The 57,039-nt window shown below is 66.0% G+C and carries 56 protein-coding genes, 2 tRNA genes and 1 pseudogene (1 of these 59 only partly in view); 10 read left to right on the top strand and 49 right to left on the bottom strand.

All coding sequences use genetic code 11. From position 1 onward, the window contains the following. Positions 1 to 617, top strand: partial view of a YpdA family putative bacillithiol disulfide reductase gene (locus V4558_13040; protein MES2306431.1) — the 3' portion only. 415 nt of this gene lie to the left of the window's left edge; the window shows 617 of its 1,032 coding nt (coding positions 416-1,032); the start codon falls outside the window, past its left edge; it ends in the stop codon at positions 615 to 617. Positions 618 to 622: 5 nt separating this feature from the next. On the opposite strand, the gene V4558_13035 is transcribed toward V4558_13040, so the two are convergent. From V4558_13035 to V4558_13025, 3 genes are all read right to left on the bottom strand, one after another. Continuing rightward, complete coding sequence (locus V4558_13035; GenBank protein ID MES2306430.1) at positions 623 to 1,963, bottom strand: MATE family efflux transporter; 1,341 nt, start codon at positions 1,961 to 1,963, stop codon at positions 623 to 625. After that, a complete protein-coding gene (locus V4558_13030; protein MES2306429.1) occupies positions 1,960 to 2,343 on the bottom strand; it encodes a TM2 domain-containing protein in 384 nt (127 codons plus the stop codon). Before V4558_13030 ends, V4558_13035 begins: the two co-directional genes overlap by 4 nt. Before the next feature lie 18 nt (positions 2,344 to 2,361). After that, a tRNA-Arg gene (locus V4558_13025) sits at positions 2,362 to 2,435 on the bottom strand. Positions 2,436 to 2,705: 270 nt separating this feature from the next. On the opposite strand from V4558_13025, the gene V4558_13020 reads away from it, so the two are divergent. Continuing rightward, entirely contained in the window at positions 2,706 to 2,861 is a 156-nt protein-coding gene (locus V4558_13020; GenBank protein ID MES2306428.1) for a hypothetical protein, read from the top strand. An 18-nt stretch (positions 2,862 to 2,879) separates the two neighbouring features. Here the strand turns inward: V4558_13020 and V4558_13015 are convergent, their stop codons facing one another. From V4558_13015 to V4558_12940, 16 genes and pseudogenes are all read right to left on the bottom strand, one after another. Next, positions 2,880 to 3,047 (bottom strand): hypothetical protein, encoded by a 168-nt coding sequence (locus V4558_13015; GenBank protein ID MES2306427.1) that lies wholly within the window; start codon positions 3,045 to 3,047, stop codon positions 2,880 to 2,882. A gap of 94 nt (positions 3,048 to 3,141) precedes the next feature. Next, entirely contained in the window at positions 3,142 to 3,564 is a 423-nt protein-coding gene (mscL, locus tag V4558_13010) for a large conductance mechanosensitive channel protein MscL (GenBank protein ID MES2306426.1), read from the bottom strand. A gap of 137 nt (positions 3,565 to 3,701) precedes the next feature. Next, positions 3,702 to 5,885, bottom strand: coding sequence for a TonB-dependent receptor (locus tag V4558_13005; GenBank protein ID MES2306425.1), 2,184 nt, complete (start codon positions 5,883 to 5,885; stop codon positions 3,702 to 3,704). A gap of 137 nt (positions 5,886 to 6,022) precedes the next feature. Further along, positions 6,023 to 6,946, bottom strand: a complete 924-nt coding sequence (locus V4558_13000) for an SPFH domain-containing protein (GenBank protein MES2306424.1) — start codon at positions 6,944 to 6,946, stop codon at positions 6,023 to 6,025. Positions 6,947 to 6,994: 48 nt separating this feature from the next. After that, positions 6,995 to 8,071, bottom strand: coding sequence for an aldose epimerase family protein (locus tag V4558_12995; protein MES2306423.1), 1,077 nt, complete (start codon positions 8,069 to 8,071; stop codon positions 6,995 to 6,997). 86 nt (positions 8,072 to 8,157) lie between these two features. Next, positions 8,158 to 9,363: an SGNH/GDSL hydrolase family protein gene (locus V4558_12990; GenBank protein ID MES2306422.1), complete on the bottom strand. Its 1,206-nt coding sequence runs from the start codon at positions 9,361 to 9,363 to the stop codon at positions 8,158 to 8,160. Between the two features lie 121 nt (positions 9,364 to 9,484). Continuing rightward, positions 9,485 to 9,558 (bottom strand) — tRNA-Pro (locus V4558_12985). Between the two features lie 78 nt (positions 9,559 to 9,636). Next, positions 9,637 to 10,119 (bottom strand): hypothetical protein, encoded by a 483-nt coding sequence (locus V4558_12980; protein ID MES2306421.1) that lies wholly within the window; start codon positions 10,117 to 10,119, stop codon positions 9,637 to 9,639. Positions 10,120 to 10,441: 322 nt separating this feature from the next. Further along, entirely contained in the window at positions 10,442 to 11,062 is a 621-nt protein-coding gene (locus V4558_12975) for a non-canonical purine NTP pyrophosphatase (protein ID MES2306420.1), read from the bottom strand. Beyond that, entirely contained in the window at positions 11,059 to 11,769 is a 711-nt protein-coding gene (gene rph / locus V4558_12970) for a ribonuclease PH (GenBank protein MES2306419.1), read from the bottom strand. Before rph ends, V4558_12975 begins: the two co-directional genes overlap by 4 nt. Continuing rightward, positions 11,756 to 12,163 (bottom strand): annotated as a pseudogene (rfaE2, locus tag V4558_12965) (D-glycero-beta-D-manno-heptose 1-phosphate adenylyltransferase). Before rfaE2 ends, rph begins: the two are co-directional and overlap by 14 nt. Before the next feature lie 77 nt (positions 12,164 to 12,240). Further along, positions 12,241 to 12,618, bottom strand: coding sequence for a hypothetical protein (locus tag V4558_12960; protein ID MES2306418.1), 378 nt, complete (start codon positions 12,616 to 12,618; stop codon positions 12,241 to 12,243). After that, positions 12,612 to 13,118, bottom strand: coding sequence for a DUF4136 domain-containing protein (locus V4558_12955; GenBank protein MES2306417.1), 507 nt, complete (start codon positions 13,116 to 13,118; stop codon positions 12,612 to 12,614). Before V4558_12955 ends, V4558_12960 begins: the two co-directional genes overlap by 7 nt. After that, positions 13,099 to 13,797 carry a hypothetical protein gene (locus V4558_12950; GenBank protein MES2306416.1) on the bottom strand — a complete coding sequence of 233 codons (699 nt, stop codon included), beginning with the start codon at positions 13,795 to 13,797 and terminating at the stop codon, positions 13,099 to 13,101. The genes V4558_12955 and V4558_12950 overlap by 20 nt, the downstream gene beginning before the upstream one ends. 20 nt (positions 13,798 to 13,817) lie before the next feature. After that, positions 13,818 to 15,839, bottom strand: coding sequence for a peptidylprolyl isomerase (locus tag V4558_12945; protein ID MES2306415.1), 2,022 nt, complete (start codon positions 15,837 to 15,839; stop codon positions 13,818 to 13,820). Next, complete coding sequence (locus tag V4558_12940) at positions 15,839 to 16,231, bottom strand: thioesterase family protein (protein ID MES2306414.1); 393 nt, start codon at positions 16,229 to 16,231, stop codon at positions 15,839 to 15,841. Before V4558_12940 ends, V4558_12945 begins: the two co-directional genes overlap by 1 nt. A gap of 71 nt (positions 16,232 to 16,302) precedes the next feature. Here V4558_12940 and V4558_12935 point away from each other — a divergent pair, with 71 nt between their 5' ends. Then, positions 16,303 to 17,031, top strand: coding sequence for a UDP-2,3-diacylglucosamine diphosphatase (locus V4558_12935; GenBank protein MES2306413.1), 729 nt, complete (start codon positions 16,303 to 16,305; stop codon positions 17,029 to 17,031). On the opposite strand, the gene murI is transcribed toward V4558_12935, so the two are convergent. The 15 genes from murI to murA all read right to left on the bottom strand — a co-directional run bounded on the left by murI (position 17,024) and on the right by murA (position 31,731). Further along, positions 17,024 to 17,842 carry a glutamate racemase gene (gene murI / locus V4558_12930; GenBank protein ID MES2306412.1) on the bottom strand — a complete coding sequence of 273 codons (819 nt, stop codon included), beginning with the start codon at positions 17,840 to 17,842 and terminating at the stop codon, positions 17,024 to 17,026. The genes V4558_12935 and murI overlap by 8 nt on opposite strands. Then, complete coding sequence (locus V4558_12925; GenBank protein ID MES2306411.1) at positions 17,842 to 18,324, bottom strand: hypothetical protein; 483 nt, start codon at positions 18,322 to 18,324, stop codon at positions 17,842 to 17,844. Before V4558_12925 ends, murI begins: the two co-directional genes overlap by 1 nt. Positions 18,325 to 18,391: 67 nt before the next feature. Continuing rightward, a complete protein-coding gene (locus V4558_12920) occupies positions 18,392 to 18,772 on the bottom strand; it encodes a RidA family protein (GenBank protein MES2306410.1) in 381 nt (126 codons plus the stop codon). A gap of 27 nt (positions 18,773 to 18,799) precedes the next feature. Next, positions 18,800 to 19,567 carry a TatD family hydrolase gene (locus tag V4558_12915; protein MES2306409.1) on the bottom strand — a complete coding sequence of 256 codons (768 nt, stop codon included), beginning with the start codon at positions 19,565 to 19,567 and terminating at the stop codon, positions 18,800 to 18,802. Between the two features lie 4 nt (positions 19,568 to 19,571). After that, entirely contained in the window at positions 19,572 to 20,534 is a 963-nt protein-coding gene (gene secF / locus V4558_12910) for a protein translocase subunit SecF (GenBank protein ID MES2306408.1), read from the bottom strand. Positions 20,535 to 20,537: 3 nt separating this feature from the next. After that, complete coding sequence (secD, locus tag V4558_12905; protein MES2306407.1) at positions 20,538 to 22,253, bottom strand: protein translocase subunit SecD; 1,716 nt, start codon at positions 22,251 to 22,253, stop codon at positions 20,538 to 20,540. Beyond that, positions 22,253 to 23,203, bottom strand: coding sequence for a riboflavin biosynthesis protein RibF (ribF, locus tag V4558_12900; GenBank protein MES2306406.1), 951 nt, complete (start codon positions 23,201 to 23,203; stop codon positions 22,253 to 22,255). The genes secD and ribF overlap by 1 nt, the downstream gene beginning before the upstream one ends. Next, positions 23,200 to 24,039, bottom strand: coding sequence for a tRNA pseudouridine(55) synthase TruB (gene truB / locus V4558_12895; GenBank protein ID MES2306405.1), 840 nt, complete (start codon positions 24,037 to 24,039; stop codon positions 23,200 to 23,202). The genes ribF and truB overlap by 4 nt, the downstream gene beginning before the upstream one ends. A 14-nt stretch (positions 24,040 to 24,053) precedes the next feature. After that, positions 24,054 to 24,425, bottom strand: a complete 372-nt coding sequence (rbfA, locus tag V4558_12890) for a 30S ribosome-binding factor RbfA (GenBank protein MES2306404.1) — start codon at positions 24,423 to 24,425, stop codon at positions 24,054 to 24,056. A gap of 3 nt (positions 24,426 to 24,428) precedes the next feature. After that, entirely contained in the window at positions 24,429 to 27,287 is a 2,859-nt protein-coding gene (gene infB / locus V4558_12885) for a translation initiation factor IF-2 (GenBank protein MES2306403.1), read from the bottom strand. A gap of 14 nt (positions 27,288 to 27,301) precedes the next feature. Next, positions 27,302 to 27,640 (bottom strand): ribosomal L7Ae/L30e/S12e/Gadd45 family protein, encoded by a 339-nt coding sequence (locus tag V4558_12880; protein MES2306402.1) that lies wholly within the window; start codon positions 27,638 to 27,640, stop codon positions 27,302 to 27,304. Beyond that, positions 27,618 to 28,940, bottom strand: coding sequence for a transcription termination factor NusA (gene nusA / locus V4558_12875; protein MES2306401.1), 1,323 nt, complete (start codon positions 28,938 to 28,940; stop codon positions 27,618 to 27,620). Before nusA ends, V4558_12880 begins: the two co-directional genes overlap by 23 nt. After that, positions 28,941 to 29,438, bottom strand: coding sequence for a ribosome maturation factor RimP (gene rimP / locus V4558_12870; GenBank protein MES2306400.1), 498 nt, complete (start codon positions 29,436 to 29,438; stop codon positions 28,941 to 28,943). 258 nt (positions 29,439 to 29,696) lie between these two features. Continuing rightward, positions 29,697 to 30,461 (bottom strand): polyphenol oxidase family protein, encoded by a 765-nt coding sequence (locus V4558_12865; protein ID MES2306399.1) that lies wholly within the window; start codon positions 30,459 to 30,461, stop codon positions 29,697 to 29,699. Further along, entirely contained in the window at positions 30,448 to 31,731 is a 1,284-nt protein-coding gene (gene murA / locus V4558_12860; protein ID MES2306398.1) for a UDP-N-acetylglucosamine 1-carboxyvinyltransferase, read from the bottom strand. Before murA ends, V4558_12865 begins: the two co-directional genes overlap by 14 nt. 95 nt (positions 31,732 to 31,826) lie before the next feature. Between murA and V4558_12855 the strand changes: the two genes are divergently transcribed. Together V4558_12855 and V4558_12850 are read left to right on the top strand one after the other, a co-directional pair. Then, complete coding sequence (locus V4558_12855) at positions 31,827 to 32,285, top strand: hypothetical protein (protein MES2306397.1); 459 nt, start codon at positions 31,827 to 31,829, stop codon at positions 32,283 to 32,285. After that, complete coding sequence (locus V4558_12850) at positions 32,282 to 33,220, top strand: zinc dependent phospholipase C family protein (GenBank protein MES2306396.1); 939 nt, start codon at positions 32,282 to 32,284, stop codon at positions 33,218 to 33,220. Before V4558_12855 ends, V4558_12850 begins: the two co-directional genes overlap by 4 nt. Here the strand turns inward: V4558_12850 and V4558_12845 are convergent. From V4558_12845 to V4558_12805, 9 genes are read right to left on the bottom strand one after another with little or no spacing between them, the layout of a single operon-like run. Continuing rightward, entirely contained in the window at positions 33,161 to 35,584 is a 2,424-nt protein-coding gene (locus V4558_12845) for a protein kinase (protein ID MES2306395.1), read from the bottom strand. The two genes, V4558_12850 and V4558_12845, sit on opposite strands and share 60 nt — an antisense overlap. Before the next feature lie 44 nt (positions 35,585 to 35,628). After that, positions 35,629 to 36,861 carry a cysteine desulfurase-like protein gene (locus V4558_12840; protein MES2306394.1) on the bottom strand — a complete coding sequence of 411 codons (1,233 nt, stop codon included), beginning with the start codon at positions 36,859 to 36,861 and terminating at the stop codon, positions 35,629 to 35,631. Next, complete coding sequence (gatB, locus tag V4558_12835) at positions 36,858 to 38,276, bottom strand: Asp-tRNA(Asn)/Glu-tRNA(Gln) amidotransferase subunit GatB (protein MES2306393.1); 1,419 nt, start codon at positions 38,274 to 38,276, stop codon at positions 36,858 to 36,860. Before gatB ends, V4558_12840 begins: the two co-directional genes overlap by 4 nt. Next, positions 38,276 to 39,661, bottom strand: a complete 1,386-nt coding sequence (gatA, locus tag V4558_12830) for an Asp-tRNA(Asn)/Glu-tRNA(Gln) amidotransferase subunit GatA (protein ID MES2306392.1) — start codon at positions 39,659 to 39,661, stop codon at positions 38,276 to 38,278. The genes gatB and gatA overlap by 1 nt, the downstream gene beginning before the upstream one ends. After that, entirely contained in the window at positions 39,658 to 39,957 is a 300-nt protein-coding gene (gatC, locus tag V4558_12825; protein ID MES2306391.1) for an Asp-tRNA(Asn)/Glu-tRNA(Gln) amidotransferase subunit GatC, read from the bottom strand. Before gatC ends, gatA begins: the two co-directional genes overlap by 4 nt. Continuing rightward, entirely contained in the window at positions 39,954 to 42,287 is a 2,334-nt protein-coding gene (locus tag V4558_12820; GenBank protein ID MES2306390.1) for a UvrD-helicase domain-containing protein, read from the bottom strand. Before V4558_12820 ends, gatC begins: the two co-directional genes overlap by 4 nt. Then, the gene (locus tag V4558_12815) at positions 42,284 to 43,399 is read right to left on the bottom strand and encodes a HAMP domain-containing sensor histidine kinase (protein ID MES2306389.1); all 1,116 of its coding nucleotides are present in this window, start codon (positions 43,397 to 43,399) and stop codon (positions 42,284 to 42,286) included. The genes V4558_12820 and V4558_12815 overlap by 4 nt, the downstream gene beginning before the upstream one ends. A gap of 43 nt (positions 43,400 to 43,442) precedes the next feature. After that, the gene (gene serS, locus V4558_12810) at positions 43,443 to 44,726 is read right to left on the bottom strand and encodes a serine--tRNA ligase (GenBank protein ID MES2306388.1); all 1,284 of its coding nucleotides are present in this window, start codon (positions 44,724 to 44,726) and stop codon (positions 43,443 to 43,445) included. 4 nt (positions 44,727 to 44,730) lie between these two features. Next, complete coding sequence (locus tag V4558_12805) at positions 44,731 to 45,282, bottom strand: hypothetical protein (protein MES2306387.1); 552 nt, start codon at positions 45,280 to 45,282, stop codon at positions 44,731 to 44,733. Positions 45,283 to 45,395: 113 nt separating this feature from the next. Between V4558_12805 and V4558_12800 the strand changes: the two genes are divergently transcribed. The 5 genes from V4558_12800 (at position 45,396) to V4558_12780 (ending at position 49,457) form a co-directional block, all read left to right on the top strand. After that, the gene (locus V4558_12800) at positions 45,396 to 45,749 is read left to right on the top strand and encodes a roadblock/LC7 domain-containing protein (protein MES2306386.1); all 354 of its coding nucleotides are present in this window, start codon (positions 45,396 to 45,398) and stop codon (positions 45,747 to 45,749) included. 6 nt (positions 45,750 to 45,755) lie between these two features. Further along, positions 45,756 to 46,784, top strand: coding sequence for a sugar phosphate nucleotidyltransferase (locus V4558_12795; GenBank protein MES2306385.1), 1,029 nt, complete (start codon positions 45,756 to 45,758; stop codon positions 46,782 to 46,784). A gap of 1 nt (position 46,785) precedes the next feature. Then, on the top strand, positions 46,786 to 47,952 hold the full coding sequence (locus V4558_12790) for a hypothetical protein (GenBank protein MES2306384.1): 1,167 nt from the start codon (positions 46,786 to 46,788) through the stop codon (positions 47,950 to 47,952). Beyond that, positions 47,949 to 48,752: an MBL fold metallo-hydrolase gene (locus V4558_12785; GenBank protein ID MES2306383.1), complete on the top strand. Its 804-nt coding sequence runs from the start codon at positions 47,949 to 47,951 to the stop codon at positions 48,750 to 48,752. The genes V4558_12790 and V4558_12785 overlap by 4 nt, the downstream gene beginning before the upstream one ends. Positions 48,753 to 48,854: 102 nt before the next feature. Further along, positions 48,855 to 49,457, top strand: a complete 603-nt coding sequence (locus V4558_12780; protein MES2306382.1) for a hypothetical protein — start codon at positions 48,855 to 48,857, stop codon at positions 49,455 to 49,457. Between the two features lie 32 nt (positions 49,458 to 49,489). Here V4558_12780 and pgm read toward each other — a convergent pair whose 3' ends face one another. From pgm to V4558_12750, 6 genes are all read right to left on the bottom strand, one after another. Continuing rightward, positions 49,490 to 51,133, bottom strand: a complete 1,644-nt coding sequence (gene pgm, locus V4558_12775; protein MES2306381.1) for a phosphoglucomutase (alpha-D-glucose-1,6-bisphosphate-dependent) — start codon at positions 51,131 to 51,133, stop codon at positions 49,490 to 49,492. Between the two features lie 16 nt (positions 51,134 to 51,149). Next, the gene (locus V4558_12770; GenBank protein MES2306380.1) at positions 51,150 to 51,539 is read right to left on the bottom strand and encodes a hypothetical protein; all 390 of its coding nucleotides are present in this window, start codon (positions 51,537 to 51,539) and stop codon (positions 51,150 to 51,152) included. A 283-nt stretch (positions 51,540 to 51,822) separates the two neighbouring features. Continuing rightward, a complete protein-coding gene (locus V4558_12765) occupies positions 51,823 to 53,019 on the bottom strand; it encodes a DUF2911 domain-containing protein (GenBank protein MES2306379.1) in 1,197 nt (398 codons plus the stop codon). A gap of 189 nt (positions 53,020 to 53,208) precedes the next feature. Further along, positions 53,209 to 54,618, bottom strand: a complete 1,410-nt coding sequence (locus tag V4558_12760) for an MATE family efflux transporter (protein MES2306378.1) — start codon at positions 54,616 to 54,618, stop codon at positions 53,209 to 53,211. A gap of 156 nt (positions 54,619 to 54,774) precedes the next feature. Further along, the gene (gene groL, locus V4558_12755) at positions 54,775 to 56,412 is read right to left on the bottom strand and encodes a chaperonin GroEL (GenBank protein ID MES2306377.1); all 1,638 of its coding nucleotides are present in this window, start codon (positions 56,410 to 56,412) and stop codon (positions 54,775 to 54,777) included. A 29-nt stretch (positions 56,413 to 56,441) separates the two neighbouring features. Then, a complete protein-coding gene (locus V4558_12750; protein MES2306376.1) occupies positions 56,442 to 56,747 on the bottom strand; it encodes a co-chaperone GroES in 306 nt (101 codons plus the stop codon). Positions 56,748 to 57,039: the final 292 nt, after the last annotated feature.

Raw genomic sequence — 57,039 nt, 5'->3', positions numbered from 1 at the left:
ACCTGCTCGGCGTTCCGGGTGAATCGTTGCCCCACGTATCGCACTGGTTTGCCGAGCCCCACACGCTCGCCGGTCTCGATGTCGTGATCATCGGCGGCAAGAACTCGGCGGTCGAGGCAGCGCTGCAGTGCTTCCGTGTCGGCGCGCGCGTCACGGTGGTCTATCGCCGCGCCGAGTTCAAGCCGAGCCTCAAGTACTGGCTGCGACCCGATCTCGAAAACCGCGTCAAGGCGGGCGAGATCGCCCTCCATCTTGGCGCGGCCGTCACCGCGATATCGCCCGAGCAGGTCACGATTCGTGGCGCCGACGGCAATACGATCGCGGTGCCTGCCGATCGGGTCTTCGCACTCACCGGGTATCACCCGGACTTCGAACTCCTCGAGCGCATCGGCTTGCCTCTCGACGCCGAGAGCGGCCGTACGCCGCTGAATCCTGCGACGCTCGAGACCACGATTCCGGGCGTCTACCTCGCCGGCAGCGTCGGTGCCGGCCGGCAGATCTCCGAGGTCTTCATCGAGAACGGCCGGTTCGATGGCGAGAAGATCTTTGGCGACGCCCCGGCGCAGGCCAACGCAGAGGCACGCTACGCCGCGTCACCGCGCCCGACGGGAGAGTAGATGCTTCAGTGGTGGATTCGTTGCAACGGCCGCGTAAGAGCGACCCTGACGCGCAGCATCAAGGTGACCGCGACCACCACGAGGCCGATGACCAGTCCCCACCAGAGCCCCACGGCGCCGAGTGGCGTCCGGTAGGCGAGCGTGAGGGAGGCGCCGATCCCGATGACGCCGAAGCCGAGCAGGTTGATGAACATCGGTGCCCTGGTGTCGCCCAGTCCGCGCAGGATTCCGATGCAGACCACTTGCAGGCCATCGAACACCTGGAACACGCCAGCGATCGGGAGCAGAATGGCAGCGAAGGCGATCACCGGTGCGTTGTTGGTGTAGACCGAGGCGAGAGCGCGCGGCAGGAGGAGAAAGACCAGCGCCATCAGCGCCATGAAGCCGCCACCGAGCAGGATCGCGCTCCGGGCTGAGGCTCGGACACCCGCCACGTCATCGCGCCCGACCGATTGGCCCACCAGTACCGTGGCGCCCATCCCGACACCCATCGGCACCATGAAGGTCAGTGAGGCCAGGTTGAGGGCGATCTGGTGCCCGGCGACCTGCACCGTCCCGAAGGTTCCCATCAGCATCGCGACCACCGAGAACGCCAGCATCTCGAGTTCGATCTGCAGCCCGATGGGGAGACCACGCCGAAGCATCGCGAGCAGTGGGGCCCGTTCGAGTGCATCGCGGTGCCACGGGCGCAACACTGTCTTGAAATCTCGTGATGCGAGCAGGTACACCATCAGCAGCATGCCGCAGCGCGACAATGTGGTGGCCCACGCGGATCCCGCGACACCCATCGCGGGCAACCCGAAGTGGCCGTAGATCAGCAACCAGTTGAACAGGAGATTCAGCAGGTTCGCGACGATGATGGTCCAGACGACAGGGCCGACGCGGTGAAGCGCCTGCAGCGTCTGGCGCGCCACGCTGAAGAGCAGGAATGGCACGATGCTCACGGCCATGATGTCGCAGTAGATGCCGGCGAGCGGAACAATGTCGGCCGGCTGGCGAAAGAACCGGAACGCCGGCGCCCCGAGCAACAGTGCGGTGGCGATGGGAATCGCGACGAGAAATGCGACCACGAGGGCGCGCTGCACGGACCGAGCGGCGGCGTGCTGATCGCGCGCGCCGAGTGCCTGCGTCAGAACAGGATCGAGGGCGAGGAGAACGCCAATCCCGAACATCGACAGGGCAAAGAAGTAGACGTTGCCGATGGCGACCGCGGCGAGCGCCTCAGGCGAGAGGCGACCCACCATCAGCGTGTCGACCGCGCCCATCAGCACCATTCCAACGTTCACACCCACAATCGGGAGCGAGAGTCGGAGCAGCGAGCGGAGGGTGCCCGCCCCGTTGCTCACTGGCGATCGTTGCGAGGCTGGTCCGGATTTGAGAGCAGGCGTTCGGTGAACTCCACCCGTTCGTGAAGCTCACTCACTTCCGCTCGGAGGGCGTCGAGTTCATCGAGGATGGCAGCTGCGGTCCCGGGAGGGACCAGGCGATCGCTCTCGGGTTCCCAGTTGGCTACCAGCATCCCCTCGGCATCACGGAAAGACCCGGCCGCGATCACGATGTTGTCGTAGACGTACCAGAGGCCGAAACCTCCCAGGGTCAGCGCCTGAAAAATCGCGCTCTGGGTTTTCCCGACGTAGAAACGATGCGCGCCGAATACGCCCAGGAAAATGGCGAGGAGCTGGGTCGTCAGGCGGGATTTGGGAGAGGCAAAGAGATCGTCGCTCATGGTGCTCCACTCGAGGAGTGCGCCCGGCAGGAGTCGAACCTGCGACCCCCTGGTTAGAAGCCAGGTGCTCTATCCAGCTGAGCTACGGGCGCGCTAACGCCGTACCCTACTTGGGGATCGGAACCGTGACAAGGGCGGCCACTAAAGGTCCTGCCGGGGCGGCCGATAATCCCCCCATGCGGATCGAGTCCAGCTCGTTCAGCCTGACAGCGAAGCACCGCGTCTCTCCGACCACCCCTCCTGTCGAGGCGGTCGGCGCCTCGGCGCAGCCCGTAGTCCAGGGGTCGGGTCAGGGTATGGGAAGGGCGCCTTCCCAACCGGTCGACGTAACGGACCCATCCGTCGTGCTTACCCCGAAGCAGATGCGGGACTTGGCCGTCATCGAGGAAACCCTGTCCCGACTGATGGCGATGCCGGTGAAGTTGCGACCGCTGCGCGTCGGCCCGATTGCCAGCAGGCCGATCGCCGCCGAGGAGCGCCAGCCCGCCGGAGCCGCTACGATCGACATCATCGCCTAGCCGGCGCCCGCCGGAGCCTCAGACGTCCTTGGTCCGGGTGCGCGATACGCCCGTGATGATTCCCAATCCGACGATGACGAGGCCCGCAATCACGATGTACTTGGTCGCAACGCCAGCGAGCGTGAGTGCCCAGGCAACACCTGCGAGCACCACGAGTACTCCGACGAGATACAGTCCGAACGACATCCGGTGGTCTCCTGAGGTGGGTGACTGCCAGAGCGTGTCTTGCCCTGGACCTCCCCAAGAGACGATACCGGAAGGTGAAGCCGCACCGCACCGCCTACTTGCGCACCGCGTCCCGGATCTCGCGCAGCAGCAGAATGTCCTCGGGCGTGGCGGCCGGTGGAGCGGGCGGGGCGGCGCGCTTCATCCGGTTCATCATCTTGACCATCTGGAAGATGATGAACGCCAGGATCAGGAAGTTGATCAGGATGGTGAGGAAGTTCCCCCACGCGAAGACGGGGACACCGGCGGCTTTCATTCCGGCGAGGGTATTTGCGGTACCGGCCGGGACATCCCCAAGCGTGATGAAATTGTTGGCGAAGTCGAGCCCGCCGACGGCCTTCCCGACTACCGGCATGATCAAGTCATTGACTGCCGAATCGACAATCTTTCCAAACGCGCCGCCGATGATCACACCGACGGCGAGATCCATCACATTGCCCTTGAGGGCGAATTCCTTGAATTCGTCGACCATCGACATGGCGCGGCTCCGGGTGGGATCGGGATCTGGAGGAACGGGCGGCCTGCGGGGATCCACAACAGTACCGGAAAGCCTTCCCCCGGGCTAGCGGCGACTTCCTCTGCGAAGCCGCCGAGGTCAACTCGCTCAGGCCGGCATCAGAAGTCCAGCCGCAGCGCCGTGGTGAGGCTCCGTCGCGGCTCGGGCCGGAAGAACGAGGTGTTAGAGGACTCGGCATAGAGGCGATTGGTGAGGTTGTTCACACTCACGTCGAGCTCGGGCACCGCATTGCCCACGCGCGGCAACCGGAGCGAGGCCCGTACAGCTTGCACGGTGAATGCTGGAAGCTCCGCTCCCACCGGACTGGTGCCCAGGTCGATGTCCTTGCGGACGCCCTGATGCCGGATCTCGTAGGCGAGCATCACGCGGCCACTCGCCTCACGCCACGAGAGCTCACCACCGACCTTGCTGCCATAGCTGTCGCCCACCGGATTGCTGCGGTCCACGTTCTTCGAGGTGAGCGTTGTCAGGTGCCCCAGCAGAGCGAAGCCCCGGCCGATCGTCACTTCGGCCAGCGCCTCGACGCCACGGTCGCGCAGGCGTGCGACGTTCTGGTTCTGGAAGGCCGGGAAGGCACCGACGGTGGAATCGAGCGGGACGATCCGGATCCCGTCGCGGATACTGTTGGTAAACCAGATCGCTTCGGCGTACACGCGCCCCGAGCGGAACTTGAAGCCCAGGTCGGTGTCGAGGCTCGTCTCCGGAGCGAGATCCGGCGAGGCAACCTGGTAGCCGTTGCCTTCTGGAGTGGCGCCGTCGAAGTAGCGTTCGATCAGGTTCGGCGCACGAAAGCCTCGCCCGACGGTACCGACGAGGTTCAGCCGCGACGACACGGCGAAACGGGCGCTGATGTTTCCCACAACAGTGCCGTTCGACGACGTCACCCCGGCTCGACTCGCCGGCAGACCCGGCGTCGCCGCGGTTGAGGCGTGGATGGTCTGAGCGCGGGCGCCCAACGACAGCATCAGTCGCGGAGTCAGCCCGAGTTCAGTCTGCGCAAAGGCGCCGGCCGTGGCGTAGCTCGCGTTCGGGAGCGACGGAGTGCTCGAGTTCCTCACCGTGGGCGGACCGAACACCGTGGTTGTCGTCTGACTGGAATCGGTGTTCACCGAATGATCGAGATACCAGTCGGCGCCGTACACCAAGGTGTGCCGACCGCCGAGGATCTTGGTCAGTTCGAGACGGGCGCCGTAGTTATCGATGTCGGTGAAGTTGTGGCTTCGGATCTGCATCCCGGCAGTGGGAGGCAGCGGCGCGCCAAACGGGATGTCGATCTGCTGATCGAAATCGCGAGTGTTACCACCGGTCACCGCCGCGATGGCCAGCCGGTCGGCGATGCCCCAGGGCAGCGATGTCGCCCGGTAAGATGCCGTCACGCGGTTCACGACCTGATTCGGGTAGAGCAATCGCACCAGCACGCCGGAGGTATCACCAAGCGCGGTCGGGTTGACGTAACCGAACCCGGCGTCACGCGCCACATATCGGGTGACCTTGAGTGCCACCGAGCCGTGCTCGCCTACGTCGTAACTCAGCTTGGCGCCGTAGTTCTGGTCGCGCACCCCCGCGTCATTGACGCGCTGCGTCGCGCCAAGCGTCAAGTTGCCGAACGAACCAGCAGGTGCGAGATAGTCGTCCGCATCGCGAAGCGACATCGACGCAACGAAGCCCAGTCGACCTTCGCGGCCACTCAGCCGGAAATGCCCGAGGTTCTGGTCGTCAGCGGACGAATGCCGGTAGAGGGCGGAGCCAGAGAGACCTTGGCGACCCCGGCCCGGCGTGTCGAAGGTGATCTCGTTGACGACCCCGCCGATGGCATCGGTGCCGTAGAGAACCGATGCCGGGCCGCGAACGATCTCCACGCGCGAGAGGGTATTGACGTCGGTGAGCGACGGAAGCTCGCCGAAGTCCTGCTGTCGCCGGGCGTTGTTGAGTCGAAGGCCATCTTCCGCGAGCAGGATCCGCTGACCGCGCTGGCCACGGATGATAAGCCGCCCCTGGTTGGGGCCCACCCCCGTGACATCGACCCCTGGGAGATTCCGGAAGAGGTCGGCGATGCCGTTGGGCGACTCGCGCCGGATGACCGAGGAATCAACAACGAGCACTGGCGTCGCGACGCGGAAGACGGGAGTCTCGAGGCGGGTCGCGCTCACGGTGATGGGTGCCAGGCGAGTGAGCTTGAGTGTGGTATCGGCGCGATGGCGCGTCGAGTCGGTTTGTGCAGCAAGGTGACGTGCCGGTGTGCAGCAGATTCCGAGTAACAGTCCCAACATCCGCGTTCGCATACCTTCTCCCAAGTGAGGCTTTCGATGCACGGTCCGGAGCGTCCGGATCGTGCAGGAAAGTTTCCTCGGGCAGGTGTGTTGCGGTATCGGGAGTGTTCGGGAGCGCGGCTACCGTAGTGCTACGCTCCCGCGCAACACTACTGCGGCTTGTTGAGATTCTTCCTGAGCGTGCCGATATCGAGGAGCGGGACACCGCCCTCGGTCGGCACCAGCACCACGAGATTGTTCGACGTCCGCATATCGTGAAGCACTTCGAGGTATTGCTTCATCAGGGCTTCAGGCGTCAGGGTCTGATTCAGGAAGCGCTGCTGATCCGACTGCAATCGGGCGACCTCGACCTTGTGCTTCTCGGTCTCGATCTGCTGGTCGGCGGCAATCTTGTTGTTGATCGCGGCCACGACCTGCGCCGGCGGCTCAAGATTGCGGAGGTAGAAGGCCGTGATCTTGGCGATCCGGAACGGCTCGCCGCCGGCGCGCGGCCGGGTGAGGAGGGCACTGTCGACCTGGAACTCCATCGCGCTGGCGATGGCATTGCGCTTCGAGATGTCGTTGATGGAAAACTGCACCATGCCGTCGCGGACGCCCTTGCGAATGGCGTTCACCACCACATTCCGGATCTGATCTTCGTTGCCGAGCTCGAGGAAGATCTTCGGCGCCTGCATCGGATCGATCTGCCAGCGAACGGCGGCGTCGATCTTCATGCTCATCTGTTCATTCGAGAGCGCGTCCATCGACTCGGCGCCGGTGCGCTCGCTGGGCCACTGCTCCTCGCGCGTGCTGTAGCGCTCGACCGAAGACCAGGGCGAGACGAAGCGGACTCCGCTCTGCAACGGCATCGGGTCGACCTTGCCGAAGGCGTGGCGCACACCGACCTGGCCGGCGTCGATGACCACAAAGCTCGAGCTGAAGAGGATCACGACGCCCACGGCAAAGAGGCCAAGAGCCACGAGGTTGAAGAGCGCACCGGATGCCTTGACGCCGGCGTTGCGAAGACTCCCTCCGGAGGCGCGGACCACGAGCGCCGCGAGCAACAGGAAACCGCCCAGCATGATCGAACCCATCGAACCTCCGTGGTGGTTGACCTGCCGCTCCCCGACGGGAGCGTCGTGCTACTTCACGATGCCGAAGCTGTAGACCGTCCGGGAGCGGTAGATGTCGCCCGGGCGGAGGATCGTCGAGGGAAAGTTCGCGTGATTCGGTGAATCCGGATAGTGCTGCGTCTCGAGACAGAAGGCGCCGCGCCGCGGGTACGGCGTGCCGCCCTTCCCCACGTTGGAGCCATCGAGGAAGTTGCCGGTGTAGAACTGGACGCCGGGTTCCGTGGTCGAGAGATCCAGAGTGCGCCCACTGACGGGCTCCACCACATGCGCGACGTGCTGCAGCCCGGGGGCCTTGCGCCGGATCACGAAATTGTGATCGTAGCCGTGGCCGTGCCGGATCTGTTCGTCGTCTGCGTCAATGCGCGCGCCGATGGCGGTGGCAGTGCGGAAGTCGAAGGGTGTCCCTGTCACGCTGGTAACGGCGCCGGTGGGAATCAGTGTGGCGTCCACCGGGGTGATGCTATCGGACTCGAGGGTGAGCTGATGACCGAGGATATCACCCTTCCCCGCCCCGGCGAGATTGAAATAGCTGTGATTGGTGAGGTTGACCGGCGTCGGCTTGTCGGTGGCGCCTTCGTAGTCGATCACCAGTTCATTGCGAGTTCGCATCAGCGTGTAGGTCACCCGCACCGTGAGCGTGCCGGGGTACCCTTCGTCGCCGTCGGGGCTCACCAATGTGAATGCGATGCCGATGCCACTGTCGCTGCTGACACGATCGGCGGACCAGATTTTCTTGTCGAAGCCGCGCAGTCCGCCGTGCAGGGCATTGGGGCCGTTGTTGACGGCGAGGGTGTACTGCTTGCCGTCTAGTGTGAAGCGCCCCTTCGCGATCCGGTTGGCAAAGCGCCCGACCGCGGCGCCGAAATAGGGCGAGTCCTTGAGGTAGCCTGCGAGCGAATCGTAGCCGAGCACCACGTCATCGAATGTGCCACGGGCATCGGGCACCTTGATCGAAAGAATGGTGGCGCCGTACGACATCGCGCGGACTTCCATGCCGAGATCATTGACGAGCGTGAAGACCTCGACTTCCCGACCACCGGGGATGGTATCGAACGGCGCGCGCGAGAAGTGCGACTCTTTTCGCATGGGAGGGTCCTTGGGGAGCTCGCGACTGCACCCGAGCACCGCCAGCAGGGCTGCGGAGAGGAGTGGCCACCGGCGTGATGTGGGGATCATTGCGCTGAAGGATAAGGCCTCAGCGCGGAAGCGAGCACTCTCCCTACGGCCCGGTGACCCGCATTCGTCCAGTGGGGATCGCCGAGGAAGTATGCCGGCGTGCCGGACTCTTGCAGGCGACGTAACTCCTCCGCCGGAAAGAGGCAGGCTATCGCGTTCGCAAGGCAGACCCGTTGCAATTCGGCCTGCACGGAGCGGGGCGTCCAGTCCGGTCCCATTCGCCAGAATTCAGCGGCCGCCTGCCATTGAACCGGTGTGACTGTCTCCCGCAACGGCGCGTGAAGGAGCAGGAATCGGTGCGCTCCCGCCGCGGCAGCATCCCGCGCCATCTCCCGGATCAGGGCCTCGGTCACCACCCACGCTTCCGCGATGTCCGGATCGAAGGGCGTGTGGTAGACCCGCATCTCGTCGCGCAATGGCGCCACCAGCATCGCGCTGGCGACATCGAGACGCGCGGGGCTGACGACGCTCGCTATCAGCTGGGACAACCTGGAATGACGTGCCAGCCACCCTCGCTTGCTGTTTCGCTGACTCTCCTGCGGCACTTGGTGGAGAGTCAGCAGCGAGGGGTGCTCCGTGAGAGCAGCGGATCCTGCTACCCGCGTCAGGTTGCCGTTATGAAATTCGAATCGGGGCTTGCGGTGGCCCTCCCAGCTCGCCTCGCGGTTATTCCAGATGTCATTGTCATAGAACGCGAGCACCACGGCGGTCGGGCGCAGCATCGGCAGGTACTCGCGCAGCAGCAAAAGTTCCTGATCCGTCGAGTATCCCTCAACCCCCAGTCCGACGACGCTGCAGTGCGATTCTCGTGCTGCCACTGCCCAGAACAGTGAGTCCGCGTCTACCGCATTCCCGGCCACGAACGAGTCGCCGATCACGACAACCCGACAAGCGGCGAGCGAATCCCAGGCGGTCCAGCGAAAACCGAACTTGTTCGTATGCAGCGTTGATTGGTATTCTGGCGACCGGAGGGTCACGGTGGCATCGGGGCGTGGTCGCCAACCGAGCAGGGTATCGGGAAGGGCCAGCGTCGGCCCCTCATAGCGGATATACGCACGATCTCGCTTCGGCCAGATTCGCTGGTATCCGCGGACGAGCGCCTCGGCGAGACCGAGCCCCACCACCAATGCGAAGGTGGCGAGAGCGCCGAGTGCGAATATGGGGTGGCGAAGGCGCGCAGGTCGGGCGGGTGGTGCCGACATCGCAATTTCCTGATCCAGGGGGGGACGGAAAACGCTGACGGTCTTGATTTGCCGATATCGCGGGGCCGAGAGACCCACGCTCAGCGGCAGCCCCCTCGGAGCTGCCGGTACCACAGGTAAATCGGGGCGCCGGGATTTGAACCCGGGGCCTTCCGCTCCCAAAGCGGACGCGCTACCGGACTGCGCTACGCCCCGTGGACGACAATCTAACCGGCGGCGGGTCAGGATGGCGAGGGCGACAGGAGGGAGACATCCTCCCGTCGGGCCCCACCCTCAACAGCCTCGTCGTTCAGCCCATCCTTCGGCACTCAACACTGAATCGACATTGAACTGCGCAAATTCTCGGAGCCGTCGTCGGGCCGGCAGTGCGAGGTTCGGTTGCATGCCACGCACCCGGACCAGGAAGGCACGGACAATCGTGGAATCTTGATAGGCCTTGGCGCGCAACGAATCAAGCGAACGACCCAGCGACCCTCGTGCCTCCATTAGCGTGTCCGAGCCACAGCGGGTGAGGAAGACTCCGCCTCTCACGAACTCCAGTTTTCCTCGAACCAGCATTTCGTGCGCAGGACGCCGGTAGACGATATCCAGCCGACCGTCGATCGCCTCGATTGCGGCGGCAAGGCGCTCCGGTGGTGCGGCACGAGCGTCCGGGTTGGAATATTCATAGGAGCGGTATCGACCACGATCGCGCACTTCAACCGTCATCGTCGTTCCGTCCATCGTAAGCCGACCGATCCTTCCGTCGTTCGGCATCGGTTCACGCGGCAGATTGCTTTGGTCTGGAAGTGTCCAGATACCCAGTGCGGTCAGGGAGTCCCACATTTGTTGCCAATTCGGTTCCTGAACCAGGCGGCAGTGTCGGGATTGCGGTAGCGGACGGCGGTCGTGTCGGAACCGAAGAAGGGGAGCGCCGAATTGCCCGCGCTCGCTATTCCGGTTGTTGCTCGAGGCGCGCACGCAGCCAGCACCAGACCCGCGAGCAGTGTCCGGGTGCGCCTGGGCCAGAGCTGTTGGCCGAATTGTTCCAGCCGAAGGATCAGCCCCCTCGCTTCGCTCAGGGTGACGTGGCGATGGGTCACCGTCGCTCCGATTCGAGGATCGCCACCAGCGCCCGCGCCGCCCGCGCACGATGCGACACCCGCTCCTTCTCCTCTGGCGTCGCCTCGCCAAAGCTCTTCCCGAGCTCAGTGCTCACGAACAACGGGTCATATCCGAACCCACTGCTCCCGCTCGGAGCGAACGCGATGTGCCCCTCGGTGACCCCGTCTGCAACCACCGGCGGCAGCCCCGGCCGGCAGAGCACCAGCATCCCGCGGTAGCGCGCGGTACGCTTGCCCAGCGGCACGTCGCGCAGTCGGTGGAGCAGCTCGGTGTTGTTGGCTGCGGTCACTTCGTGGTCGGGGCCAGCGAACCCCGCGAAGCGCTTCGAGTGGACTCCTGGCGCGCCGCCGAGGGCATCGACTTCGACACCCGAGTCGTCGGCGAGCGTGGGCAGTCCTGAGCGCGCCATGAAATACTCGGCCTTGGCAGTCGCGTTCTCGATGAAGGTCTCGAATTGCTCGAGGCCGTCTTCCTCAGGGAGCTCCACCAGCCCCAGTTCATCAGGAAAGCGGAGTTCCATACCCAGCGGTCCGAGCAGCGCCCGCAGCTCGGGCTGCTTGCCGCGGTTGCGCGTGGCCACCAGCAAGACACTCACTGGCCGATGGCGGTCCGCTGCAGCGCGAAGAGCTGGTTGAGCCCACCCTGCGCCAGATCGAGCAGCGTGTCGAGCTCGCTACGATCGAAGGTGCCGTGCTCCCCTGTCCCCTGCACTTCCACGAAATTGTTCGGCGCCAGCATCACCACGTTGGCATCGACCTCGGCGTCGCGATCCTCGAGGTACGCGAGATCGAGCAGATGCGCGCCAGCGACCTTCCCCACCGATACGGCTGCGACCAGCGTCCCGAACGGCGTCGGCTGGCTGGTCTTCTCCGCCAGCCAGGCACAGGCATCGTGGAGGGCGACACAGGCACCGGTGATCGAAGCGCAGCGCGTGCCGCCATCGGCCACCAGGACATCGCAGTCGACCTTGATGGTGTATTCACCGAAGGCAAAGGTCTTCATCGAGGCGCGCAGCGATCGCCCGATCAGTCGCTGAATCTCGTAAGTGCGGCCGCCGGGGCCGTTACGCTCGCGATCGGTACGCTCCGACGTCGCGCGCGGCAGCATAGAGTATTCAGCAGTGACCCAACCCTCGCCCTTCCCCTTCTTGAAGCGCGGCACGCCGGTTTCGACGCTGGCGGTGCAATGCACGAGCGTCCCTCCCATGCGAACCAGGCAGGAGCCTTCGGCATACGGATTGGCGTTGCGTTCCAGCACGGTGGGACGCAGCGCATCGAAGGCACGACCATCAGGACGGGGCACGGAGACGCTCGACAATATTGGAGGTGGAATGATTCGGAACCAGCGAGACAATTTCGACGCGGCCGCCGCGCGCACGGACGACATCAGCGCCAACCACGGTATCTGGCTGGTAGTCGCCGCCCTTGACGAGTACATCGGGCTGAAGCAACTCGATCAGGCGCAGGGGCGTGTCTTCCTCGAAGATGACGACACAGTCGACGCAGCCGAGCGCCGCAATCACCCGCGCGCGCGCCTGCTCGGCGACGACCGGTCGATCGGCGCCCTTGCCGAGGCGGCGCGCCGACGCATCGCTGTTGATGCCCACGATGAGCGCGGCGCCGAAGTCGCGTGCGCGCTCGAGCACTTCGACGTGGCCGGGGTGGATGAGGTCGAAGACGCCGTTCGTGAAGACGACCGGTGCCGGTGCGTGCGCGCGCCATGCGACCGCCTCGGACAGCGACCGGATCCGCGACTGCGAGGAGCCCGGGAGACTCAGAGCGCTTCCTCCGCGCGGGGATTGAAGTGGATCTTCAGCAACCCATAAAGCGGCAGCTTGACGTTCTCGATGTATTCCGACGAAATGGTGATGTTGGCCGGCGATCGCGAGCGCACGATCTTGAGTCGCTTCGCGTCCTTGGGAAGGCCGAGCGAATCGGCACTCGCCATCAGGCGGGAACGAATCACCGAATCAGGGAGCGAGACGGCGTAGCGGGCCGAGCTCTTCATGACATCACGGAACTGCTGGTAGCGGAACCACGGCTTGCCGAGCTGCACGGCAAGGAAGATCACGGCGACCACGACCACGAGTGTCGTCAGGCAACCGATCGACCCGGCGCCACGACGCGACCTGCTCGAGCTGGCATTTACCATTTGCTCTGCGCTCCTTCGACGATCTTGGCGACCAGTTTCTCAAGAGCCTTGCGGCGACCATCCGCCTCGCGACCCGGGTCGTATTCACCTTCCACCGACACTGATCCCGGCCAGATCACCTTGCCGGTTTTCCGCTCGACAATTTCCACGCTGACCGAGAGCGAGACGAGCCGCCGCGTCACCTGCACCGTGTTCGGAGTACCGGCCACGCCGGGTGTCCCCTGATAGGCAACCGGGAGGTCGGGCTCGTAGCGCGCCACTTTGCCTCGCACGACGACATCGGCCTGATTCTCGCCGGCAGCGCGAAGGCCGAGCCGTCGTTCGATCGCCTCCTTCACCGAGAGCATCACCTGCTGGCTGATGGTAGGATCGGTGGTCTCGTTGTCGAACGGGAGGACCGCGGCAGTCCGGACCGTCGGCGGCAGGCCGCCTCCCTTGAAGCCAAAGGAGCAGCCAGCAGTGAGGAGCAGCAGCGCCAGACTAGTTGTCGATCGGCGCATGCCAGATCTCCGGATCGAACGGCTTGGGCGTCGAGAAGAGCGTGAACTTCAGCGTGAGCCGCGCCTGCCCGGCGGGGACATCAAGTTGCGACTTCACGGGCTGACCTTGCTCGTTGAACGTGGTCACCACTCGGCCGATCCGCTTGCCGCCCTCACGCACGTCGGCGACGAGTTGCATCGGCGCGAGCTTGGTGCGGGCGTACTCCACCGTGTCGGCGCCGTCGACATAGCGCCACGCCGTGATCGTTTCGTTGTCGAGACCGGCAAGCTGGTCGCCGGATTTCGGGTCTCGCGCCACCCCAAGCATCGCCCAGAGCAGCGAGTAGTTCGGCACCAGTTTCTTGAACTGGTCTTCGGGCTGAGCCCAGTGGGCCGAATCACCGATTACAACCGCCGCACCACGGCCCATTCCCAAAGTGCCGCGATAGTCGAAGCGGAGCGAATCGGGGACCGCAATCTGCACAGAGCCCTTGCCGCCGACAGTCCCTTCTCGCGGGTTGTGGAACTGCCAGCCGAAGCGGATGAGGCGTCGTTCGGTCACCTTGGTGCTCTGCACCCACCCCTGCACCTGGGCGGCAGTGACCGGTTGGAGCGCCACCGGAATCACGGGGCCCGGCATCGCCGTGGCGCACCCGCTGATCAGCACGGCGCCCGCCAGCAGGAATCGCGTCTCTCTCATGGCGCCCAATTTACCCTGCCTCACCGGTGGATGGAGCGGATCACGTCGCCCTGAACGATCCGGTTCAGGGTGGCATAGCTGCCAGAAACTCGACCGAAGACCGTGTAGCCGCCATCGAGGTGCGGTTGAGCGCTGAGGTTGATGAACCACTGACTTCCGCCGGTGTCGGGGCCCGAGAGCGCCATCCCGAGCACGGGGAGGTTGTAGCGAGCACGGGTCATCTCGTCGCGAATCGACCACCCTGGGCCACCATTTCCGGTGCCTGTGCGATCGCCATCCTGGACGACGAAGTTGGGGACGACGCGATGCCAGCGGTTGCCGTCGAAATAGCGGCGGTCGACGAGCCGGAGGAAGTTGGCCACGGTGAGCGGCGCGTCGCGACCGAGCAGTTCGACTTCGACGCTCCCCTTCCCCTCGACTTCAATGATGACCTTCGGATTGGCCTTGGCGAGCACCAGTGTGCGCACTACTCCGCGATAGTCTTCGAGGGAACGGCCGGTCTCGAACGGCGCGGCGGGCCCCCACCGCTCCGCGAGCGCCGGCCACTGCGCTTCGGCGGCTCGACGCAACAAGCCGTCAGCGGGGCGATCGAAGAACGCACGACGAGCGGGGTCGGTCAGCCGATCCATCACTTCGGGATGCTGCCTGGCGAGCCCGGCGAGCAAGCCGAGCGTGGCGAGTCGGGCATCGAGTTCGTTGTCCTGTGCCCCAAGTCGCCACGCTTCGAGGAGCGGGTCAAGATCGTCGATGGTCACGTTGCCGCGGAGCACCCCGAGCGCGGCGTCGCGCAGGTCGCCGTCTCGCGACTTCAACCACGACCGCGCGACTGTGATGACGGCAGTGTCGGTCCGCGTGCGCGCGGCGCGCCAGGCGCCGAGGGCCGCTGCTTGCACTCGCGGATCGCCATCGGCAATCCCGGCGCGGAAGAGCGCGTCATCGGCCGGCTTCACGACGCCCCATCCCTCGATCGCCGCGATCCGCTCACGAATATCGGTGCTGCTGCTCCACGCCACCACGCGTCTGGCGAAGCTGGCCGTGTCGGCTCGCGCGAGCACGGGGAGCGCGGCGCGGCGCATGGCCCAGGAGGCATCGCGACGATCGAAGACGGCATCGATGGCCGCGAGTGCGGCGCTGCCGCGCAAGTCACCGAGCGTGGTGACCGCCTGCACCCGTACGTTGGGATCCGGATCAGAGAGGAGGCGCAACGCTCGCGTCGCGAGGGTCGAGTCACGCCAGCTGCTGGCGGCCGCCAGCGCATTTATACGCACGCCGGGTCGCTCGTCGTCGAAGGCGCGCACCAGTTCGCCGGTCACCGCTCCCGCGGGAAGCTTCGCCGAGTCGGCGAACGCCTTCGTCAGCCCCTTCGCCGCAGTCTCACGCACCATCGCGTCGGCGTCGCGCGCGGCTCGCAGAATGGCGTTGGCAGCCGGCACGGCACGCAGCCGCACGAGCGCGTATGTCGAGCGCCAGCGCAGGTCTGCCGAAGTGTCGCTGACGTAGGGAATAAGGGCCGAAACGGTCGCCAGCGGACCCAGGCGCCAGGACTCCAGCAGCGCATTGGGAATCAGCGCGTCACGGCGGTCACGCGCGAGCCCGGCACCGGATGCGATCACGTCGCCCAGGAAGCGCGCCGCGCCGGCGCCACCAATCTTCGAAAGCGCTGTCGCGGCTTCCGCGACGGCATCGGCCGAGAGCGAATCAGGGTCGCGGAGCCGGGAGATGATCGGCTCGACCGCAGCCGTGTCCTTGAGCAGGCCGAGTGCAAAGAAGGCATCGGCGACCACGTTCCGGTCGCGGTCGCGGATGGCGGTGATCAGGAGCGGCCCTCCGGCCTTGTCGCCGATCCGTCCGATGGTCACTGCGGCCGTGCGGCGCACTGTCACATCGGGGTTGAGCAACGCGCGAGAGAAGAGTGCGTCATCATAGGCGCGTCGGTCGCCAGCCATCAGCAGCGGCGCCAATCCTTCCACGATGGCAGGGTCCTGGGCCGCGAGCGGCGCGGCGAGGAGCGAACACGACGTCAACAGGAAGAGCATTCGCATCAGAGTCGCACCGGGCCAGTGACAGGAACGAGCATCGCGGCCACCGACTCGGGCAGGCGCGCGAATGCGAAGGATGCATCCAGAACAAGCAGGGTCGTCGTCGCGGTCGCGAGGAGCTCGCCGGTATCCTCGTGCTCGACGGCGTAGCCGAAGACGACCTTGCGGGAGGCGACATCCTTTACCCACGTCCGCACCCGCACGGGATCATCGTATCGGGCAGACCGACGATACCGGATGGCGAGGTCGCTCACCACGAGACGGAGTCCGAGCGCTTCAAGTTCCCGATAGGAGATACCGGTCTTGCGCAGGTGCTCGGTCCGGGCCACGTCGAGCCAGACCAGGTAGCGGGCGTGGTATACCACCCCCATCTGGTCGGTTTCGGAATAGTCCACCCGGCGACTGATGGTCGTCAGATGGCGGTCCTGAGTTGCCTCACCTTCGCTCATCGTCCACCTTTCGCGCCGTGATCGGTCAACGTCTCGTCGTGGTCGCCGACGCCCACCTGGGTTCGGCCCCTCTTGCGGATGAGGAAGCGTTTCTCGCTTTCCTCGACGCCGTCCCCACGCTGGGCGATTCGCTGCTGCTCGCCGGGGACATCTACGATTTCTGGTTCAGCTACCGCCGGGTCATTCCGCGTCGTGCAGCGCGGATCACGGCCGGCCTCATCCATCTCGCCCGGTCCTTCCCTGTTGCAATGATCGGCGGAAATCACGATCGCTGGGGCGAGACCTTCTGGCAGCAGGACGCCAAAATCGAGTTTGATCCCTGGCAGCTCCGCCTGCAGGTCGCCGGTCGCACGGCCCTGGCTGTGCACGGAGACGGCCTGCATGTCGAACGAGCCACAGCGACCTTTCTGTCGCGCCTGCTCGCCTCGCCTGCGGTGATCACAACCTTCCGGCTGCTGCCGATCGAGTTCGGATTCCGGATCGCCGATCGACTCGGCCACGATCCGGCCTTCGGTGCCAATCGTCCCGACGTCGTGGCCGATGCGGCGGCGCGCCAGCTCCGCTGGGCCGAAACGCGGCTGGCGGCCGATCCCGCGATCGATGCGCTGATCATGGGGCACACCCACCGGGAAGCCGCCGTCGAAGTCGCACCGGGGCGCTGGTACCTGAATCCCGGTGCCTGGCTCGATGGCCACCGCTATGCGACGCTCGACGCCAGTGGAGCCGTACTCTCGCGCTTCAGCTGACGGCGTCGTCCGCGTCGAGCGTGACCAGCTCGACCGCGTCCGGTGCCTCCCCCATGAACACTGCCCCGACCCGGGCGAAGCGCTCCACGTCATCGGTCGCCGCCCAGCGCTGATACGGCGCGACTGAACCGTCTGCCGCCAACCCGCTCGCATGGAGAGTGGCCGCAAGCTCACGCGCCGTTTCATCGGCACTATCAATCAGGCGGACCGCGGGCCCCATCACATCCCCGAGCAAGGACTTCAGCAGCGGATAGTGGGTACAGCCGAGGACGAGAGTATCGACCTGACGCGCCCGCAAGGGTACGAGATACTCCTCGGCCACGAGTCGCGTGGCGGGATGTGCCAGCCACCCCTCCTCCACGAACGGCACCAGAAGTGGGCATGCCTGCTCCACGACATCCAGCCCGGCCCGCGCCTGCTGCAACGCGCGGCGATAGGCACCTGAGGCAATGGTTCCTGCCGTGCCGATGACGCCGACCTTGCCGCCGACGGACTCCCGCGCCGCGGCGCGCGCGCCAGGCTCGATCACGCCGATGACCGGCACCGGCGAAATCCGGCGCAACTCCTCAAGCGCATGGGCCGTCGCGGTGTTGCAGGCGACGACCACCGCCTTCACGCCTTGCGATACCAGCCAGGCAAGAATTTCACGCGAGTAGCGTCGCACCGTCTCTGGCGACTTGGGGCCGTACGGAACGCGCGCGGTGTCGCCGAGGTAGATCGTCGACTCATTGGGGAGGAGGGCGTGGATCGCCCGCGCCACCGTGAGCCCGCCGATACCGGAGTCGAAGATTCCGATTGGCGCCGATTGCATCAGCGCAGCGGCAGCGTCATGCCGACGCCGGTGCGGCCACCCGGCAGCGGCCGCATGCGCAGGTCGCCGGGAAAGTCGTAGAGATTGGCAGAGACGAATGCTTCGAGCGCTGCAAAGAGATGGTTCACGCCCACCAGAAAGAACCAGTCCTGCCGCTCGGCCCGCTTCCCCTCGACACGCAGCGAGTTGGTGCGCGTGAGATATCGCAGTTCATAATTCGCTTTCAGGGCCATTCCGAGGGCGATCCCTTCGAACGCCACGAAGATGCCGCCGGTGAGCTTTCGATCAAGCGAGGCCTGCCCCCAGCCGGGGATCAGCAGCGAGCGGAAGAAATAGTTGAGCGGCTTGTGGCGGATGGGTGCGCTGTCGGCGACGGCCACGGGCGCCCTACGGGGCGTAGTAGCGGTTGCGGTAGTGTCCTGTGCGGCGAGTTGACCGCCTGCGGCGGCCAGCAGGAGGCAGAAGACGACGGGGGTGCGCATTCCCAAAAATGGCGATGGCGGAGGGGAATCCCAAGCAGGTCGCCGGGAGCCCCCTCCAGCCCTTGGCTTATCGGGCGGCCACGACCTCGATCTCGACGCGCACGTTCCGGGGGAGGCCGGCCACGGCCACGGTGGAGCGCGCGGGTCGGTGGTCACCGAAATGGCGGGCATAGACTTCGTTCATCGCGGCGAACTCGGCCATATCGACCAGAAAGACCGTCGTCTTCACGACATTCTCGAACCCCATCCCCGCGGCCTTCAGCACGGCGGCAAGATTCCGCATCACCCGCTCGCTCTGTTCGACGATGCCACCCGCCACGATTTCCATCGAAACAGGATCCAGGGCAATCTGGCCGGCCGAATAGAGCAGCCCGTTGACGACAATGGCCTGGGAGTAGGGGCCGATCGCCTTGGGGGCGTCGGGCGTAGCGATAGTCTCAAATGTCATCGGAATACCAGGCGACAGGAGTGAAGGTCAGCGCTTCGGTCGGGTGAAAAATACTCGTTCGGCATTGGCCGTGGTGGTCGCGGCGAGTTCGGTCGTGGCCTCGCCGCGGATCTCGGCGAGGCGACGGCAGACCTCGACCACGAAGCCGGGTTCGTTCCTTTTGCCGCGATGTGGCACTGGGGCCAGATATGGAGCATCGGTCTCGATCAGGATCCGGTCGGCCGCCACCCGCTCGATCGCCGCGAGGTCGGTCCAGGACTTGAACGTGACCATACCACTGAAGGAGAGATACCAGCCCGACTCGAGACCCGCTTCACGCAACTCAGAGCCGCTGGAGAAGGAGTGGAGCACGACGGTGGCGGCAGGTTGCTCCCGGAGGATCGCCACCACGTCGGCGTCGGCCTGACGCGCGTGGATGACCGCCGGCAGACCACACTCGACCGCGAGCGCGAGCTGTTCGCTGAAGACTCGACGCTGCACGTCACGCGGAGCGTGATCGTAGTGATAGTCGAGCCCCATCTCTCCGGCCGCAGCGACGGAGGGATGCCGCCATATCGCGCGGAGTCGGTCGGCCAGCGCGCCATCCCACCGGGAGGCATCGTGCGGGTGACACCCGGTGGCCAGCGCGAGGTTGGGCTCGCCGGCGATCCATTCGAGGGTGGCATCGAGCTGTGACAGGACACTCTCAACGACAAGCGCGCGGCCGACCCCGGCCGCGCGCATCCGCTCCAGCACCTCGTCGCGATCCGGCGCGAAGGCCGGATCGGCGAGATGGCAGTGCGTGTCGATCAGCACGTCGTCAGACCGTGCCGGGCATCGCCTTCGGCTTGACCTTCACTCCACGGTTGTCGATGCCAGGCCAGCGCTGCTCGATGTAGCGGAGCACCGGTGGGGCGATGAAGATCGACGAGAAGGTGCCGGTAAAGACACCGAAGAACATCACCAGGGCAAACGGACGGATCACCTGGCCACCGAAGATCGCCAGTGCACCAAGCGTGGAGAGCGTGGTCGCGTGGGTCAGCACCGAGCGTGGCAGCGTCTCATTGATCGAGCGATTCAGGATGCTCGTCAGTTCATCGCGCCGGTGCTTGTGCAGGTTCTCGCGCACACGGTCGAAGATGATGATGGTGTCGTTCAGCGAGTAACCGACCATCGAGAGCACCGCGGCAACCACCACCAGCGACACTTCCATCTTCACGATCGAGATGAAACAGATCGTCAGGATGATGTCGTGGGCGGTGGCCAGGACGGCAGCCACACCGAAGCGCCACTCGAAGCGATAGGCCAGATACGCCAGCACGGCGAAGAATGAGAGGAAGACGGCGAGGAACGCTTTGCTGCGCAATTCGCCACCGACTTTCGGCCCGACCAGCTGAGCCTGCCCCTTGGTCCACTTGCCGGCGCCGAGCACGTTATCGAGTGCCCCGGTGATGGCGGCAGAGGTCTTCGACGTGTTGTCGGCATCGGCGCCCTTCACGGCCGTGCGGGCCGTGACAAGGTACTCATTGGTGCCGAACGAAGTGATCTCGGCGCCCGGGAGACCCACGGCGTCGAGGCCCGCGCGTACCGCACCGACATTGACCGGGGTACCGGTCGGCACCGTGAAGCCGTACTGGGTGCCGCCGGTGAACTCGATCGAGTAAGTGATCGGGCGGATGGCCAGGTCGATCAGGCCGACGGCCAGCAGCACCAGCGTGATGATGAACGCCTTGCGCCGGTAGCCGATGAAATCGTAGTTCGCGTGTCCGAAGATTCGCGTCATGGGTCAGATGCTCAGCGTTGTAGCGTCAGACTTCCGATCCAGCCAGATCAGGAAGAAGGTCTTGGTCGCGAACACGGCGGTGATCATCGAGGCCGCGATACCCAGGATCAGTGTCACGGCGAAGCCCTTCACCGGGCCGGTACCGAACTGGAAGAGGAAGAGCGCGGTCAGCACCGTCGCCACGTTGGAGTCGACGATGGCAGCCATCGCGTGACGGAAGCCCTCCTCCACCGCGATGCGGGTACTGCGCCCGGCGATGAGCTCCTCGCGGATGCGCTCGAAGATCAGCACGTTCGCGTCGACGGCGATACCGACCGAGAGGGCGATACCGGCGATGCCCGGCAAGGTCAGGGTCGCCTCGATGGCGCTGAGCCCGGCGAGCGTGAAGAGCAGATAGAGTGCGAGCGCGGCAACCGCGAGGGCGCCCGACATCCGGTAGTAGCCCACCATGATGAGGATGACGCAGATCGTGCCGACGATGCCGGCGGTGATCCCCTCATGAATCGAGTCGGCACCAAGTGAAGCGAGGACCTGCTTCTCCTCGACGATCTTGAGTGGCACCGGCAGCGAGCCGGCCTTGAGCGTCAGCGCCAGATCCTGCGCATCGGCAATCGAGCGGCCGCCGAGTTCGATCTGACCACGACGGTCGATGCGCGAGTTGATGACCGGCGGCGGACCCTGAACGAAGTTGTCGAGGACGATCGCCATGAAGTCACCGACGTGCGAACCGGTTTGGGCGCCGAAGCGGCGGCCGCCCGCGCGGTCGAGGGCAAAGTTCACGATCGGGCGATTGGTCAGCTGATCAATCTGCGCCGTCGCATCCTCGAGCGACTCTCCGGTCACGATCGGCTTGTCGTCGAGGGCGTAGAGCATCCGGACCTGCTCGGCACCGACCGCCGTGGGCGACTGCGCCCACTTGAGGTCAACACCACGCGGCCAGAGTCGCTTGATCTCGGGGAGGTGCAGCAGCGAGTCGACGCGCGGATACGCGGACTCCTGCACGACGTATTCACCCGGCACCCGGCTGCCGATCGCCGTCGACGACGTGATCAGGCTCTGCAGCACCGAGCCAACCTTGGCCGAGGTGTCGGTGGCAGCCTTGGCCGCCGGCGCGGCCTTGCCCGTGTCGCTCTTCGCGGCAGCTTTCTTCGAGGTATCCGCGGCCGCCGACTTGGTGGTGTCCTTGCCACCGAGCAGCGCCTCGACGCCCTTCGCAGGCGCAGCACCATCGGGGGTCAGGCTCTTGACGCCGAGCTGGGCGAGCGCGCGGTCCATCGACGGCAACGCATTCTCGAAGGCGCCACTCTTGTCGGAAAGGCGGAACTCGAGGAAGGCGTTGCTGGTGACGATCGCCTTGGCGCGCTCCGGCTCCTTGAGCCCGGCGAGTTCGACGACGATGCGGTCACCGACGCGCTGGATCACCGGTTCGGTCACGCCGAACTGGTCGATGCGCTTGCGGAGCACGCCGAGCGCGATGTCGAGATCGCCCGATGGGTTGGCCGAGACCTTCTGCGACTGATCGAGGTCGAGACCGATATGCATCCCGCCCTGCAGGTCGAGGCCGAGCTTGAGCGGCACGCGCTTGATTTTGGCGTCGTGCATCACCCCGTCGGGGCCGCGCTCACGCACGGTCACGGTACGCGGGATGAGATACGCGATCGACACCACGACAAGCGCGGCGATCAGGATCAATCGGTTGCGGATGGTAGCAAGCATCATCACTCGGGCGCCGTCAGCGGCGCATCAAGGTCCGGATTCGCGGCGGCCAGCGTGGCCATCGCGAGGGTACGGTCGACCAGCAACTGCTGCTGGAGCGCCGCCACGCCGTCGAAACGGCGAATCTCCCGCAGGGGTGCGATCCAGGTGACACGCACCCAGCGGTGGTACAGATCCCCCTCGAAACCGAAGAGGTGGATTTCCAGCAAGCGGCGCCCGTCGTCGAACGTGGGACGGTGCCCCTGATTCATCATCCCGCCAAACCGGCCGACGGGCGTATCGACTACAACGGCGTACACACCATCGGGTGGCAGCAACTTCCGCGGCGTCACCCGGAGGTTCAGCGTCGGGAAGCCGATCGTCCGGCCGCGTGCCGCCCCGTGCTCCACCTCGGCACTCACTGAGTAGGGTCGACCGAGCCAGCGCGCCGCGTGATCGAGATCACCGCCCGCAATCGCCCGTCGGATCGCTGTACTCGACACCGACATGCCGCCCTCGGCCCGCACTGGCTCTACTACATCGACCGGAAAGCCGCGAACCTCACCGAGCCTGCGCAGCGTCTCGACGTCGCCGCTGCGCCCTCGCCCGAAACCGTGATCGTGTCCGATCACGAGCTCACGCATGCCGCAGCGCGCGAGCAGCACCTCGTCGACAAACTGCTCCGGCCCCATCGCCGCCATCGCCCGCTCGAAGTGCAACTCCACCACGCGGTCGAGTTGCGACACCGCCAGACACTCCAGCCGTTCTTCCCGCGTCGTCAGACGTTGCGGTGCAGCACCCGGATTCACGACTTCGAGCGGATGCGGCTCGAAGGTGACGAGGACACTCGCCCGCCCGGCTGCCTGCGCTCGCGCCGTGATCTCGTCGAGCACCGCGTGGTGCCCCAGGTGCACACCGTCGAAGGTCCCGACGGTCACCACGCTGCCGCTCGGTGGTACCGCGACCGGCGTCACGCGGCGGGCTCCAGGACCACGACCGGGAACCAGCTTCCGTCCCGCCCCTCCGCCACGGCCACGAGCCTGCCGTCGTCGGCGAGGAGCGCTCCGAAGCCGGTAGACGGCGACTGCTGCGGCAATACGCGTCCGAACCCCAGCTCGCGTACGCCATCGGCGCTTACCACTTCGGCCGGCAAGTGCTGCAGCATCTGCGCGGGCGTCAGCAGCGCACTCGCCGTCACCTCATCCGGCCCTACGGCATCCGCCACCTGAAACGGCCCGATCGATGTGCGGCGCAACTCGGCGCAGTGCGCCGGGATACCGAGCCGCACGCCCAGATCTCTCGCGAGGGCGCGGATGTACGTCCCGCGTCCGACCGTGGCCGCAAGTCGCAGATCCGGCGGCGTCCAGCTGGTCACTTCGAGCGCGTGCACCATCACCTCGACTGGCGGCAGTTCGACCGCGTGTCCCGCGCGCGCAAGCGCATAGCTTCGAGTCCCGGCCACGTGCTTGGCCGAATAGGCCGGCGGCACCTGCATCTGGCGGCCGAGGAGCGAGACTCTCGCGGCGTCGACCTCGGCGTCTGACGGCCACTCCAGGGGAATCGCCGTGTCCGACATCGCACCAGTGGAATCATCGGTGTCACTCGAGTGTCCGAATCGGACCTGCGCATCGTAGCGCTTCTCGGCGCCTTCGATGAAACGAGCCAGGCGTGTCGCCCGCCCGACCAGCACGACCAGCAAACCGGTCGCGAACGGATCGAGCGTGCCGGCGTGGCCGACGCTCCGGGTATTCAGGCGCTTGCGAACGACCGCGACAACATCGTGCGACGTCCACCCCGCCGGCTTGTCAATGAGCAGCCCCCCGATCAGGAGGGTTCCTCCTCGTGTTTCAATCCCGCGAGCAACTCGTCAATCCGCGCGGCGTGCTCGTGACCACGATCGCGGACGAAGTGCAACTCCGGCACGATCCGCGTGGTCAGCGTCTGTGCCACCATCCGCCGCAGGAATCCGGCGGCACTCACCAGCCCCGCGACCGCTTCATCCTTCGCGGCATCGTCGCCGTGCGGCACCACGCGGATGGTCGCGTGCGACAGATCGCGGGTGACTTCCACCGAGCTCACCGTCACCATGCTCACACGGGGATCGCGCACATCCCCGCGCAGCAACGCTTCCGCCAGCACGGCCCGGATGGTCTCGGCCAATTGTTCCGGCCGCCGAGAGGCACCCTTGCCGCCCACGGATCAGTCCTGCGCCGCCGAAGCGGCCAGGGTGCGCTTGATCTCTTCGAGACGGTAGGCCTCGATCCGGTCACCGACCTTGAGGTCGTTGAAGTTCTCGATGCCGATACCGCACTCCTGCCCTTCCTTCACTTCCTTGGCGTCGTCCTTGAAGCGCTTCAGCGACGACAACTCGCCGGTGTACATGGTGACGCCATCGCGGAGGACACGCGCCTTCGAGGTGCGCGTGATGGTCCCCGAGCGAACAATGCAGCCGGCGATGGTGCCGACCCGCGTGACCTTGAACAGCTCGATGATTTCCGCTTCGCCGAGGATGGTCTCCTTCTCCTCCGGCTTGAGCAGGCCCTCGAGCGCGTTCTTCACGTCCTCGACGGCTTCGTAGATGATGCGATAGGTCCGGATGTCGACGCCTTCACGTTCGGCGGCGTTCCGGGCATTGGCATCAGGACGGACGTGGAAGCCGAGAATGATCGCTCCCGACGCCTTCGCGAGCAGCACATCGCTCTCGCTGATCTGACCGACGCCACGGTGCACGATGTCGACGCGGACTTCGCCGGTGCCGAGCTGAGCGAGCGAGTCGGCCAGTGCTTCGGCTGGACCACCCTGGTCGGCCTTGATGATGATCCGCAGCTGGGTGACCGCGCCTTCCTTGAGTGCGCGCGAGATGTCTTCCAGCGTGCCGCCACGAGCGGTACGACGGTTCTGTGCTTCGCGCTCGAGCCGCTGACGCTTCTGCGCGATCTCACGCGCTTCGGTGGCATCGGTGAGCACCTGGAACGAATCGCCCGCGGCCGGAACACCCTCGAAGCCGAGGATCTGCACCGGAATCGACGGACCGGCCGACTTCACCGTCTTGCCGCGCTCATCGAAGAGTGCGCGCACGCGGCCGGAGAACTTGCCGCAGATGAAGTTGTCGCCAACGCGGATGGTGCCCTTCTGCACCAGCACCGTGGCGATCGGGCCCTTGCCCGGATCGAGCGTCGCTTCGATGACGGTACCGACCGGGCGGGCATCGGGATTCGCCTTGAGCTCGAGAATTTCGGCCTGCAGCAGGATCTGCTCGAGCAGGTCGGGCACGCCGAGACCACTCTTCGCCGAGATCGGGGTGTGCATCACCTGGCCGCCGAACTCTTCGAGCACGACGCTGTGCTGCAGCAGGTCCTGCTTCACCTTCGCGACGTTCGCGGAGGGGAGGTCGATCTTGTTGATGGCCACAATCAGCGGCACGCCAGCGTTCTTGGCATGCGAGATCGCTTCGACGGTCTGCGGCATGACCTGGTCATCGGCCGCGATCACCAGCACGACGAGGTCGGTGACCTGCGCACCACGAGCACGCATGGCGGTGAACGCCTGGTGACCCGGTGTGTCGAGGAAGGTGATGGAGCGCTTCCCCGGCAATTCGATGTGATAGGCACCGATGTGCTGCGTGATACCACCGGCTTCACCCGCGACCACATTGGCCTTGCGGATGTAGTCGAGCAGCGAGGTCTTGCCGTGGTCGACGTGACCCATGATGGTCACGACTGGCGGGCGCCATTCCTTCTCGCCCGTCTCCTCGACTTCCTCGACCTCGACCTCGGCGTGGTACTCCTCTTCCTTCACGGCCTCGAAGCCGAATTCCGACGCGATCAGTTCGATCTGGTCGAAGTCGAGCCGCTGGTTCACGGTGACCATCAGGCCGAGTTCCTTGAAGGCGAACGCGACGATCTGGTTGGCCGGAATCTTCATTGCGGCCGCGAGCTCGCTCACCGAGATGAACTCGTTGACGCGAATCCGGGTCTTCTCGCGCTCCTTTTCCTCGGCCGCACGCGACGCGATGATATCGCGGTACGACGGCTCGTCGGAGCGGGTCTTCTTGCGCGGACCAGCAGTGCCCTTCATCCCGTGCAGCGTCTTCAGGATGTTGGCCTGCACCTGATCCTGGTCGACGAAGCTCTTCTTTCCCTTCTTCCCCTTCTTGCGGCCACCGCCCGGCTGGGCATCAGGGCCGAAGGTGCGCGCGACCGGCGCGCCGGGCGAGGCCGGACCACTCCCAGCGCGCCCAGGTGCGGGCGTGCTCGAAGAGAAGACCGGACGCGGACGGCCGCCGGGTCCACTGCCCTGTCCACCACGTTGCGGTGGGCCGGACGGACGACCACCCTGCTGACCGCCGGCGGCAGGCGCCGGACGCTGAATGCGAGGTGGAATGAACGGCTTGGGGACGCCCCCGGGACCTGAGGGTGCGGTGGTCGGGTCGCCCTGCGTTGGTTGCCTGGTCTGAGGCGCGCTCGGCCGCGGCGGCATCGAAGGCCGCTGCGGGATGAACGGCCGCTCCACCGCCGGGGCTGGCTCGACAGCCGGTGCCACAGGCTTCTCAGCCACGGGTGCGGCGGCGGTTGGCTCGGTCTCGGCGGCCGGCTCGGCCTCGGGAGCCGCTGGTTCCGGCGGGAGGTCCTTGAAGAGCAGCTTCGCGCGCTCCTCGAGCGAGAGCCCCGGCTTCACGTCGGATGCCGGCTTCTCGAGCTCGAGCGCGGGCGGCAGCTCGAAGGCCACCTTGGCTTCGTGCTCCGCATCGACGGCGGCCTTGGCTTCCTGCTCGGCGACCTCGGCGGCGGTGCGACGACGACGCACCGGCTTCGCCTCGGCGACGGGTGCGGGCGCGGGCGCTTCGACGACCTTGCGGCGACCCTTCTTCGGGGCCGGCGCTTCAGCTGCCTTGCGCTTCTCGCGTTCCCACCGCACTCGCACTGCGGAGACCTGATCGGGCTCCAGCGACGACATATGGCTGCGCACGAAGATGTTCATTTCGCGCAGCATTCCCATGAGCTGTTCCACAGGAACGCTGAATTCCGCAGCGAGGTCGTGCACACGACTCTTGACCACTAACCACTCCTCCGTCAGGTCCCGTCCCGAGGCGCACTCGCCGCGAGAATTCCCGCCGCCAACGCTCGGTCCTTCACTCCTACCACCATCACCGGCGGGCGCCCGAGGCGTTGCCCCATCCGGTCGGCCGAGGGCCCGATGACAATCGGGATTCCGGTGGCCACTGCCAGTCGCTTCACCTTTTCCATCGCGCGGGGCGACGCATCCTCCGCGAGCACCACCGCGAAACACTTCTGCCGTTTCAGGAACGCGCGGGTTCCGTCGACACCGGCCACCACATTGCCACCGGCCGCGCCCAGCCCGAGCAGGGCGAGGACGCGATCATTGCCGTCAGGCCGCGGGGGCGTCTCCACCCTCGGGCTCCTCCTCGGTCAGCTCCGACAGGAACTTCAACAGCTCCTCGGTGATGCCGGGGGTCATGCCGGGAATCCGCTCGATGTCGTCGGACTCCAGATCGATCACATCATTCAGCGCCGAGAAGCCGGCCTGATCAAGAATCGCCACGAGCTCCGGGGACAGCCCTTCGAGCTGCGCCAGCGGGACGCGCGCTTCGGGATCGTCCTCGGCCGCGATCGGCGAGAAGAGCGGGCCTTCGCCCCCGCGCTCGAGCCATTCGCGGCTCGAATAGAGGTCGATCTTCCAGCCCGTCAGCTCCGATGCGAGGCGAACGTTCTGCCCGTTGCGGCCGATCGCCAGCGAGAGCTGGTCTTCGTCGACGACGGCCTGAATCGTCTTGGTGGCCGGATCGGAGAAGACCTTGGCCACGCGCGCGGGCGCCAGCGCCAGGCGCGCGAAGCGCTCGGGATCGGGCGACCAGGGGACGATATCGATCCGCTCGCCGCCGAGTTCGTTCACCACGGCCTGCACGCGCGATCCCTTGAGACCGACGCAGGCGCCGACCGGGTCGATGGCGTCATCACGTGAGATGACGGCAACCTTGGTGCGGGAGCCGACTTCGCGGGCGATGCCGCGGACTTCCACGATGCCCTGCTGGATCTCGGGCACTTCCAGCTTGAACAGTGCGACCACGAAGAGCGGGTCGCCGCGCGAGAGAATGAGTCGCGGGCCCTTGGGCGTTTCCTCGATGCGCTTCAACACGGCGCGAATGGTGTCGCCCTGATGGAAGTGCTCGCGATGATTCTGTTCGCGGTACGGCACGATCGCTTCGGCTTCGCGGAAGCGATTGAGCATGATCACGAACTTGCCGCGCTCGACCTGCTGGATCTCGCCGGAGAGCAGCTCACCGACCTTGCTGGTGAACTCGTCGCGGATGCGATTGCGCTCGCCTTCGCGGACCCGCTGGATGATCCGCTGCTTCGCGGCCTGCACCGCGAGCCGGCCGAAAGTCTCGAAGGGCACTTCTTCCTCGAGGACATCGCCGACCTGGAAGTCGGGATCCTCGAAGCGCGCCTCTTCGACCGAGACCTGCGCGCTCGAATCCTCGACCGCGTCGACCACCTGCCGGAGCCGGGTAACCGAGAGCGTCCCCTGCAGCTCGTCGACATTGAGCTCGAAGCGGACATTCGGACCGTACTTCTTCATCAGCGCGGCGTGAATGCCGTCGCGCAACAGATCGAGCAGTTCCGAGCGCTCAAGCTGCTTCGTGTTCGACAATTCACGGAAGGCCGACAGCATTTCGGCGGACGTCGCCATCTACGATTCTCCTGCTTCCCGGTTACCAGCGGTTGACCAGTCGACCACCAGGGTGGCCTCCTTGATCGCCTCAAGGGACAGCGTGACGGGTGCCCCGCCCAGCTCGAGTGTCACGTGCAAATCGTCGGGGACAGCGGTGATGCGTGCCTGTTGCTGCCCCGGAACTCCAGCGGCCTTGATGCGGATCGCCCGCCCGATGTAGCGGCGCCAGTGCTCGACGAAACGGATCGGCCGTTCGATACCCGGCGACGAGACCTCGAGGGTCCACGCCGGCCCCACGACGCCGGCGATCTCGAGCTGCTGCTCCAGCGCGCGCGACACGGTCTCGCAATCGCTGCTCGTGATGCCGTGACCACGTCGTCCGCCACCGGGCACGTCAATGCGCAATCGCACGATTCGGCGTGTCGCCGAACCAGCGATGCGAACGTCCACCAGTTCGAATCCGAGGTCATCCACGGCGGCGCGGAGCGCCTCTGGGCTGAGATCGGTGGTGGTCACGTCCGGACCCGGTAGGGGGTAAAAAAGAAAAAATGTCGGGGGAAACCCGACACTCGCCGACTGCACGCAAGTTCCCCCAGCACCTGAAGATAGCGCCGAAGCGGGCGGGAGGTCAACTAGAGAGGAGACTAGAGATGAGAGACTAGAGACTAGAGACAGGCTTCGTACGTTGTCGGCCTGAGTTGAGCCCGCGAAGCGGGCTCGGCAAACAGGCCACGCGTCTCTAGTCTCTGGACACTAGTCTCTAGTCTCTAGTCTCTAGTCTCTGGTCTCTGGTAGTCCCAAGTACGCCACCATCCTCCCATCAGCCCCGCCACTCCCCCGGTGGGAGAAGAAGTCAGCACGCTCTCTGGAGGTGCAGTGCGTCGAGAGCGTAAACTCTCTGATTCCAATGGTTTCCGCTTGCGACTTGAGAACTGACCTGAGGTCGAGATGCCACGGCCCGGGCCCCAAAGCCTGCTCCCCGACGCCGGTCATCACCTCGGCGCCCACCTCGTAGCATGGCCCGGAGATGGCCACCCCGGCGTGGCCGACGATTTCCTCGGGGCGGGCGCCGGTGCGCGCCCCCAGCAGGGCGACCCCGTTGGCCAGGATTCCTGCCGCGGTGCCGCGCCAGCCGGCGTGGAGGAGGGCGACTGCGCGCTGTCGGGGAGCCACGAGATAGACCGGGACACAATCAGCCACTGTCACGAGCAGCAGCCGGCCGGGCTGGCTGGTGACGTGGCCGTCGGCGCCCTCGAAGAGGGTCCAGCCGGCGGGAGCCGATTCGTGGCAGAGTACCCGACCGCCGTGGACCTGGTGGGCCAGAAGCGCCCCGGGGAAATCAGCGAAATGGCTCAGGAACTGACGCCAGCGCCCCATCACTGCGCCCACCTGAGCGCGGCCCCAGAGGCCGAGGTCAAACGGCTCTTCGCCCCTGCCCCGGCCAGTGATGCCGGCAACCACGCCGAAGCGCTCACGCCATCCCGGAACTTCCCAGAGCGGGAGTTCGCCCGGAACGGGCAGCTCGTCAGTCGTCGACACGCTCGATTTCGGCGCCGAGCGCGCGCAGCCGGACGTCGATCTTCTCGTAGCCGCGCTCGATCTGCCCGATGTTATGGATAGTGCTGGTCCCTTCGGCCGCGAGCGCCGCCAGCAGCATCGCCATGCCGGCGCGGATGTCGGGCGACTCGACCTTGCTGCCGCGCAAGGCGGAAGGCCCGCTGATGACCGCTCGGTGCGGGTCACAGAGGACGATCCGCGCCCCCATCCCCACCAGCTTGTCGACGAAGAAGAGTCGCGACTCGAACATCTTCTCGTGGATCAGCACCATCCCCTCGCACTGGGTAGCAGCAACGATGGCAATCGACATGACGTCGGCCGGGAAGGCTGGCCACGGCCCGTCTTCGAGCTTCGGGACGTGTCCCCCGAGATCGGGGCGAACGCGCCGCTCCTGACCCGCATCGACGATGAGATTGTCGCCATCGATGCGCGGCCGGATGCCGAGCCGGTCGAAGCCGAGCAGGGTGCTGCGCAAATCGTCGGCGCGAACTCCCTCGATCGTGATCTGGCCGTTGGTCACGGCTGCAAGGCCGATGAAGGAGCCGATCTCGATGTGGTCTGCCCCGATGCTGTAGCTGGCGCCGCCGAGTGGGAGTCCTCCTTCGATGGTGTAGGTGTTGCTGCCGATCCCGTCGATCTTCGCGCCCATCGCGACCAGCACGCGGGCGGTGTCCTGGACGTGCGGCTCGCAGGCAGCGTTCCGCAGGACCGTCCGACCCTTGGCCATCACCGCCGCCATCAGGGCATTCTCGGTCCCGGTGACACTCGGCTCATCCAGGAAGATTTCGGCACCCACCAGCTGTTTGGCGGAGATTTCGAAGCGATCACCCACACTCACCGACGCGCCGAGGCGCTCGAGCGCGAGGAAGTGGGTGTCTACGCGACGACGCCCAATCACGTCTCCACCCGGCGGAGGAAGCACGACCTGCCCGAACCGGGCGAGAAGGGGCCCCGCTAGAAGAATCGACGCCCGAATCCGGGTGCAGAGCACCGGGTCGAGCGGTTTGGGCTGGACATTCCGGGTATCGATGGTCAGCGCGTTGGGACCGTTCCACGAGACCGATGCCCCGAGGTCGGCGATGATCTCGAGCAGCGTCTCGACATCGCGAATCCGGGGAATGTTGTCGAGCGCGACCGGCCCGTCGGCGAGCAACGTGGCTGCGATGACCGGCAGGGCCGCGTTCTTGTTTCCTGCGGGGCGGATCGTGCCGGAAAGCTGGCGACCGCCGGTGACCACGAAGCGTGGAGGCATAGTCCCGCAAAGCTCGTCGGCTCGCGTGACAGCCGCAAGCGGCGCAACCCGGAAACGTTAGATTTCAGGTGATCCTGCAACAGGAGCAGAGGCTGATGGCTGAATGGATCGGGCCCACCGTGGCCATTTCACTGGCACTGATTGCAATCTGTTTCCTCGGGATCGCCGCAGCCGTGGCGTTCACGCTCAAGGAGGCGGTGGAACGAGGGCAGTCGCTCGCCAAGGAGCTGGGTGAGTTGCGTCGCGACCTCGGACCGACCCTGCAGGCGCTCAATCGCCTCGGGACTGGTGGAGCGGAGGTCGTGGAACTCGCCCAGGAGGAAGTGCGCGAGATCATCTACACCACGCGACGCCTCAGGAAGGATGTCGAGAAGAGTGTGACCCGGGCGCGACGGCGGCTCGCCGATTTCGAGGCGGTGGTCGAAGTGGTGCAAGAGGAGGTCGAGGAGACCGCGCTCGATCTTGGCGCGGCACTCCGCACTGTTCGCACCGGCACCGGAGTCATCGGACGGCTGCGGCGCATGGTCCTGCCGCGTCGTCGGGGCGCGGCGTGATCCAGTTTGCGGCGCTGCTGATCGTGGCAGCGATCGCACTCTGCTTCCCGGATGCCCTGCACGCCTGGACGCCGGGCACCCATGTCGTGCTCGGCGAACGAATCCTCTCTTCCCTGCACCTGCTCCCCGGCTCCGTTGCCGACCTGTTACGCGCCTTCCCGTACGACTTTCTCTATGGCAACATTGCGGCCGACACGACGATGGCCAAGAAATACGCTCCGGCCGATCGACACTGTCACGCCTGGCACGTCGGTCGCGAAGTGTATGATCTCGCACCGAGCGATGCCCTGAGTGCGTTTGGCCTGGGCTATCTCTCGCATCTCGCGGCCGACACAGTGGCACACAATCACTTCGTGCCGCGCCAGCTCGTGGTCACCAGCAGCACCCGCACGATGGGGCATACCTACTGGGAGAGCCGGGTCGAATCGATGCTCGGCGAGGAAGTGCCACGGGCGGCGCGCGATCTGCTCCGGCTCGATCACCGTCCTGCCGACGCGCATCTGGAGCGCATCCTTTCGCCGACGATCTTCTCGGTTCGCACCAACCGCCGTCTCTTCCGCGGCATGGTGCATCTCACCGACTCGCGCCCGTGGCAACTTGGCATGCAGGTCGCGACCGAACAGAGCCGGTGGGAATTGTCGGAGCCGCTGATCGCACGCTATCTCGATACGGCAACTGAACAGATCCGTTCGGTGCTCAGCGGGCCGGCCTCGCCGGTCTTCCAGATCGATCCCAATGGTGAAGCGGAGATTCTGCGCAGCAAGTCGGTGCGACGGGAAGCACTGCGGGGCGCGGGGCGTCGCGACCACGAGTGGATATCGGCAGTCGCGGATGCGCATTTCGGGCTCCCCGATGCCAAGGCGCCGGCGGTGGGTTCAACTCCCGCCTGGGGGCGGGAGCAGCCCGACGACCCGAAGCGCCTCACGGGTTCGTGAACTCCCTGCGATAGACCGAAACAGCGGCGTACTCAGCGGCTCGGACGTGAAGATCGGGTCCGACTCCTTGACCGCTCGCTCGAGCGCCGTGATCGCTGCCGCAGTATCTCCCACTGCCAGCTCCGCGTGCAGCAGCCCACCTGCGACGCCAGCCTCCCCTGCCAGGCTGCGAAGCGCATCGCGCTCCCGTCGCGCGCCGTTACTGTCGCCACGGCGCGCAAGCGCCTGGGCCAGCAGCCCCCGCAACAACGGCTGACGCGGCGCGAGCCGGCTCGCGAGCTGCAACTCGACGAGTCCGTCGCGATCGCGATCGAGGTAGAGCAAGGCGGCGCCGCCCAGAAAGTGGATGGAAGGGTTGGCCGAGTCCGCGGCCCGCGCCCGAGTGAGTGCGCGGTCGGCCTCCGCCCTCTGGCCGAGCAAGGCGTGCGCGACGCCGGCAAGCGCCCAGGGCAATGGCGCTGAGGGCTCGACTGCACTTGCAGAATCGAATTGTGCGAGTGCTTCGCTGCTCCGACCACGCACCAGCAACAGCTCGCCCAGCGCCTGGCGTGCCGATGCGGTGCCGCTCAAGAGCACTGCATGGCGCAAGTCCGTTTCCGCCATCGCCCAGCGCCATTGCGATCGGTAGAGTAACCCGCGGATCAGGATCGCTCCCGGATCATCGGGTCGGAGGGCCAGCGCCCGCGCGAGTGCGCGTTCCGCGGATGGCGCAACGTCGCGAGTGGGCACATTGGCGTAGAGCGGCAGCAGCATCAGCGCTTCGGCGAGTCCCGACCACCCGGCCACCAGCGTGGAGTCCCGGCGCACCGCCGACTCGAACGCCGAGACCGCCTGCACAATCGCCGTGTCGCGACGCGTCCCGACCAGGGCGCGACCACGGAGATAGTCGGCGTACGCCGCAGGATCACGCACCGCCGGCGTGGTCGATTGTGCCGCAGCCGCCGAGTCGAGCAGCACGCCGCGGACATTGCCGAGAACCTGCTCCACAAAACGCCCTGCGTCGCTCGGCGTCCCCCTGAAGGTGCCAGTCCAGAGCACCTCGCCCGTCGGACCTTCGACCAGTTGCGCGATGATCCGGAGCTCGTTCCCCTCGCGCCGCACGACGCCATCGAGCAGCGTCTTCACGCCCAGCGTCTCGGCCATCCGTCGGGGAGAGAGGTCCGCGCGTCCGACCTGATCGACGCTCATTCGTGACGCAATGCGTAGCCCGGGCGTTGTTGCCAGCTGCGCGGCGAGATCATCACTCAGGCCATCGGCCAGCCACTTGCTCGCGCTGTCGTCGCCCCGCGGGACGAAACGAAGTACCGCGATCGAGGCGAGCTTCACGGGAGCGACCGTCGCGGAGGAGACCGAAGCAAATCGCCGCACCGCCGGAACGGCGACGGCGAGCGCTACCGTCAGAATTGCTCCGGCGATGATCCGCTTGCCCCAGCGTAACCGGCCGGTTGCGACAATGCGCTCCGAGCTGCCACTGGCGCCCAGAATGGTTTCGAACTGCTCTACCAGTTCCCCTGCCGATGCGGGGCGCCCACCGGGCGATTTCGCGAGACAACGTTCGATGAGCGCGACGAGCGGCGGCGGCGTGTTCGCGCGCACACGCGAAAGGTCGGGAACCGGATCGGCGATGTGCGCCTTGAGGATCTCGTGCGACGAGGCGCCCTGGAAAGGGGGCCGCCCGGCAAGGAGTTCGAAGGCAACGACACCAATGGCGTAGAGGTCGGCGCGGTGATCGAGCGCGGGATCGGCCGACGCCTGCTCGGGGGCCATGTATGTCGGCGTGCCGAGGGTAAAGCCGACACGGGTAAGCCCGGGTTGACTCGCGTTGCCGGTGAGCGCCGCACCCAGCGCCTTGGCGATCCCGAAGTCGATGATCATGGCGGCATCGCCTGCGAGCAGCACATTTTCGGGCTTGATATCGCGATGCACGATCCCGTGGGCGTGCGCGTGGCTGCACGCCCGGCCGACGTCGCGAAGAATGCGCAACACGTCGCGAATCGGGAGCTGCCCTTCGGCCGTCATCCGCTCCCGCAGCGAGCGCCCCTCGACGAACGGCATCGAATACCAGGGGCAGTCGTCGAAGACACCGGCGGCGAGAATCGGGACGATATGCGGATGGTGCAGCGACGCGGAGAGCAGCATTTCCTGATGGAAGCGCTCGGGGGAGACGCCCCCCGCAGATGAGAAGACCTTGATCACGACCTTTCGGCCAAGGGCGATGTCGGCGGCCACGAAGACCCGGGACATCCCGCCGCCGAGCAGTTCGCGCTCGATCCGCAGCGAACTGCCGACGGCCAGCGCGAGCCGCTGGCGCAGTCGGTCGCCGTCGGGCGGCGGGGCTTGCGAATCTCCAGGTGATTGCGTCATCAGAGAATGAGACGCAGAACCGGGCCGAGTGGTTGCAGCCCTGGCTAGTGATGCGCTCCAATGCGCGCGACGCCTGACACAACTCGGTCAATTTCGTCGGCGGTGGTGTAGCACGCGGCACCGATCCGCACCAGCCCTGCTGATTCAAGCTTGAGTCGGCGCGCAACCGTGGTGGCGTAGAAGTCGCCGTTGGAAACGAAGCAGGCATCATCGACGAGTTGCGCGGCGACATCTGCGCTCGGGATGTCCTTGAGCGTGAACGCGATGGTCGCCGTCCGGGGTATCCCCGGCGGCGGGCCATAGCGAACGAGGCCGGGCACCCCGCCGAGCCCATCCCAGAGCCGCTGGAACAATTCCGCCTCCCGCTCGTGGAGGACCTGATAGGTTCGTTCCAGCCGGGGCCGCAGCGCACCCACGTTCCCAGCCAGCGAGGCGAGCCATTGCACCGCAGCAGCTGCGCCGACGATGCCTTCGTGGTTCTGCGTCCCGGTCTCGAACCGTTCAGGCGCCGTGTCAGGCGCCGGTTCGAGCTTGGGCGCGTCGAGCGACTCGAGCAGCTCCCGGCGGCCCCAGAGGATACCGGCGTGTGGTCCGAAAAACTTGTACGACGAGCAGACAAAGAAGTCACAGCCGAGCGCCTGCACATCCGGAAGCACGTGGGGGGAGTAGTGCACGCCATCGACGTAGACGAGGGCACCGGCCGCGTGCGCGATCCGCGCGGCCTCGGCCACGTCGGTGATGGTGCCGAGCGCATTCGAGGCCGCGCCGATGGCGACGAGCTTCGTGCGGGAGTTGATGAGCCCCGGAAGCAGGTCGAGCCGAAGGCGGAAGGTCTCGAGGTCGAGTGGCAACATGCGGAGCACAATGCCCCGCTCCCTCGCAAGCGCCTGCCACGGTGCCAGGTTGGCGTGGTGGTCGAGCTCCGTTACCACCACTTCATCGCCGGCCTGCCAGCCACGGCCAAGTGCGCGCGCCATATGGAAGGTGAGGGTCGTCATGTTGTTGCCGAAGACGACTTCGCTGGCGGCACCGTTGAAGAACGCCGCGTAGGTCTCGCGTGCCGCGGAGAGGAGCGCGTCGGTCTCGATACTCGACGGATAGAGCCAGTGAGTGTTGGCGTTGTGGTTGGTGAGGTAGTCGGTGATGGCCTGGACCACGGCTCGCGGGACCTGGGTGCCGCCGGGGCCATCGAAATAGGCCACTGGCGTCCCGAGATGGCGGCGCTCGAGTGCCGCGAATTCCGCGCGAATCGCGCTGACCGACTGAACCTCGCTCATCCGTTGAGTCTCCCCATCAGAATGGGTTGGATCCCCTTGGGATCGGCCTTCCCCTGGCTCTTCTTCATGATTTGTCCGACGAAGAAACCGACGAGCTTCGCTTCGCCACCGCGAAAGCGCGCGACTTCGTCCGGGAACAAGGCAATGACCTCGTCGACCCAGCCCGCGAGGGCACCCTCGTCACGCACCTGCACCAGCCCGAGGCGCTGGGCGATCTCCGCAGGGGCCTCAGCGCTCGCAGCAAGCTCCGGAAAAATCTTCTTTGCGGCCGAGAGCGAGAGCGTGCCATCGGCCACGAGCGCCGCGAGTGCGGCAAGCCGGTCGGGAGGCACCGCGAATTCCCCGCGCTCGTTGAACCCCGTCATCACTTCACCGAGGACCCAGTTGGCAGCGGTCTTCGGTTCGACGCCCGCAGCGATCACCGCTTCGAAGTAATCGGCGATGACCGGTTCCTGGGTCAGCACGCGGGCATCGTAGGTCGGCAGCGCGAGTGCCGTCTCGTAACGCGTACGGCGCGCGGCGGGAAGTTCCGGCAGCGATGTGCTCTGCGCCTCGACCCACGCCGCGTCGAGAACGAGTGGCGGCAGGTCGGGATCGGGGAAATAGCGGTAGTCGTGCGAGTCTTCCTTGGTGCGAAGTGGCTTGACCTCGCCCGTGGCCGCGTTGAACGTCAGGGTGACCTGGGTGACTTTGCCGCCGGATTCGATCAGCGCGATCTGGCGCAACCGTTCGGACTCGAGCGCACGCTCGACGTTCGCGAACGAGTTCATGTTCTTCACTTCGGTCTTGGTGCCCAGCGGATCGCCAGGGCGGCGTACCGAGAGGTTGGCATCAACGCGAAGCGACCCCTGCTCCATCGAGCATTCGCTCACGCCGGCATAGATGAGCAGCTGGCGGAGCGTCGTGAGGTACACGCGCGCTTCGCCCGGCGAGCACATGTCGGGTCCGCTCACGATCTCGGCGAGCGGCGTGCCGGCACGGTTCAGGTCGATCGCGGTCATCCCCGGAATCCGGTCGTGCAGCGACTTGCCGGCGTCCTCCTCGAGGTGCAGCCGGGTGATGCTGACGCTGATCGCCCCGCGCTCGGGCGAGTCGATCGCGACAACACCCTCGGTCGCCAGCGGCTTGTCGAACTGGGAGATCTGATAGCCCTTGGGAAGATCGGGGTAGAAGTAATTCTTGCGCGCGAAGATGCTGGTGTGATGAATTTCGCAGCCGATGGCAAGTGCACCGCGGACACCGAGCCGGATCGCTTCGGCGTTCGGAACCGGCAGCGCCCCGGGCAGCCCCAGGCAGACTGGGCAGACGTTGGTGTTCGGCGCGTCGCCGTATGTAGTCGAGCAGCCGCAAAACATCTTGCTGCGGGTCTTGAGCTGCACGTGCACCTCAAGTCCGATGACAGTCTCCCAGGTCATCAGCGCACCTCTGCCATTGGGTCGAGCGACGCCTCGAGCACACCCGCGGCCGCGAGCATCGTCGACTCATCGAAGTCGGCCGCAATCAGTTGACCGCCAATCGGCAGCCCGCCGTCGCGGCCGATGGGGACCGACATCGCCGGCAGCCCGGCGAGGCTCGCCGGAGCCACGAAGATGTCCGCGAGATACATCTCGACCGGATCGGCGGTCTTTTCGCCGGCCTTGAAGGCCGGCGTCGGCGTGGTCGGGGTAAAGAGCAGATCCACCCCGCCATCGAACACGCGAGTGAAGTCATCCGAGATCAGGCGCCGGACACCCTGAGCACGGCTGTAATACTGTCCGGCATAACCGGCACTCAGTACGAAAGTGCCGATCAGGATGCGGCGGCGCACCTCGGGACCGAACCCCTCGCCCCGGGTTGCCCGGTAGAGCGCACGCAGGTCGCCTTCAGGGCCGATCTTGCGTGGGCCGTAGCGCACACCATCGAAACGCGCGAGGTTGGCTGCCGCCTCGGCCGGGTTCACGATGTAGTAGGTCGGCACGGCATATCGCGTATGCGGAAGCGACACTTCACGCACCTCGGCGCCGAGTTCGCGCAGGAGCGCGATCGTCGCATCGCAGGCGGCTCGCACTCCTGGGTGGAGATCCGCCGGGAAATATTCCTTCGGCAGCCCGATCACCATGCCTCGCAAATCGGTGCGACCCTCGGGGAGCACGAGCGGTGCGACCTGGCGAGTCGTCGCATCGCGCGGGTCGTGACCAGAGATCGCGCAGAGCGTCTTGCCAGCGTCGGCCACGTTTCGCCCGAAGACGGAGACGCAATCGAGCGAGGAGCCGAAGGCGACGAGGCCGAACCGGGAGACACGGCCGTAGCTGGGCTTGAGCCCGACCACGCCGCAGAAGGCCGCCGGCTGACGGACCGACCCGCCGGTTTCGGAACCGAGTGCGGCAGCCGTCACGCCCGCAGCGACCAGCGCCGCCGAGCCGCCACTCGATCCGCCGGGCACCCGGTCGAGATCGATCGGGTTCTTGACCCGGCCGTAGGCAGAGTTCTCGGTCGAGGAGCCCATCGCGAATTCATCGAGGTTCGCCTTCCCCGCGATGAGTGCACCGGCCGCGCGCAGGCGCGATGCCACCGTGGCCTCGTACGGCGAGAGGTAACCCTCGAGAATCTTCGAGGCGCAGGTCGTCGGCTGATCCGGGGTGACGATGTTGTCCTTGAGTGCCACGGCGATGCCGCTCAGTGGCCCCGCAGGCGCGGCATCGAGCAGTGCGGCATCGCGATCGAGCAGTTCTTGCGACCAGTGCAGCGTCGCATTGAGCCCGCGGGCGTCGGCCTCGGCGAAGCGCTGCCCTGTTTCGCGGGCAAGATCGGCGGCGCTCATCCTTCGGCCAGCCCGCCGAGCTTCGGCACGACGAAGAAGCCTTCGCGGAATTCGGGAGCGAGCTGCGCGGCGGTGCGCGACATCGGGATCGGATCGACTCGGTCCTCGCGTAGCAGCACCTGATCTGGGCCAACCGCCGTCACGCCGGTACCCTCCGGCAGCTCCACTTCATTCAGCTGTGCCACGAACGCGACGATCCCCTCGAGCTGCGTCGCGAGGGTCGCCACATCCGCCTCCGCGACCGCCAGTTCGGCCAGCTTCGCCACGTGCCGGACTTCATCCGCTCCGATGATCATGCACTCTCCCAGTCGCGCTCGAGGCCCGCGAAGGCCACCAGCAGCTGCTTGGTTCCGATCTCCGGGTCGTCGAATGCGACGGAGACCTTGGTGTCCTTGCCGTTGCCGCTCAGGCCGAGAATGGCGCCAGACCCGAAGCGGCGATGTCGCACGCGCTCGCCCTTGACGAACCGTGGCGCGTCCTGGCTTTCGCTCGGCGGTTCCTTCTCGACGCTCACCTGAGAGAAGTCGTCCCAGCCAGCGCGCGGCGTCGCGATCGGCGGTGGCGGCGCCGCTGCCCGGCTCTTGCTGCTCCCCCAGTTGCTGGAACCGCCGCGCGTGCCACCGTACTGCCCGCTGCCGCTCCAGCCACCACCCATCGAGCTGCCGACCGCGAAGGAGGTCCGGCGCTCATCGACCAGTTCGGGCGGCAACTCCCGCAGGAAGCGCGAGGGCATTCCCGGACGCAGTTCGCCGCCCCGCCGACGCGATCGTGCCCACGAGAGAATAAGGGTATCGCGGGCCCGGGTAATCCCCACGTAGCAGAGCCGTCGCTCCTCCTCGAGCCCTTCGGGTGATTCCATTGCTCGGGACATGGGGAAGAGGCCGTCCTCCATTCCCGACATCACCACCAGCGGCCATTCGAGCCCCTTCGCGGTGTGCAGCGTCATCATGGTCACGCCATCTTCGCGCCCAGCGCTGGTATCGACCGCCGAAAGGAGCGTTGCCTCGGCGAGGAAGCGCTGCAGCGGAGTCCCGGGCTCTTCGACGTCGAGGATGACCTCGGACCATTCGGCCGCTGCTGCGACCATTTCACGGACATTGTCCCAGCGTTCCGTCCCTTCGAACCCTTCGGCGAGGAGGACGTTTTCGTAATCGATCGCGCGAATCACTTCTTCCATCACCACCACGGGCACGGCCTCGCCGAAGCGAGTGCGCAAGGTGGTGATCAGGTCGGCGAAGGTCTTGAACGCCGTCCGGAGGTTCGGGCGCAAGGTCGTGACGGCCTCCGCCCGCTCCGCTGTTTCGAGCAACGAACGCTGCCACTGCCGCGCCTGCTCGGCGAGCAATGCGATGGAGGCATCGCCCAGTCCACGCCGTGGCACCCCGATCGCGCGCAGGAACGCTTCATCATCGGCGGGATTGGCGACGAGCCGGATGTACGCGAGCAGATCCTTGACCTCTCGGCGATCATAGAACGATATCGAGCCTACCAGCCGGTAGGGCACACCCGCGCGTCGCATGGCATCTTCGAGCGCCCGCGATTGGGCGTTGGTACGATAGAGAATCGCGGCTTCCGTCCAGGCGAGTCCGTCGCGACTCCGCGCCTGCAGCTCCCTGGCAATCCATTCGGCCTCATCGCGCTCATCGGCCGCCGCCAGCACGATCAGCGAGGCACCGCCTGGCCGCCTGGTGCGAAGGGTCTTGCCCAAGCGCCCCGGGTTGCGCGCGATCACTGCATTCGCCGCATCGAGAATCGGCTTGGTGGAGCGGTAGTTCTCCTCCAGCTTCACCAGGCGCGCTTCGCCGAAATCGGTCTGCAGATCCTTCATGTTCCGGATATCGGCGCCGCGCCAGCCGTAGACCGACTGATCGTCATCGCCGACACCGAAGACGTTCGTGTGTCCACCCGCCAGCAACTTGATCAGCTCGTACTGGGCGCGATTGGTATCCTGGAACTCGTCCACGAGCAGAAAATCGAAGCGGCGGCGCCACCGCTCCAGCACTTCCGGATGTTTCCGGAAGAGTGCCAGTGGATGCAACATCAGGTCATCGAAGTCCATCGCATTCGCGGTGTGCAGCGCCTGCTGCATCGCGGCATAGACATCGGCCGCGACCCGCACCGCCGGATCGTGCGGAGCGGAGCGGCCGAGGTCGTCAGCGGTCTGCATCCGGTTCTTGGCGGACGAAATCAGGTTCTGCACCAGCTTGGGCGGGTAGAGCTTCACCGGATGGTTGCGTTCATCCATCAGGCGGCGGATCAGCGAGAGCTGATCGTCCTGGTCGTAGATCGTGAAGGCGCGCGTGAAGCCGAGATGCTCGGCCTCGCGCCGCAGCAGACGGGCCGAGAGCGAGTGAAAGGTACCGATCCACAGCCCCGAGGGATCGCGCTCCAGCAAGCGACCAATCCGCTCCTTCATCTCGCCGGCGGCCTTGTTGGTGAAGGTCACGGCGAAGATCCGCTCGGGCGGGACACCGTGGGCATCGATAAGGTGCGCGATCCGCGCGGTGAGCACCCGCGTCTTGCCGGAGCCGGCGCCAGCCAGCACGAGGATCGGGCCGTGCACGTGCTCAGCGGCGTCGCGCTGGGCCGGGTTCAATCCCTGGAGCAGATCACGAGGTGTGGTCACGCGACAGAAGAAGCGAGCGGAAAGCGCATCTGGAAAGTGGTCCCGTGTTCAGTTGGCTCGAGCGCCAGGACGCCCTGATGGGCGTCCTCGATCACCCGTCGCGCGAGCGCGAGGCCAATGCCCCAGCCGCCGCGCTTGGTCGTGATCCCTGGCTCGAAAATCGTCCGGCGCAGTTCGCGTGGGACGCCAGGGCCGTCATCGACGACCCGGAGCACCGCATCGGACCCTTCTGCCGTGGCCGCAATCGTAATCGTGCCGCCCCGGCCTTGCAGCGCATCGATGGCATTCTTGACCATGGCTTCGAGCGCCCATTCGAGCAGGACTGCATCGCCGAGGATGACCGGTCCGGCGCTCGGTGCCTGCACGGTGATCGCAATGGTATTGGTGTGCCTGGGGACACGCGGTCGATAATAACCCGCGACGCGTTCTCCCAATGCTCCGAGCCCAACGGGATCGCGGCGCGCCGGATTGCCGATCCGCTCGAAGCGCTGCGCGACACGCTGCAGCCGATCGGCGTCGGCATCGAGATACTCGGCCACCTTGGCCGGAGGTACCCCGGCAGAACGCAGCTGTTCGATCCAGCCCTGCAGCGAGGTGAGAGGTGTACCCATCTGGTGCGCTGCCTCGCGCGCCATCGCCACCCAGAGTCGGTCACGTTGTGCGGTAATCGCATTGCGATACGCCGTCACACCGACGGCGACCATCACGATCAGGGTAAGTCCCTGGAGGAGGCCGAGGCCAAAGAGGAGCCTCGTGTTCGGGAGCGGACCGAAATGCAGGACACCGAGTCCCTGCTTGAGCGTGATCGGTGGGTTGACGCGATCGAGTTCATGGGCGAACTCGCGCAACCTGGCTTCGGCACCGGTGGTGTCGAATGGGGCGTTGGCGACCGCGGTGACTCGGCCTGAAGAATCGGTGAGTACGATCGGGATCCCGAGTTCGCGCACTTCCTTGCCAAGCTCGAGGAGCGCGGTCGTGGCGCCATCGGCTGCCGGATCGGTCAGCCCTTGCGTGACGACAGAGTAGAGTCGCGACGCCGAGAGCGCTTCTGCCCGGAAGTGACGTGCAATGATGAGGCTCGAACCGGTCGTGAGGCCGGCGAGCAGTGCCACGAGCAGAACCGCCGCCCCAGGTGCGAGGCGTCGGAGCCGCTCCTTACGACCGCGGGACGAGGCGGTCGGTCCCGACATAGGGGACCAGCGCGGCGGGAAGGCGAACGCTGCCGTCGGCCTCCTGGCCATTCTCCAGCAGGGCAATGATCGTGCGTGGAAACGCAACACCGGACGCGTTGAGCGTGTGTGCGAACTCGGGCTTGGCACCGGCGGCCGGGCGATAGCGGATGTTCGCGCGTCGTGCCTGGAAATCGCTGAAGGTGCTGGCACTCGAGACTTCGAGCCAGGTTCCGACGCCGGCGGCCCAGGCCTCGAGGTCAAGCGTGCACGCACTGCCGAACCCGGTGTCGCCGGAGGCGAGTGCGAGGACGCGATAGGGAATCTCGAGGCGCTGCAGCACGGCTTCCGAGTGCGAGGTCAGCAGCCGGTGCTCGGCCTCACTGCTATCGGCGCGAACAATCCGCACCAGCTCGACCTTGTCGAATTGATGCACTCGGATGAGGCCGCGAGTGTCCTTGCCATGGGCGCCGGCTTCACGCCGGAAGCACGGGGTATAGGCCACGTAGCAGATCGGGAGCGCGGCGTTCTCAAGAATCTCGTCGCGATGGATGTTCGTGAGCGGGACTTCGGCCGTCGGGATCAGGAAAAGATCGTCGGCGTGGGTGCGATAAAGATCGTCCTCGAACTTCGGTAGCTGGCTCGTGCCGATGAGCGACGCCCGGTTCACGAGATACGGCGGCTGGATCTCCGTATAGCCATGCTCGGTGGTGTGCAGGTCAAGCATGAAGTTCGCCAGCGCGCGCACCAGACGGGCGCCCATCCCGGTGAAGAGCGGGAACCCGGAGCCCGTGAGCTTGGCGCCGCGCGGCAAATCGAAGAGCCCGAGCGACTGCCCCAGTTCCCAGTGCGGCCGCGGCGTGAAATCGAACTCGCGCGGAGTGCCCCAGGACCGCACTACGACGTTGGCCGCGACGCCGCCGGTCGGTACGCTCTCGAGCGGCAGGTTCGGCACATTGAGCAGGTGACTCTCGAGCAACGCCTCGATGTCGCGAAGATCGGTTTCGAGTGCCCGCACGCGTTCGCCGGAGCTCTTCAGTGCGGCAAGCAATTCATCAGCCGGTTCCTTCGCCTGCTTCTTCCGCGCCACCGCTTCGTTGGCCTGATTACGCTCGGCCTGGAGCGCCTCGACCGTTCCGAGCAACTCGCGCCGGCGGAGATCCAGCTGAATGGCGCGATCGAATTGCTCGAGCGCGTCGGGATCGCCGCGGCGCGCGAGTGCCGCCCGCGCGGTGGCGGGGTCCTGCCGGAGGCGTCGAATGTCGATCATCGGATCAGCTGGTCGGGATGCCGATTTCGAGGTTGCGGTAGCCGCAGTTCACATTCGCCAGAACCTGAAGCAGCACGGTACGCTTGGCATCATCAAACGAGAGGACTTCCACCTTGGCGTACTCCGGCACGCCGAGGTAACAGGCGATCCGTGAACGCGCGACGATGACATCACCGACGGCCACCACGATCGTGTCCTTGGTGAGGTAGCCGTTGGTCGGGGGCGAGGCTAGCGCGGCGAAGGTCGACGTGCTTCGGAGCAGGCCCGGGTTGGCACCGTTGACGGCGCCGAGTCCGAGTGCATCGAGCGGCAGCAGGACACGTCGCCCGGCCGCATCGATGTTATATGCAAAATCGAACGAGGCGGTCTGGTCGGTACGGACCGCGCGCGCATCGGGAATCGAAAACGCCGACGGAGTCGATATCGGCGTGCCGACCAGCGCCCCAAGGGTGATGGTGTCGACGATGTTGTCGATCTGGGCCGGCTCGAGGTCGGTATTCGAGCAGGCAGCGGCGGCGATGCCGACGGCGACGAGCAGGTAGCTGATGCGCTTCATGGGAGAAGGTTAGACCGCTTGGAGAGGCGCGGCAACCCACCATCATTGCTTGACTTCCGCGTTGTGAGGGACCTAGCTTCGCGCTTCACTCACCTGCCCGGGAGCGCCCCGCGATGCACCCCCTCCGCACTGTCCTCGCCGCCTTTGCCGACCGCCCGGACGTGCTCGGTGCCGCGGTGATCAGCGACGAGGGCCTGGTGGTCGAGTCGGCCCTGCCGGCCGCCCTGGATCCCGAGGCGATCGCGGCGCTGGCCGCGACCGCCCAGCGTACGCTCCAGACCCTGGGAGGTGCGACCGGCCACGGCATTCCCCGGCAGACGGTCGTTGAATCTCCGGGTGGCATCCTCATTCTGGAACGTCTCCCGACGGGCTCCTCCCTGCTCGTGCTCGCAGCACCGAATGGCGATCTGGGCCAGCTCCTCCACGACCTACGCCAGCACGCGCCGGCGTTGGTCGCCCTCGTGTAGCACCAGATGTACTGGGCTGTCCTTCTCGCCGGAGGCTCCGGAACCAGATTCTGGCCGCTCTCCTCGCCGGCGCATCCGAAGCAGCTGCTGCCCCTGGCAGGACCTCGTTCGAGCGCCGAAGAAGCCGTCGACCGGCTGACCGGCTTTATCCCGCCCGAGCGAATACTGGTGGTGACGGGCAAATCGCTCGCCGGCCGGCTCGCCGACCGCCTGCCGGTTCCCCGGGAGAATTTCCTGATCGAGCCTCGGGCCGCGTCCACTGCTCCGGCGCTGGTCTGGGCCACTCTCGAGGCATCTCGACGCGACCCGGACGCTTCAGTGGTCTCAATGCACGCCGACTGGTCGGTCAATGACCCGACTGCGTTCGTCGCCACGGCGGCCACAGCGCTTGCCACGGCGGCCCGCCATGAAGTGCTGGTGACAGTCGGCATGGTGCCGTCGCGCCCCGAAACCGGGTTCGGGTACATCGTGCCCGGCGAGCGGCTCGACAGCGCGTCCCGCCGGGTCGAGAAATTCATCGAGAAGCCTGGCGCGGCGCTCGCCCTCGACCTCATGGCCGAAGGGGCACTCTGGAACAGTGGTCTCTTCGCCTGGCGGGCCAGTGATCTTCGGCGCGAAGTGATGACGCACACGGATGAGATCGCGCCATGGCTGCCGCTGCTCGAGAGTGGGGATGTTGCCGGCTTCTTTCGCGACGTGCGGGAAGTGTCGATCGATGTCGGTGTCTTCGAGCGCAGCGGGACGGTCGCCGTCGTGTCGGGTGATTTCGCCTGGGATGATATCGGGACCTGGGAAGCACTGGCCCGGGTGCGACCGCGCGATCGTCGCGGCAACGTGGTGCACGGGCCAGTGACGCTCGTGGATTGCAGTGATTGCATCGTCTGGAATGATGGTCCGCCGATGGTGCTGAGTGGCGTTCGCGACCTGGTGGTCGTGCACGCCAACGCGCGGACCCTGGTGCTCGAACGGTCGCGCGCTGTCGACCTCAAGAAGATTCTCGATACCCTTCCCGCCGACGTGCGGGAGCTGGAGTAACATGACGGCGTTGTACCTGCTCGAACCCGATGCTCCTGGTGCCGCGTGGGCACCCTTTGCTGGCGCGACAACGCTCGCTTCCCTGCCGGTCGGCGCGTGGCGCATGCACGAACGATGGTCTCGCGCCCTCGGTGCCCCGGCCAAGGGGACCGTGGCGGCGCACGTGAGCGGCCATCACGCGACGGGGTCACTGCCGGTTGTGAACGCGTCGGCAATTGTCGGCCCAGCTTGGGTCGTCGATGCGACCTTCGCGCCGAAGCTGCCGATGCGCGCAGTGGGAGGGACTCGTCGACTGCTGCACGAAGGTCGCACGGTCGGCTGGCGGCTCGATGCTGGTCAGGCGTGGACCGGCCCATTCACTGCCGGCGACGGGCTGGTAGTTGAGGGTCGCACGCTGCGCGGCGCGTTCGACCTCGTCACGGCGCTGGAGCAGTTCCTCTTTGCTGATACGCTCTCACTCATCGACGAAAGCGGCGATCCGATTCCCGAAGGGACGATCGTGCTCGGAAATCCTGGCGCAGTGAGCATCAAGGGCGCGACGCTGGAGCCGGGCGTGGTACTCGACGTGCGCAAGGGCGGCATCGTGCTCGAGCAGGATGTGCAGGTCCGCAGCGGCACGCGCATCGAAGGCCCCGCCCGGATCCGCAAGGGGACCTGGCTGGTCGGTGGACAGTTCCGTCACATCTGTGCAGGCGTGCATTGCCGACTGCACGGCGAGGTCAGCACGACCGCCTTCACGGGCTACGCCAACAAGAGCCACGAAGGCTTCATCGGGCATTCGATTATTGGCGAGTGGGTGAACCTGGGTGCGGGTACAATCAACTCGAACCTCAAGAACACCTACGGTCCAGTGCGCCTCGACATCGGCGCGACGCGGATTGACACCGGCCGAACCAATCTTGGTTCCCTGATCGGCGACCACGCGAAGACGGCGATCGGCACCTTGCTCCCGACTGGCGCAGTCGTGGGCGCCGGTGCGAACCTCTTCGGCGGGCCACGCGCGCCGAAATACACCGCCCCCTTCGCCTGGGGGGGAGACAACGATGAGCGACTCGGCGTCGATGCCTTCGTCGAGACTGCGAAGCGCGTCCTGCCGCGGCGCGATGTTGTTGTCGATACGGCGACCGAAGCCTCCCTCCGTGCGCTGCACCGCCGCCTGACCGAGTGACCTCTCTCGTTGTGCTCGGTTCGGGGAGCCAGGGCAATGCGTTCGCCCTGGTGCACGATGGTGCGATGCTGCTGCTCGATGCCGGTTTCTCACTCCGCGAGATCGACAAGCGGCTGGGTGTGGCAGGGCTCGACCCGGCGATGCTCGTTGGTGTTGCCATCACCCACGAGCATGGCGATCACGCAGCCGGCGCCACCAAGCTCGCGCGCCGGCATGGCATTCCGCTGTTGGCGTCGATGGGGACATGGCGGGGCGTCTCGCGAGGTGGCGAACCGTGTGAGTGGCTCCCGCTCGGCTCCCGCGGAGCTGCGCACGTCGGGCCGTTCACGGTGAGCGCCTGCGCAACTTCACACGACGCCGCCGAGCCAATCGCGCTTGGTGTCGTGCTGCCCGACGGCTGCTCGCTCGGGATGGCCACGGATCTCGGTCGCCCCACGCAGGCGGTTCGCTGGTTCCTGCGCCAGCGGCATTGCCTCGTGCTCGAGGCCAACCACGACGCCACGATGCTGCGCACGAGCGGCTATCCCCTGGTGGTTCAGCAACGGATCGCAGGGCCGGGCGGCCACCTCTCCAATAGCGACTGTGCCGAGCTGCTGGCCGAGGTGCACCACGAGGGACTCGCGACGGTGGTGCTCGCGCATCTGAGCCAGCGTTGCAACAGCGCCGAACTGGCGCACGCTGCGGTCGCGACCCGTCTCGCGGCGGCGGGATTCACGGGTGAACTTCACCTGGCCGTACAAGACGGGCCGATGACGTCAATTGCACTCCGGTCACCGGTGCAAGGTTCGCTCTTTCGGTAGTTCGGGGGTATGTCGGGTCTCGGCGGGGAACGACGCAGGGTGTCGTGGAGGAGAATGCCTCCGGTCCCCTGAACTCATCCCCCGAAGCGAGGAACGCCCGACATGATCGTCCAGCACCGAAGTGCATCCGTGTTTGCCCTGCTCCTCATCGCCGCCTGTGCCGGCGAGACCCCCGCCCCCACCGCCGAATCGATGATCAGCGGGCACAACCACCCCGCCAACGGCATCGCGACCAAGCAGGACAAGTCGACCGAGATCAGCCGCGAGACCGAATCGGCCATCAACGTGGCCCACGCGGCGACCGCACGGTTCCACCCGCTCGCCAACCTGCTCAAGGAAAACGCGGTGCTGGCGTCGCCCTGCCTCGCAATTCCGACCGGCGGCATGGGTTTCCACTACCTCCGCGAGGCACTGCTCGACGACAAGGTCGAGTACGATAAGCCCGAGTTCGTGATGTACACACCCGACAAGCACGGCAAGATGGAAATGGGTGGCGTGGAATTCATGGTGCTGGCCGATGCCTGGGACGCGAAGCACGATTCGCCGCCGATGTTCGGCACGCAGGTGTTCAACGATCACCGCGCACCAGAAGCGCGCCACGGCTTGCCGTTCGCGCACTACGAGCTTCACGTCTGGCTCTGGACGCCGAACCCCGATGGCATCTTCGCGCCGTGGAACCCCAGCGTGAGCTGCCCCGCCGCTTGATCTGACCTTCATCCTGGAAGGAGGCAAGGCGCTCAGTGCGTGCCGAGCGCCTTGCCGATGATCGCCTGCGCTTCGTCCTGGATGCGGCGCAGGTGATCAGGGCCGGAAAAACTTTCGGCGTAAAGCTTGTAGACGTCTTCGGTGCCTGATGGTCGCGCGGCAAACCAGCCATTCGCTGTCGTGACCTTGAGACCGCCGATCGCCGCGTTGTTTCCAGGCGCGTTCGTGATCCGCGACGTGATCGGATCGCCCGCGAGTGACGGGGCGGTTACCTGGGCGCCTGAGAGTTTGCCGAGGGCGACCTTCTGTTCCGGCGTCGCCGCAGCGTCCACGCGGGCGTAGACCGACTCGCCCAGTCGACTGGTGATGTCGCGATAGAGCTCGCCAGGATCGCGGCCGGTGGCCGCAGTCATTTCTGCGGCGAGCAGGCCGAGGATGATGCCGTCCTTGTCGGTGGTCCACACGGTGCCGTCGCGCCGAACAAACGATGCGCCGGCGCTTTCTTCGCCACCGAATGCCAGACTCCCGTTGCAGAGTCCGTCGACGAACCACTTGAAGCCCACCGGGACTTCGAGCAAAGGTCGCTGCAGATCGGCCGCGACTCGATCGATCACGCTGCTGCTCACCACTGTCTTCCCGATCCCGGCGGCGGCTGACCACTTCGGACGATGGGTGAAGAGGTACTGAATCGCAGCGGCGAGGTAGTGATTCGGATTGAGCAGCCCGGAAGTACCGGTCACGATGCCGTGGCGGTCGTGATCCGGGTCGGATGCCCACGCCACGTCGAAGCGATCCTGCATTGCGATCAGCCGTTGCATCGCATACGGCGAGGAACAGTCCATCCGGATCTTGCCGTCCCAGTCGAGTGTCATGAAACGGAAAGTGGGATCGACTTCCGTGCTGACGATCTCGAGCGGGATTCGAAAACGCTCCGCGATCTCGCCCCAGTAAGCGACGCCGGCACCACCCAGTGGATCGACGCCGAGCCTCACATCGGCCGCGCGAATGGCATCAAAGTCGATCACCGCATCGAGATCGCTGATGTACGCTGCCCGGTAATCATGGCGCGCCGTCGTCTCGGCCGCCATCGCGCGACTCAGCGAGACCCGGTGAACACCCTTGAGTCCATCGGCAAGCAACAGGTTCGCGCGGTCCTGCACCCAGCCGGTGATGACCGAGTCGGCTGGGCCGCCCGACGGCGGGTTGTACTTGAAGCCGCCATCCTCGGGAGGATTGTGCGACGGCGTGATCACGATGCCATCGGCGAGCCCCCCTTTCCGCCCGGCGTTGTACTGGAGGATGGCGTGCGAGATCACGGGGGTGGGCACGTAGCCCGAACGCGAATCGATGCGGACTTCGACGCCATTGGCGGCGAGGACTTCGAGTGCTGACGCCGCTGCTGATTCGGAGAGTGCGTGGGTATCGATGCCGAGGAAGAGCGGGCCGCTGATGCCGGCACTGCGACGGTGTTCGCAGATGGCCTGGGTGATCGCGAGGATGTGCTGTTCGTTGAACGACGCGACCAGCGACGTTCCGCGATGCCCCGAGGTCCCGAAGGCGACGCGCTGCGTGCGAACACCGGGATCGGGGGCGGTCGTGTAATACGAGGTCACCAGCCGCGGCACATTCACCAGCTGATCGGCCGGTGCCGGAAGCCCGGCGCGCGGATGCAGCAGCGGTGTGGTCATCGGATCAGCCGGCGGTGTCGGGGTCTCCGGGAACCTTCACGTTGGCCGGGCGCGGCGTGGCCGGACCGACGCGCTTGAGGGTGACCGGCTTCTGCAGATCGCCGCCGGAGAGTGTGAGGGTCTGCTCCTTCGGCTTGAGCTTGACCTTGTACGTCTCCCACTCACCGCCCAGCGCGATGGCGATCTTGTCGTCCTTGATGCGCCAGCGCACGGTTTCCTTGCCCCAGCTCGCCGAGGAGTCAGCTCGGATGATCACTTCGCGCGGGCCGTTCTTCACATCGGCGCCGGCGTCGACCTTCCAGGTGCCGGTGTAATCGGGTGCGGCCTTCTGGGCCGAGGCGGTGACCGGGGTACCGGCGACAAGCATGGCAAACAAGAGGACAGCAGCGCGCACGCAATTGCTCCAGGACGATGGTGTTGCCGGGGACGCCAGAAAGATAGCGGCGCGCACAGCGCACTGGGGCAGGATCAGTTCGCTCGACAGCGGAAAAGGCAGTGGTCGAGTCCGAGTGGCCCCCAGGCGACCAGATACCAGATCGCGACAAAGACATTCACCCAGATGAGGGGCCCTCGGCGCACCGGTAGCAGGGCAGAGCACCAGGCCGAGCAGCCCCGGCGCTCGCAGCGGGTTGGCGGCGCTCGCAAGGAGCGGCAGCGTACGGCCTGCGGGAGGCCCCCTACGGCTTCACCACCACCGGCACCACCCACTCCGTCTTGTCCCACGCAATCACCAGCACGCCGTCGCGCACGCCGATGGTCAATCGCTCGACCGGCGCAGCGATTGACGCGCGCCGGACCGGAATCCGCGCAAAATCCCTGGCAGGGTTGTAGCTGGTGCCGAAGACATTCACGGCCGAACTGACGACCAGCAGCGGTGCGGTCTCCGACGGAATCAGCCAGAGCGAATACCGTCCCGCTGGCACTGTGGTCCCGCCGATCAGCAGGTCCGCGCTGGTGGTGAAGTGGGTCGCCATGTCGGCGCCCAATCGCCAGACCTTGTCCCACGGAACGATGTCGCCCCAGATGACGCGGCCGCGCACGGCGGGGCGCGAGTAGTCAAAAGTGAGATTGCTGCTCCCCACCACGGCCTTGACCGAGTCGCGCGGCGAGATGGTGCCAACACCCTTCCCCGCCCGCTCGGCGGCGATCCACGCCGTGGCAATCGTTTCGAGATCCACCTTGCCGACCCGTTCGACCAGGTAGCGATAGGTGGTTCTGGTCCAGTCCGACCGGAGCAATTCGCCGGCCGCGTTGAACTTGAAGCCGCTGCGCGCCACGCCGAAATAGTCCAGTTCCGCCGAGTCGGCGGCGACGAGCCAGGCCCGGGAGCGCTGTGGCTTGAGCTGCGCGGGAAAGAGCGTGATCTGGTAGAGGTACGGCACCGAATCGACGCCGGCAGCGATGCGACGTCGCGCGGCAGCGAAGCCATCTTCGTACATCAGGTACGACAGGCCGAAATACGGGATTCCGGTGTACGGGACCGCGCCGTACGGTGCGGGCGAACTGACCTGCACGAGTTCCGACGTGGCGTTGTAGACGTCGCGCACCAGTGAATCGTTGCGGAAGGTCATCGTGCCGGTGTAGCTCGCCAGCATGGGCGCGCCGTCGGCGTCAAACGACTCGGCACGAAAGCGGAGCGGCGTGCCGCGGTCGTCGTACGTCATCGACCACTGCACCCGCCGGAACCTGGGCGCATGCACCAGGATCGTGCCGTGGGTGGTGTTCCCGTTGCGGGTGAACTCTTCCACTTGCATGGTATCCGCGCCGAGCCGGGCGATGAAGCCGCCGTGACGCTGCGCGGCGAGGGGAGCGGCGGCGATTAGCGCGATCGCGACGAGTGCACGGAGCGGCCGTTGCGCGTCAAGTATGGGCATAGGTGATCATACGCCGGAAACGGATCGGCAAGTGCCCAACTGCCGCGTGTTGACGAGACCCTGACAGGACGGCACCGGGATCCCCCCGGTGCCAGGAGAACCCTCGCGCCGGTCAACCAAGGCAGTAGCGCGCTCGGGCGCGAGATGCGATCACTCATTGTGTCGCTCCGACCGACTCGGCTCGCAAAGTCACACCACCCGCGTCTTCCACTTTCCTCTCCGGAAGACCAGCGCCGACGCACCGGCCAGCACCGAGAAGGCGATCGCGACCGCCCAGAAGGCCCCATCAACGCCATACCCGAGTGGATGGGCGAGTGCCCACGCCAGCGGGATCTCGAGGCACCAGAAGATCGCGAAGTTGAGCCAGGTCGGTGTCCAGGTATCACCCGCGCCATTGAGCGCCTGGGTCAGGACCATACCGAAGGCGTATAGCGGGAAGCCGAGGGCGATGATGCGCAGCCCGCGCGCGGCAATCGCCGTGACCGCTTCATCGTGCCCGAAGATCGAGACCAGCTGGGGCGCGAACACGACGAACAGCACTCCTAGCACACCAAGGAAAACCAGGTTGTACCGGCACGCGGTCCACACGCCGGCCTCCGAGCGCTCCGGTTTGCCGGCACCGAGCCCCTGCCCCACGATGGTTGCCGCGGCGTTCGAGAGCCCCCACGACGGCAGGATCGCGAAGATCACGATCCGGATCGCGATGGTGTATCCGGCGAGCGCGACACTCCCGAAGCCGGCGATGATCCGCACCAGGCCGATCCAGCTCGCGGTGCCGATGAGGAACTGCAGCGTCGCCGAGGATGCGAGCCGCAGCATGGTACCGAGCACCTTGGGATCGAAATGGAAATGCCGCGACTTCAGCAGCAGCCGGCCACCGGGCGTAGTCATCGCACGGAAGGCAAGCAGTGCCCCGACACCGCGACCGATGGTCGTGCCGACGGCACCGCCGGTGACACCGAGCGCCGGGAACGGGCCGACGCCGAAGACCAGCATCGGACAGAGCACGATATTGATGGCGTTGGAGATCCAGAGCACGCGCATCGCAATCGCCGGATCACCTGCCCCCCGGAAACCGGCGTTGAGCAGGAAGAGCAGGATCACGGTGACTTCGCCGCCGAGCATGATGCGCGCGAAGGTGGTGCCAACCGCGAGCACTTCGGGGGACGCGCCCATCATGGTGAGCAACTCGCGCGCGAAGATCGCACCACTCACGCCGAGCACGACCGCCACCGCGATCCCGATCATCAGCCCCTGCGCGGCGGCGTGCGACGCTCCTTCCGGATCTTTCTCGCCGATGCGGCGCGACACCACGGCCGTGACACCCATGCCGAGGCCCATCGCGAGCGCATACACGATCGCGAGTAACGACTCGGTGAGCCCCACCGTCGCCACCGACGCTGCGCCGAGGCGTGAGACGAAGAAGATGTCGGTGACGGCAAAGATCGACTCGAGCGCCATCTCCAGAACCATCGGGATAGCGAGGAGAATCACCGCCTGCCCTACCGGCCCGGTGGTGTAGTCGCGTTCGACGCCGCTGAGTGCGGCGCGGATGGTTGCCCAGACGCCGAGGGGCGCGGCCGCGGGGGATTCGGTCATTGAGTCGGGGAAAGTAGCTGCGCCTGTCATCCTGAGCGAAGTGCCGGCGCGCTAAAAGCAGACGGCCACCCCGAGGGGTGGCCGTGATCCTGCTGAGAGCAGTTCCTTCGCGGCCCTGTTGACGGGGCCGCTCAGGATACTAGTCGGCGTGGCCGACTAGTACATCCCGCCCATGCCGCCACCGCCGCCGCCACCACCGGCCGGGGCGCCCTTCTCTTCCTTCCGCTCGACGATGACGCACTCGGTCGTCAGCAGGAGGCCCGCGATCGAGGCTGCATTCTGCAGCGCCGTACGGGTGACCTTGGTCGGGTCGATGATGCCGGCCTTGACCATGTCGACGTACTCGTCGGTCGCCGCGTTGTAGCCGTAGGACTTCTCCTTGGCCTCACGCACCTTCGCGACCACGATCGAACCTTCGACGCCCGCGTTCGCGACAATCGCGCGAATCGGCTCTTCGATGGCGCGACGGATGATCTCGACGCCGATCTTCTCGTCGCCGCTCGCCTTGACCTTGTCGAGGCAGGACTGCGCGCGCAGCAGTGCCACGCCGCCGCCGGGGACGATTCCTTCTTCGACGGCCGCACGGGTCGCGTGCAGCGCGTCTTCGACGCGGGCCTTCTTCTCCTTCATCTCGGTCTCGGTCGCGGCGCCGACGTGAATCACGGCGACACCACCGGCCAGCTTCGCGAGACGCTCCTGGAGCTTCTCACGATCGTAGTCCGAGGTGCTCTTGTCGATGGCGCCACGGATCTCGGCGATACGGCCCTGGATGGCGTCAGCCTTCCCCTTGCCGTCGATGACCGTGGTGTTGTCCTTGTCGATCACGACGCGCTTGGCCTGACCCAGCTCGGCCAGCGTGGCGTTCTCGAGCTTGAAGCCGACTTCTTCCGAGATGACCTGGCCACCGGTGAGGATGGCGATGTCGCGGAGCATCTCCTTGCGGCGATCGCCGAAGCCCGGCGCCTTGACGGCCGAGACCTTGAGCGTACCGCGGAGCTTGTTGACGACCAGCGTCGCGAGGGCCTCACCTTCGACGTCCTCGGCGATGATCAGCAACGGCTTGCCGCTCTGCGCGACCTTCTCGAGCACCGGGAGGAGTTCCTTCATCGACGAGATCTTCTTGTCGTGGATGAGGATGTACGGCGCATCCAGCGACGACTCCATCGCTTCCGGATCGGTCACGAAGTACGGCGAGAGATAGCCGCGATCGAACTGCATCCCTTCGACCGTCTCCAGCGTGGTCTCCAGGCCCTTCGCCTCTTCGACCGTGATCACGCCTTCCTTGCCGACCTTGTCCATCGCTTCCGCGATGAGCTTGCCGATCTCGGGATCGTTGTTCGCCGAGATGGTGCCAACCTGGGCAATGTCCTTCTTGCCGCTGGTCGGGACCGACATCGACTTCAGCTCGGCGACGAGGGCTTCAACAGCCTTGTCGATGCCGCGCTTGAGTTCCATCGGGTTGGAGCCGGCGGTGACGTTCTTGAGGCCTTCACGGAAGATCGCCTGCGCCAGCACGGTGGCCGTGGTGGTGCCGTCGCCCGCGAGATCGGAGGTCTTGGTCGCGACTTCCTTCACCATCTGCGCGCCCATGTTCTCGATCGGATCGGCCAGCTCGATTTCCTTTGCCACAGACACGCCGTCCTTGGTGACGGTCGGCGAGCCGAACTTCTTGTCGATCACGACATTGCGGCCCTTGGGGCCGAGGGTGACCTTCACCGCCTCAGCCAGGGCATCGACGCCCTTCTTGAGCTTTGCGCGTGCATCGACGTCGAAGAGCAATTCCTTCGCTGCCATGTGTAATTCCCCAGTTCAGTAAGTGTGGATCAGCCGAGCTTCGCGAGGACGTCAGAGGCCTTCAGGATCATGACCTCCTTGCCGTCGATCGTGAACGGCGTGCCGCTGTACTTCCCGTAGATCACCGTGTCGCCGACCTTGACGTCGATAGGCACCCGGGCGCCCTTCTCGAAGCGGCCTGGTCCGACGGCGATGATTTCACCCTGAGTCGGCTTTTCCTTGGCCGTATCCGGGATGTAGAGCCCGCCCCGCATCGTCTCGCCTTCTTCCGACGGCTTGATGACGACACGATCTTCGAGCGGCGTAATGGTCTGCTTGGTCTTAGCGCCCGCCATGATGCCAACCTCCAACGTGAGCGTGATGCTGTAAGTGATTCTTGGACAATAACTTGGCAGTCTGATTGCGGGACTGCCAACCGGACACGAAAGTAACCTCCGGGTCCCCGATTAGCAATCGACGTGCCTGAGTGCCAAGCCAGAATGACAGACAAGAGCCGAGAAGGGAGGAAGAGCGAAGGGAGAAGGGAGAAGGGAGAACTGCCCCCCGGTGCGAGAAACCCGCGGCCGGGTAGGCTTCTCCCTTCTCCCTTCTCCCTTCTCCCTTCTCCCTTCTCCCTTCTCCCTTCTC

Source organism: Gemmatimonadota bacterium (genome assembly GCA_040388535.1).
GTDB lineage: Bacteria > Gemmatimonadota > Gemmatimonadetes > Gemmatimonadales > GWC2-71-9 > Palsa-1233.
The sequence above is the reverse complement of the archived record's forward strand: the minus strand, read 5'-3'. Positions and strand labels throughout refer to the sequence as shown.

Coding starts and splice junctions, on each gene's coding strand:
- V4558_13030 (MES2306429.1), bottom strand. CDS start 2,343: ATGAGCGACGATCTCTTTGCCTCTCCCAAATCCCGCCTGACGACCCAG.
- V4558_13020 (MES2306428.1), top strand. CDS start 2,706: ATGCGGGACTTGGCCGTCATCGAGGAAACCCTGTCCCGACTGATGGCG.
- V4558_13015 (MES2306427.1), bottom strand. CDS start 3,047: ATGTCGTTCGGACTGTATCTCGTCGGAGTACTCGTGGTGCTCGCAGGT.
- mscL (MES2306426.1), bottom strand. CDS start 3,564: ATGTCGATGGTCGACGAATTCAAGGAATTCGCCCTCAAGGGCAATGTG.
- V4558_13005 (MES2306425.1), bottom strand. CDS start 5,885: ATGCGAACGCGGATGTTGGGACTGTTACTCGGAATCTGCTGCACACCG.
- V4558_13000 (MES2306424.1), bottom strand. CDS start 6,946: ATGGGTTCGATCATGCTGGGCGGTTTCCTGTTGCTCGCGGCGCTCGTG.
- V4558_12995 (MES2306423.1), bottom strand. CDS start 8,071: ATGCGAAAAGAGTCGCACTTCTCGCGCGCGCCGTTCGATACCATCCCC.
- V4558_12990 (MES2306422.1), bottom strand. CDS start 9,363: ATGTCGGCACCACCCGCCCGACCTGCGCGCCTTCGCCACCCCATATTC.
- V4558_12980 (MES2306421.1), bottom strand. CDS start 10,119: ATGCCGAACGACGGAAGGATCGGTCGGCTTACGATGGACGGAACGACG.
- V4558_12960 (MES2306418.1), bottom strand. CDS start 12,618: ATGGTAAATGCCAGCTCGAGCAGGTCGCGTCGTGGCGCCGGGTCGATC.
- V4558_12955 (MES2306417.1), bottom strand. CDS start 13,118: ATGCGCCGATCGACAACTAGTCTGGCGCTGCTGCTCCTCACTGCTGGC.
- V4558_12950 (MES2306416.1), bottom strand. CDS start 13,797: ATGAGAGAGACGCGATTCCTGCTGGCGGGCGCCGTGCTGATCAGCGGG.
- V4558_12945 (MES2306415.1), bottom strand. CDS start 15,839: ATGCGAATGCTCTTCCTGTTGACGTCGTGTTCGCTCCTCGCCGCGCCG.
- murI (MES2306412.1), bottom strand. CDS start 17,842: ATGCAATCGGCGCCAATCGGAATCTTCGACTCCGGTATCGGCGGGCTC.
- V4558_12925 (MES2306411.1), bottom strand. CDS start 18,324: ATGCGCACCCCCGTCGTCTTCTGCCTCCTGCTGGCCGCCGCAGGCGGT.
- V4558_12920 (MES2306410.1), bottom strand. CDS start 18,772: ATGACATTTGAGACTATCGCTACGCCCGACGCCCCCAAGGCGATCGGC.
- secF (MES2306408.1), bottom strand. CDS start 20,534: ATGACGCGAATCTTCGGACACGCGAACTACGATTTCATCGGCTACCGG.
- secD (MES2306407.1), bottom strand. CDS start 22,253: ATGATGCTTGCTACCATCCGCAACCGATTGATCCTGATCGCCGCGCTT.
- nusA (MES2306401.1), bottom strand. CDS start 28,940: ATGGCGACGTCCGCCGAAATGCTGTCGGCCTTCCGTGAATTGTCGAAC.
- murA (MES2306398.1), bottom strand. CDS start 31,731: ATGCCTCCACGCTTCGTGGTCACCGGCGGTCGCCAGCTTTCCGGCACG.
- V4558_12855 (MES2306397.1), top strand. CDS start 31,827: ATGGCTGAATGGATCGGGCCCACCGTGGCCATTTCACTGGCACTGATT.
- V4558_12845 (MES2306395.1), bottom strand. CDS start 35,584: ATGACGCAATCACCTGGAGATTCGCAAGCCCCGCCGCCCGACGGCGAC.
- V4558_12840 (MES2306394.1), bottom strand. CDS start 36,861: ATGAGCGAGGTTCAGTCGGTCAGCGCGATTCGCGCGGAATTCGCGGCA.
- gatB (MES2306393.1), bottom strand. CDS start 38,276: ATGACCTGGGAGACTGTCATCGGACTTGAGGTGCACGTGCAGCTCAAG.
- gatA (MES2306392.1), bottom strand. CDS start 39,661: ATGAGCGCCGCCGATCTTGCCCGCGAAACAGGGCAGCGCTTCGCCGAG.
- gatC (MES2306391.1), bottom strand. CDS start 39,957: ATGATCATCGGAGCGGATGAAGTCCGGCACGTGGCGAAGCTGGCCGAA.
- serS (MES2306388.1), bottom strand. CDS start 44,726: ATGATCGACATTCGACGCCTCCGGCAGGACCCCGCCACCGCGCGGGCG.
- V4558_12805 (MES2306387.1), bottom strand. CDS start 45,282: ATGAAGCGCATCAGCTACCTGCTCGTCGCCGTCGGCATCGCCGCCGCT.
- V4558_12800 (MES2306386.1), top strand. CDS start 45,396: ATGCACCCCCTCCGCACTGTCCTCGCCGCCTTTGCCGACCGCCCGGAC.
- V4558_12795 (MES2306385.1), top strand. CDS start 45,756: ATGTACTGGGCTGTCCTTCTCGCCGGAGGCTCCGGAACCAGATTCTGG.
- V4558_12790 (MES2306384.1), top strand. CDS start 46,786: ATGACGGCGTTGTACCTGCTCGAACCCGATGCTCCTGGTGCCGCGTGG.
- V4558_12780 (MES2306382.1), top strand. CDS start 48,855: ATGATCGTCCAGCACCGAAGTGCATCCGTGTTTGCCCTGCTCCTCATC.
- V4558_12765 (MES2306379.1), bottom strand. CDS start 53,019: ATGCCCATACTTGACGCGCAACGGCCGCTCCGTGCACTCGTCGCGATC.
- V4558_12760 (MES2306378.1), bottom strand. CDS start 54,618: ATGACCGAATCCCCCGCGGCCGCGCCCCTCGGCGTCTGGGCAACCATC.
- groL (MES2306377.1), bottom strand. CDS start 56,412: ATGGCAGCGAAGGAATTGCTCTTCGACGTCGATGCACGCGCAAAGCTC.
- V4558_12750 (MES2306376.1), bottom strand. CDS start 56,747: ATGGCGGGCGCTAAGACCAAGCAGACCATTACGCCGCTCGAAGATCGT.